The organism is Erwinia magellanica, from assembly GCF_039023495.1.
Lineage (GTDB): Bacteria > Pseudomonadota > Gammaproteobacteria > Enterobacterales > Enterobacteriaceae > Erwinia.
Map to the genome: position 1 here is coordinate 112421 of NZ_JBCHVC010000002.1, position 56483 is coordinate 168903.

Here is a 56483-nt window from a genome sequence, read left to right on the forward strand (position 1 = left end):
TGGTTGGTCAGGCGTGAAATTCCCAGATCGCCCGTGGCCAGATGGGTGACGTAATGCCAGAACTGCATTGGCAACGATTCATCCAGACCTAAATCGTGACGAACCTGTGCATAGGTAGATTCACTGGCGTGATCGCCGGCAATCTGCAAAACAGGATCCACCGGCGACAGGTGAGAGAGCATAAAGGTGAACGCCAGCAGGCCCAGCAGCGTTACTGCCAGAGAAGCCAGACCGGTGAACAGGCGTCCACTTCGCAACCAGAAAAGCCGGGCGGACCCGGCTTGAGAAACAGAAACCGTCATTACTTGCTGACCTGGCTGTAGTAAACCATATCCGGGTTGATCCCCTGAACGTAGCCTTTCAGGTTATCGCGTAGCGCTATCAGGTTACGCGCCTGTAGCCCCACCACATAAGGCGAATTTTTTTGTACTTCACGCTGCATGTTCTGGTAAAGCTCAACGCGTTTCGCCTTATCGCTCTCTGCGGTAGCTGCCAGCGTTTGCTTGTTCAGTTCAGGGATATGCCAGTTTGAACGCCATGCCAGCGTTTTACTGCCATCTTCCGGGTTATAGGCAAAGGCGGCCGCGTTGGTGTTGGGATCAAAATAGTCCGCACCCCAGGCATTCAGCGTGGCTTCATATTTGTGCGCCTTAACAGAGGTGGCGATTTCGCTGCTGAGACCTGGGATCAGCTCAACTTTAATGCCGCCTTTGGCGAAACTGGCCTGAAGAGCCTGAGCAATATCCAGGTAGGGCGGCTGGTTGCTGACGCTGAGCTTAAAGCTGACGTTGGTAAGACCTGCCTTTTTCAGAATGGCTTTCGCCTTTTCCGGATCAAAGGTGTAAGGATTGTCATTCAGCGCGCCCAGGAAGCCTTCCGGCAGGAACGCCTGATGCACCTGGAACTGACCTTTCAACAGATCGTCGGCAATACCGTGATAATCAAACAGGTAGCGCGAAGCTTCCCACAATGCCGGATTTTTCAGTGCCGGATTAGCGTCAATATTAAACTGCATGTAATAGAGCGAAGCCATCGGGATTGCCATCGGCTTCACGCCCGCTTTGTTTTTCAGCGCGGCCATCTGGTCAGCGCCCAGGTTACGGGCGATATCCGCATCGCCCTGCTCAAGCAGCAGGCGGCGGGCAGCAGGCTCCGGCACATTTTTAATCAGCACGTTTTTCAGCTTAGGGGCGCCGCCGGGCGAGGTCGGGTTAGCAGAGAGCAGCACCACTTCATGCGGAATATATTTACGGATCTGGAAAGGGCCGCTTCCTGCTGAGTGAGCAGCCAGCCATTTATTGCCGAAGTCATTGTTTTTGGCATTCGCCATCGCGGTTTTTTCATCAACGATGGAGGAGACCGGCGCGGCCAGCAGGCTCAGAACATAGGTAGGACTCACGTCAGCCGTCCAGCTGATTTTGACATGCGTCTCATCCACTTTAACCAGCTGCGCATCCACGTTCTCTTTGGTCCAGCCCAACTGGGTCAGGATAAAGGAGGGATCCAGATTCAGCTTCACCACGCGGCTCAGCGAGAAGATCACATCCTCTGGGCGCAGCGGATTACCGGAAGCAAATTTCGCCCCGTCACGCAGCGTAAATGTCATGCTGCGGTTATCGCTGCCGGGCTGCCAGGCCGTTGCCAGCGTGGGTTTCAGATCGGTAGGGTTTTGCGGGTCGGACTGCACCAGACGCTGATAAAGGTTGGTGAAAGCCTGCACGGAAGTCAGCTCAAAGCCTTCTGCCGGATCAAAGCTGCTGGCATCATCGATTGACTGAGCAATCACCAGCGTATCGGGTGGCGTAGCTGCCTGCACGGCAAACGAACCGGCCAGCGCAAGGGCGATAACAGATGGAACTAAAGTTTTCATGACGCTTCCTTACCTTTAAGTTGTTCGCGAGTGTAGAGTACCCGTCGCCAGGACAAATAGTAGATTATCCGCTATCGATAGATGAAAAAGTTATAAATAAACCGGAATGGTTATATTCGCCCAACCCTGGCAAGGCTCTACTGGGTGAACGTTATCCAGAGCCAGGGGGAGACGCCGATAAAGTTATTCAACATATGCAGAAAAATGGGAAGCCTGAGTCCGCCTGATAACAGTCTGGCATAACAGAGCAGCAGTGAGAGGGCGATCAGCGCAATCAGCGTCTGAAAATGGGTGTACTGCGTATGCATAGCAGCAAAACCGATGGAAGTCAGCAGAGCACAGGCCAGGCGTTGCCTGGGCGCCCAGAGCAGAAGTCCCTGCATCAGGAATCCGCGAAATACTATCTCCTCAAACACCGGGGCCAGCAACACCACGGCCAGGGAAAAAAGGATCACTCTGCTTCGCCCTTCACCAAACTGACCGCCCGTCCAGCTCTCCTGCGGCAGATAAAAGGATTGCGAAGCGATCAGGCCGAGCAGCAGCAGGCTGAATAGCGCTGCCTGGCGCCATGAGAAGGTGCCGAACGGGATATTGGCATAGTGCCTGGTATACCAGCGATAAAGCGGCACTAATGCCAAAAACTCCACCACGCAAAGCAGAGGCATTAACATGCCCTGTGCTGCCAAAGCGGAATAGCCCGGTAACGCACTCACTAACAGAGTAAGGGTGTACCAGACAAGGCACATTCCCATGCAGAGTAAGGTGCATGTCACTTTGTCAGCATGATTGTTCATTGCACTCATTCTCTTACGGCTATCGGGGGATGGTAACAAGCGTCGGCAAAGCTGTCGAGATGCCCCAGTTCCTGCAAAAACCTCCTAAATTGTTCCTCTTCCAGGCCGATAGTGAGTAGACGATCGCGTCTGGAGGACGAGAGGACCAGCGATTTCTTTTACGCCATACGGCACTTACCAACATGGAGGGTTGAGTAGCCTGCTTGATAAGGTCCCGAGTTGATGAAATACCCCCCTGTAGTTAGCCCGCTGCCAGCCGCAGACGGGCATAAAACGACCTTTTTTACCCGGCGACTCCTGATGTCGCTGACGCTGTTGTTAAGCAGCGTGCTGCTGCTTTCCATGCTGATGGTGGTGGGCATCGCCTGGCGTCAGAATGAAGATGCTGTGAAACAGGAGACATTTCTGTTGCAGAATGCCTGGAAGGAGAGCCGCCAGAGTATTCTGACTGACATACGTGATTACGCCTTCTGGGGCGAAGCCTGGAATAATCTGCATCTGAAAGTCGATCGCACCTGGGCATTTAACGAGCAAAACTTCGGTCCCGGCCTGTTTACTGAATATCACTATGAAGGCGTCTTTGTTGTTGATGGCGAGGGCCGGACCAGCTATGCGGTGATCAACGGCAAGCTCTCTGATATTCAGCTGGAAAGCTGGCTGGGGATCCATACTGCGCCCCTGATCCGCAGCGCGCGTGCACTGGCAGAGGAGCAAAGCGCGCTGACGCAAAACGCGTTGGTAGGATCCACGCCAGCCATCGTGGCCGCAGCGCCCATTACCACGGGTAAAGTGCCGGGTCTTGAAATGAAAAAAGGCCCCCCTTCGGTAATGGTCTTCGTTAATCGTTTCACCCCTGAAAAACTGAAAGCTTTTGGGACCAGCGTCGGTGTACTTAACGCCCGCGTTCCCAATAATACGCAGGACTTTTTTTTACCGCCTTTGCTGAATGAAGAGATCGCGGATGATAATCCTCTTGTGATTCGCTGGGACTCCAGCGAGCCAGGCGGCAGCCTGCTGATGTTTTTGTTGCCGATGCTCTTTATAACGGTGGTGATTATCGGGCTGGCGGCCCGGCGCGTCATTAATCATGCCATGCACAATGCTGCGCTTTCCGATGACCGCTTTGACCAGCTGGTACAAAGCCAGCGTGAACTGGCAGCCAGTGAGTCGCGCTTTCGGGACGTGGCGGAAACGGCCTCCGACTGGATTTGGGAAACGAATGCTCAGGGAGTCCTGATTTACCTGTCGAAACGGTTTGCCGCCGTCACGCATTATGATGTTTCCCACCTGCTGGGACACTCCATAGATAAGATCCTGCAACATGATGACCAGGCCGTATCAGAGTGGATCTTCCAGCAGCGTGCGGATGGACAGCGGCACGTGTTGCGCTGCTTTTCAGTCACGGCGCTGGGAGCAACCCGGTTATGCGATCTGATCGCCAACTCCGTAGAGCTAAACGGGCAGATTGTGGGCTATCGCGGCACGGTTTCGGACGTGACGCGTGAGGTGGAGGCTCAGGCCAGGGTTCACTATCTTTCGCAGCATGACGCGCTGACAGGTTTACCTAACCGGCTTTATATGAGTGAGTTTTTACTCAGCCGGTTACAGGCGCAGCCTACTCCAGCGCGCCCACTGGTGCTGATCAGCCTGGATCTGGATAATTTCAAGCCGATCAATGATACCTGGGGGCATGCTGCCGGAGATTGTGTGCTGAACGAGGTGTCGCACCGTCTGCGGAGCGTGCTGAAGGCGGGGGATTTGGTCTCCCGCCAGGGAGGCGATGAGTTTATCCTGATCGTATCCAATCTTCACGGCGAGGAGGAGATTAGCCAGTGCTGTCGCCAGCTGCTGGATGAAATTCAGCGTCCTTTCTGGCTGGGCCAGCACGAGATCTTTATCGGCGCCAGTCTTGGCATTGCGCTGGCACCAAAAGATGGCATGCAGGCAGAAGAGCTGCTGCGCCTGGCCGATATTGCCCTCTATAAATCCAAGCGTGAAGGGCGAAATCGCTGGACCTGGTACACGGCAGAGATGGCTGAACAGCTGAACAACCGCCGGGAGCTGGAGTGCAACTTACGCAAAGCCATTGGCGGGGATGAGCTTAAGCTGTTTTATCAGCCTCGTTACGATCTGAAACAAGGGCGGCTGGAAGGGGGAGAAGCGTTGATTCGCTGGCAGCATCCGGTAACAGGGATGATTATGCCAGACGGCTTCATTCCGCTGGCTGAAGAGACCGGCCTGATTATTGAGATCAGTGACTGGGTGCTTAACCGTGCCTGTAAAGATGCCATGAAGTGGCCTGCGCCGATGTATGTATCGGTGAATATCTCTCCCGTTGAGTTTCGTAGCGGCCAGCTTGCCGCTCGCGTGGCTAATGCGCTTAACACCAGCGGCCTGGCGCCGGATCGGCTTGAGCTGGAGATTACCGAGAACATTACGCTGGAGAATCCACAAAGCGCGCTGGAGGTGATGCAGGCGCTGAAAAAACTGGGTGTCAGGCTGACGGTGGACGATTTCGGCGCAGGCTATGCTTCGTTGAGCTACCTGAAAACCTTCCCGTTTGACGGCATGAAAATGGATCGTTCTTATATGAACGATTTCCCCCATTCACCGCAGGCGCTCTCTATCGTGGAAGGGATTATCGGCCTGGGCAAAGCCTTCTCTCTGACGGTGACGGCAGAAGGGATTGAAACACGGGAACAGTTGAAAGAGCTACAGGCAATCGCCTGTCAGGAAGGGCAGGGCTACTATCTTGGCAGACCGATGCCGCTGGATCGCTTCCAGTTGCTACTACAGGAAGAGCCAGTACTGACGGTTTGATGGCAACGCGCAGCAATAAAAAAGCCCGTGAAAACGGGCTTTTTACTTAACGGACACGCACCGCTACAAAGGTCATAACGATGGCGAAAAGGACAAACAGCGTCAGTTCCATATCATCTCCTTTCTGAGAATATTCCTAAATTATAGCGCTGGATAACGGTGATAAAAGGCGCAGTTTGTGCGCTTTCGACCCGGATCACAGAAACAAATCGCTGCTGAAAAATGCGATTATCTTCCGGCGACAGGCTCTGTTAGGCTTTGGGGGGTAAGAACTCAACGCACAGGAGAAAAATCATGAAGTTATATGGAAAATTAGCCGTTATCGCTGCGCTTGTAGCCTTGACAGGGTGCCAGACAGCAGCGCAAAAAGGGGGAAGTTCAGCCTCAGCAGATCCGGAAGCGGATCGTTGTGGCGCTTCGGATTATCAGCGCTATGTGGGTAAACCTCTCTCCTCAATAGACGGCCTTCGTTTTGACCATCCTGTCCGAGCCATTCCTTACAACTCCGCCGTCACCATGGATTTCAACCTCAACCGGCTGAACTTTATGGGTGATGCGCAGGGCAACATTACGCGTGCCTATTGCGGCTAAAGCCATGATTGCTGCCATGCCTGCACGCTAAAAATGGCGAATGCATGCGGTGTCACCGCTATCCTGCCAGTAAAGATGTTTTAAAAAGGAATGAGCGTGTCACACGCATGCAATATGAATCAGGTAGGGTAGCGGCTGATAAAAGTGATCTCTGGTCACGGCAAAAGAGAGGCAATACTCGTCTTATTCCCGCCTGGTGCGGGTTTTTTTTGCCGGGAATTTACCGAGAGGTGAAACTCTCTACAAGAGAGAACCTGTAAGTCAGGGCGAGCATAAATAAGAGAAGAGTTTCAGAGGCTGCTCATGGCTCTTTTTCTTCCAACAGCTGGGTCAGCAAATTACGATAGCCTTGCAGCATCGCTTCATCCACTTCGCCCTCAAGTTTGGCTATTACCGTGGCAATAATGACTTTGCTGTTAGTTGGCCTGCCATGACGCATTAGTTCGGTCATTATAGCCGCCAGAAGTTCACTCTCTTTGGGCGCGTGAAAGGCCGGACTATTAAAATAGTCAGTAATTGCCCGGCCTGCGCCTGGTGAGTGATGTGCCATAGTAAACCTCCGGAATAACGCCATCGAAAGCCCCGTGGCTCTCCGATGTGATCAGGAAATTAAACTTTTCTAAAATTCGGCCCGAATTGCCCAGAACAGGCATTCGCTACTTAGCCTGAATAATAATCAGGCGGGGATTTTAATTACTCTAGATGGCGGCGACAGGAAATCCAGTAACAATCAGAAATATTTTTCATTATGCTTTTTTAGCAGCGCAGCGGAGCAGGCCAACCGCGGCCCGCTCTCTCTCCTCTCCGTGATAAAAGAGAGAATTATCCCTGGCCTGGCCAGTTGATGATCACTTCTGTTACCCCGTTGATCAGGAACTGCACTCCCATACAGACCAGCAGGAACCCCATCAGGCGAGAGATAGCTTCAATTCCTCCTTTACCGACCAGGCGCATAATGGCACCGGAGCTGCGCAGGCTTATCCAGAGGATCACGCTGACGCTCAGAAAAATTAAAACTGGTGCAACGGTAATAACCCAGGGAGAGAAAGTATTGCCATGGTGGACGGTAGAGGCAGCACTGATGATCATCGCCAGCGTCCCCGGCCCTGCGGTGCTTGGCATAGCGAGAGGAACAAAGGCAATATTCACCGCTTTGCGTTCCGTGATCTCATCCAGCTTGTGTTCAGCCTCCATGGAATGGCCAGCCTGCTGCTGGGGAAACAGCATGCGAAAACCGATAAATGCCACGATCAGCCCGCCAGCCATACGCAAGCCAGGAATGGAAATGCCAAAGGTATTCATCACGGCATTTCCCGCATAGTAGGCCACGGTCATGATAATAAAAACGTAAATAGAGGCCTGCAACGCCTGGCGATTCCTTTCGCGATAATTCATATCGCCCGCCAGCCCTAAAAACAGCGCCACGGTGGTTAACGGATTTGCCAGCGGCAGAAGAACCACCAAACCAAGACCAATCGCTTTGAAAAGCTCAAACATGCATTTTTTCCTTAATGCCAGATTGTCAGGAAATCATCATGCCTCAACCCGGCTTGATTGCGTAGCCTGTGCTGAAAATGGCTGCCCTGAGGAGAAGTTAAGAGGGGGAAAAGGGGTAAAATGGTTAGTGAACTGTAAGAAAACTGTAGTTCTGTTTGTTAATTCCTACCTGCTTAAAAATAGCGCTAAAATAATTTATTATAAAAAACAGTGTGTTAAATATTATTTGGTTTTTTTTGTGCATCAGGGCTTGTACTGCATCCTCTGTTATGAGTAAATGCATCGTCGGTTTTGAAACAGACAACGTATGCGAGCAATTTTAGTAAAGCAGTTTTCAGTTAAAGCGCTATCTTTGATATCTCTTCTTCCTGACTTCCTTCTTAAGTGCCTCATAAGTCCACCCTGTTGACAAACCCCGTGCCCTTTGCGGCTTAATACTTATTGAAGGAAAGACAAATGTCTAACAAAATGACTGGTTTAGTAAAATGGTTCAACGCTGAGAAAGGTTTCGGCTTCATCTCCCCAACCGACGGCAGCAAAGACGTATTCGTACACTTCTCTGCAATCCAGAACGGCGGCTTCAAAACGCTGGAAGAAGGTCAGAAAGTTGAGTTCTCTATCGAAAACGGCCAGAAAGGCCCAGCAGCTGCTAACGTAACTGCACTGTAATTCGAGAACTTTTTGCCAGCGGTCAGGTTACCTGAGCTGACTGGTGAGAATACGAAAACCCGCCCCTGTGGCGGGTTTTTTGCGTTTCTGCTTCCTGCTCTGCTGCACCCGTGGCCGACACGCCAGCAAAAAATAGGGCGTTACCGGTATAATTCGCCTGCTAATGAGGGGATCGTCTGCTTCAGCTGGCGCCATCCCAGGTTAAAACTTCAAAGTTATCCCTGACGCGTTATTTGTCACTCATCGCTAAAACCTCCTTGTTACACTTTGCTTTCGCACTTTTGCCATAAGGCTTTTTGTACAACAAGATGGAATCCTGGAAGGTTAACCTCGTCTCAGTCTGGTTCGGCTGCCTCTTTACCGGCCTGGCCATCAGCCAAATCATTCCCTTTCTGCCTCTCTATGTTGAGCAACTGGGGGTAACCGATCCCAGCGCCCTGACGCTCTGGTCCGGGCTTATCTTCAGCGTCACCTTTTTAGTCTCGGCTATTGTTGCGCCGATGTGGGGCAGCCTTGCCGACCGCAAAGGTCGTAAACTGATGCTGCTGCGCGCCTCGCTCGGCATGGGCGTGGTGATCTTTCTCCAGGCTTTCGTAACCGATGTCTGGCAGCTTTTTTTGCTGCGGGCGCTGATGGGGCTGACCTCGGGCTATATTCCTAATGCCATGGCGATGGTGGCGACTCAGGTGCCACGGGAGCGCAGCGGCTGGGCGATGAGTATGGTCACCACCGCGCAGATTTGCGGGGTGATCATGGGGCCGATGATGGGAGGCTTCCTTGCGGACTGGGTAGGATTGCGCGCCGTATTCCTGATCACCTCTGCGCTACTGCTCACCAGTTTCCTGATTACCCTGTTCCTGATTAAAGAGGGCGGTCAGCCGCGGGTTAAAAAAGAGGACAACATGACCGGCAGCATGGTGTTCCGGACGCTGGGCAATCCTGGTCTGATTATCAGCCTGTTCCTGACTACGCTGGTGATCCAGCTCTGTAACGGCTCTGTCAGCCCGATTCTGACGCTTTTTGTCCGCCAGCTGGAACCCGATGTGCAAAACATCGCCTTTATCAGCGGCGTGGTGGCTGCCATCCCCGGCGTCTCGGCGCTTTTTTCTGCGCCTAAGCTGGGTAAACTGGGCGACCGCATTGGCGCGGAACGTATTCTTTTTGCGGCGCTGATACTGACCTTTGTGCTGTTTATGGCGATGTCCTGGGCAGGCAGTGCTTTCCAGCTCGGAGTGTTGCGTTTTCTGCTCGGCTTTGCAGAGGGGGCGATGATGCCAGCAGTGCAGACGATGCTCCTGCGTTACTCCAGCGATCGGGTAACCGGACGTATTTTCGGTTATAACCAGTCGTTTATGTATCTGGGAAATGTGGTCGGGCCGCTGATTGGCTCTGGCGTCTCGGCAATAGGCGGCTTTCGTTGGGTCTTTGCCGCAACGGCGGCCGTGGTGCTTATTAACACCGTTCAGCTTATTGTAAGCTGGCGCAACCGCAAAAGGGTAGGGGCTAACCAGACCTGACGGATTACCCGCCAGGTCACGCCTGTTTAACGTGCTTTCAGGGTCAGCTCGTAAGCATAATGGCTGGCGGAGAGCAAAAATTCGGGGCTGACGCTTGGGCTCCAGGAGTCATCACCGCCCACACCCATATGGTAGCCATCCAGATGTAACCAGCACCCTTTCTCTTTCTGTAACAGATGGCGATGGGTTACTTCCCGTAATTGCTCCAGGCTATAGCGGCTGAGTGAAAAGTGGAAATTGCCGGTGACGTTTATGTTACCGGCATCCAGGATTTTAGTGCCACAGCGCAACCCATTTTCACCAGGGAAGATGTAAGGGGTATAGAGATACGCCTGCGGTCTTGTCCACCGGGAAAACTGGGCAGCACTCTGGCGGTCGGGGTAATTCTCATGCGGCCCCATTCCCAGCCAGCTTACTTCCTCTACCTCTTCAGAGAGTTGGCAGCGAAGGCCAATCCTGGCGGGAGGCGGCACACCATCTGCCAGGGAAACTTTCACCGAGATATGCATCTGGCCTGACTCATCAACGAGACAGGTTTTTCTGCTCAGGAACTTCAGCTCGCCCTGGATCTGCCACGCATGAACCGAGGTCAGCTGAACACACCGGCTGAGCCTGTCGGCTTGCAGATCGAGCAGCTCGCTTTCAAGCTGATTAAAACCAGCCCGTTGCCAGCGCTCAACCCAGGCATTGGGATCGGGATTGCTGACTTCGCTGATACCGATATCGTTATCCAGCGGCGCCCGGATAAAGCAGTCACGCAGAGGCGTAAGTAACTGTGGCTCCTCGTCAATCAGCCATTGTGTCAGTTCACCGCTAAGGCGGCAGAACTGCCAGACCTGGTTAAGGTGCCGGATGAGAATGAGATCCTCACTGTGCTCAAGCGTTGGCGTAACAGGTTGCAGCGCAGGCGACGGAGGGGCCAGACGTGACGGAAGTTTCCACTGATCCCAAGCCACGCGATGATTTTCTGCTGACCAGTCGGTGGCCTGTGGCTGAATAACTTCAACATTCAGCCACACTTCTCCGCTCAGATCAGGTTTCTCTCCGGCACCGACGATCAGGCTGCCTTCCGGCGAAAGGGCCAGCGCCTGCTCGCCGCCAGAAATTTTTACGCCGTTATGCTCAAGGGACCAGCGCAGGATTTCGTTATCGCTGTGGCGGAACAGATACTCGCTCCGGATACGGAATTTCAGCGGCCCGGTGCTTAACAGCGAAAACTGGAAAAATTGCTGTGCATGCTGCGCCTCGAAAAGCGAAGGATGGGGAGTACGATCGGCAAAAACCAGGCCGTTCATACAGAATTGCCTGTCGTTAGGCGTATCGCCAAAATCGCCGCCGTAGGCCTGCCAGGGATTGCCCTGGCTGTCGTAACGGGTCAGGCTCTGGTCGACCCAGTCCCAGACAAACCCACCCTGTAGTCGGGGGAATTCACGAAAAGCGCGCCAGTATTTTGCAAACCCGCCCAGGCTGTTGCCCATCGCGTGCGCATATTCGCAAAGGATCAGCGGACGGTTCTCTTCCGGCAGGCCAATCCATTTTTTCAGGGACCATTTCGGCACCGCTTCAAAAGGTTGATCCTGATCGACCCTGGCATACATCGGGCAGATAATGTCGGTGGCGGAGGTATCTGCACCGCCACCCTCATACTGTACGGGACGGGTGGGATCGCTGCTTTTTACCCAGCGCCACAGAGCATCATGCGTGCTGCCGTGGCCAGACTCGTTGCCCAGTGACCAGATAATAATGCAGGGATGATTACGATCTCGCTGAACCATTCGGGTTACGCGTTCGCTGAACGCATTGAACCAGAGCGGATCGTCAGAGAGCCGGTTCATCGGCTGCATGCCGTGCGTCTCGATATTGGCTTCATCCACCACATAGAGGCCGTAACGATCGCACAACCGGTACCAGAGCGGATGGTTCGGATAGTGGGAACAGCGCACGGCGTTGAAATTATGCTGTTTCATCAGCTTGATGTCGTGGATCATCGTCGCTTCATCCATCACCTGACCCCGCTCCGGATGATGCTCGTGACGGTTGGTTCCCCGGATCAGCAAAGGTTTGCCGTTGAGTTTCAGCAGGCCGCCTTCAATCGCAATCTTTCGGAAACCGACGTCATAAGCTTCCGCTTCGACAAGTTCTTCCTCTGCATTCAGCAGCGCCACGGTAACGCGGTAGAGGTTCGGCGTTTCGGCACTCCATAAATCAGGCTGCTCTACCTTAAGCGCCAGCGTTGTGCGGTCGGTATACCGGCCCCGCTCATCAATGATGCGGCTACCCAGCGGCTGACAAACACTTCCCACCAGATCATCCTGACGCCAGAGCTGCACTTGAATTTTACTGGTCGGGGAGGTGGTGGCGGAACAGATGGCAAGAACCTGGAGCTGCGCTGAGTGATATTCCGCGCTCAGGTGCGTTTCAATCTGCACATCCGTTAAGTGCGCCAGAGGTTTGTGGAGCAAGCTGACGTCACGAAAGATGCCGCTCATTCGCCACATATCCTGATCTTCCAGATAGCTGCCATCACTCCAGCGCAGCACCATTACTGCCAGCCGGTTCTCTCCGGCAGCCAGCACTGGGGTGAGATCAAATTCGGCCGGAAGCCGGCTGTCCTGGGAATAACCCACAAACTGGCCGTTGCACCAGAGATAAAAGGCGGAGTTCACCCCTTCAAACTGAATACGCGTCTGGCCACTGAGCAGCCAGCTGGGGTCGCACTGGAAACTCAGCGAATAGCATCCGGTAGGATTTTCCCTGGGCACAACGGGAGGGGTAACGGGGATCGGGTACTGCACGTTGGTATAGATGGGGGCGTCAAAGCCTGCCAGCTGCCAGTTGGAGGGCACCTGCACAGAAGTGGCATCAGCCAAATCTTGCCACAGCCAGCTATCGGGTACCTGTTCCGGCTGAGAGAAATAGCTGAACGTCCAGCTTCCGTTCAGACAGCGCCGGCTGGCGCTGGGGATATCTTCTCTGGCCGCTTCAGTAGTACGCCAGCTTGAAAAAGGTGGATGCATGGGCAGGCGATTGAGCTGCGTAACGTTGGGATTTTCCCACTCGCGTCGTAAGAGCTGCTGTTGCAGGCCAGGTAAAGCGGCTGTTTTCATCAACGATCCCCTTAAATGTTATGCGCTCACATTGCGCTGAGTTCAGGCTGATGTAAAGAGAATCGTCAGCATCCTGCGAAGCAGATCGTTTTAACAGGCGCGCTTCATACCTACGCACGCTGAGTTTTTTAAGCATTGATGCAGGGTTCTGACAGGAAAACGTTAAGCGTGGTTTCCGGCGGTAAAACTGGCCCTGAACAGGATGATTCTGCATTGAAGGGGCGCAAGTCCAGGCTTACTATCAGCGCCAACGTTACCATGAGGAAATAACGATGAGTCGTGTCATTAAAGCTGTAAGTATTGTTGCACTGGTCACCGCGTTAAGCGGCTGTATCTTCCCGCCTCCGCACGGTGGCGGTGGGGGCCACGGCGGCGGCCCTCGTGGTGGTTTCAGCCAGGGTTACTAACTTCCTGAACCGGAGGTCAGTAGCCTCTGGTTTATTCTGATCAAAGGCATTACCCGTGGAAGAAAACGCCAGCACGATGATTTTATGGCAGTTAAGCGCGTGGCATTTCGCAAAACGGAAAAATGATAGCCTTTAAGTGGTTAAGTGACGAAATTATCTCATAATTATCAGTTTTCTTTTTTTCAGCACAGTGATAACTTCATGCTTTATTTCGCTGAGATGTCCGCATGAAAAATCTTATTGCAGAACTTCTGGTTAAGCTGGCGGAAAAAGAAGCTGAATCCAAAGAGCTGGTAGCGCAGGTTGAAGCCCTGGAAATTGTCGTCACGGCACTGGTACGTAAACTGGATAGCCAGCAGTTCCAGGAAATGACGCAGAATATTACCTCCGCGATGGAAACGGCCTCACATACCCCAATGGTTAATCCCGAAGATACCAATTTGCTGGAAAACTATATTCAGCGCCTTTTGCTTCACCCCCGCCAGTAACGCTCCCCGGCCCGTCACCTCGCAGTAAGCGGTGACGGGCTTCTGCTGTTAATAACTCTTTCCCCTGCTGGTCTGTTAGTGAGCGTTACGCTGCTATTAATATTTTCTTAAATTTTTAAAATTACTATAAAACATAGGGTTATTTCCTGTTTTACGGTTCCGTTATTTTTACTGCTGGTCACTCTCCCTGTAAATGCCAGGCTTATTAGCCGTGATGATAAATAAAAATAAAGAAGGGAGAACTGTCGTGAGCTATCAAAACGCCATTGTTTTACAGGATTTACCCGAGCTTAAGCCGGTAAGAGTGCCCATTGGCGAAACGGGCATCATTCTGATTCGTGAGCAGCAAACCGTAAAAGCTTTTCAGAGCAACTGCCCACATGCTGGCGCGCCCCTTGAGCAGGGCGCAATTTATGAGGGAAGACTGGTCTGCCCCTGGCACAAAGCAAATTTCAGTCTGGCAGATGGCAGCATGTGCGAGCCGCTGGCGCTGAGCGATCTCAAGCGCTATCCCGTCAGAGTGGAGAATGGCATGGTGCAGGTTGATCCCGAACCGCTGCCGCCGCTCGTCTCCTTTGCCGCTGACCAGCAGCAGCCTGTCTATGTGATTCTGGGAACGGGCGCTGCGGGGGCGGCGGCGGCCTGGACACTGCGCCGTGAAGGCTTCACGGGCAAGCTGATTCTGGTGGATCGTGAAAGCGAGGCACCCTATGACCGCACCGTTCTGACTAAATTTGTTCCTTCAGGCAAGATGGAAATCAGCGAGGTGCCGCCCTTGCTTCAGGAAGACTTCGCGCCTTTTGCTGAACGTATTCAGGCAGATGTGGAACGGTTGGACACCGCAAAGCGGCTGCTTCATTTTGCCGATGGCGAAACCTTAAGCTATGACAAACTGCTGATCGCCACTGGCGGCATTCCGCAGCGCCCCGATTTTGAGGGCAAAGCGCTGTTTGGCGTCCATGTGCTGCGCAGCATAGAACAGGCCGACACCCTGCTGAACGAAATTGATAAAACCAGGCGGCTGGTGATTATTGGCAACAGCTTTATCGGTATGGAGCTGGCTTCGGCCCTGCGGGCGCAGGAGATTGAGGTGCAGGTGATTGCACGCGACCCGCTCCCCTTTAAAAAGCAGTTTGGTGAGCAAATTGCGCGCTATTTCCGTGAGCTTCATGAAGAGAACGGCGTGAAATTTACGGAAGGGGAGATCGCCTCACTGCAAGGGAACAACGGACATGTCACCGCCGTTGTACTCAAGGATGGGCAGATCGTACCGGCTGATATCGTACTTCTGGCCACCGGCATCGCGCCAGGCACATCATTTATTCATGATATTCCCCTGAATGAGGATGGCAGTCTGACCACCAGCGAGACGCTGAAGGTGGCTGACGATGTCTGGGCCGCCGGGGATATTGCGACTTTCCCCACCGCTACAGGCACGCTGCGGATTGAACATTTTCGCGTCGCGGAACAGCAAGGGCGGGTTGCAGCGAAAAATATGCTGGGAGAGAACGATCCCTGGGATCGGGTGCCGTTCTTCTGGACAACTCAGTTTGGTACGCGCTATGAGTATGTTGGTCACGCTGGGGAGTGGGATGACTATCAGCTGTTCGGCTCGTTGCAGGAAAAGAAATTTGTGGCGCTTTACGGGCAGAAAGGGCAGCTGGCTGCGGTCACCTCCTGTGGCATGTACACCTTTACCGCAGAGCTGGTGCTGAGAATGCAGAAGCCAGTGACCCTGGCGGAAGCAGCAGCGCTGGCGGAAAAAGCCCTTTACTGACGGCGTTGGGAGAGTTCTGAATCGCCCAGGAAAGTTGTGGGCGGGAGCGCAGCGGTGCCTCCCGCCATCATCCCAGCGGTGGGGAGATTGACCTCCCCTGGCGACAGCTTCCCCGAAGGTAAGGCTCGCCCGACCGCTGGCGCGCGTCAGTTTTTACTCATTCGTTCCGATTTCGCCATACATTGCTGCATCGCTTCCATTACCGCCGCACGGAATCCTTTCTCTTCCAGTACCTTTACCGCTTCAATCGTCGTGCCGCCGGGAGAGCAGACCATATCTTTGAGTTCTGCCGGATGCTTGCCGGTCTCCAGCACCATCTGGGCCGACCCTTTTACGGCCTGAGCCGCAAACTGGTACGCCTGCGCCCTGGGCATGCCACCCAGCACCGCCGCATCAGCCATCGCCTCAATAAACATAAATACATAGGCTGGTGCTGAACCACTCACGCCCACCACTGCGTGGATCATATATTCCGGTACCAGCTCTGCCTTGCCGAATCCGCGGAAGATAGTGACGATCTCATCCGCTTCTTCTTTGGTCACCAGCACGTTTGGCGTGACCGACGTCATGCCCTGGTTTACCAGCGCTGGCGTGTTCGGCATTACCCGCACCAGTTTCCTGTCGTGTCCCAGCACCGCCGCCAGCGACTCCAGCGTGACGCCAGCGGCAATCGACACCACCACCGTCTCTTTATTCAGGCTGCCTGAAACCTCTTTCAGCACGTTGAGAATTACATTAGGTTTTACCGCGCCAAACAGAATATCTGCCTGCTTAGCCACCTCTTCGGCGCTGGAGCCTGGCGTAATGCCGTACTTCTCCTGCATCGCCTGGTTAGTCTCGGGCTTATGGTCAAATACCCAGATGTTTTCAGGCTTAACCTCTCCGGCTGAAACCAGTCCGCCAATAATGGCTTTGGACATATTGCCGCAGCCAATGAAGCCGATTTTTTTTTCCACGGTAGCGCTCCCTTTTCTGTCAGTTTTTCATTGGGTTCTAGCTTACGTCATTCCCCACCTTAATCCACCTTCAGCTAAGCTTAAGCGACTAAAGATGCAAGGAAGAGAGGGTGTATGAATCCTGACAGGCAAGATGAAGAACGAAGTCGTGACTATCCAATCCAGGAAAATATGCGCTGGCAGCGCGTGGAGTGGCGCATCCAGAAAATTGGCGGCATCCTGCTGCTGGTACTGGTCATACTCGGTGCCTGTGGCCTCTTTTCGAAAGGCTTTCTGAGCGATGGCGTGGTCACCTCTTCAGATGGCGCGCTGCGCGTTGAATATGAGCGTTTCGGCCTGCGGGACAGCGATATCGCCATGGCCATCCGGGTCAGACCCGCTCATCACGATCGCTTCACGCTGACGCTGAGCGGCGAAGAGATGGATAACTTCCAGATCCAGTCTCTGCAACCGCAGCCGCAGCAGGCGGTGAGTAAAAGTAACAGCCTGGTGCTGATCTATTCATCATCGAGCTTCAGGGAGGGCGCGACCGTCTGGATTGGCTCCCAGGCGCAGCAGTTTGGGCGCTATCCCGTGACGGTCACGCTTGACGACGCTACCAGCGTGCACTTTACCCACTGGATCTACCCCTGAGGAGGCAACATGGAAACGGTATTACGCGCGGTCAGTATGTACCTGGTGCTGATGGTCGTCCTGAAGATAGCCGGACGACGAACGCTGCTGGAGATGACCTCTTTTGATCTGATTTTACTGTTAATTATCAGCGAGGCTACCCAGCAGGCGCTGCTGGGCAATGACTTCTCTGTTACCGGCGCCACACTGACTATTATTACGCTGATCGCAGTGGATATCCTGTTTGGCATACTGAAATCCCGTTTTCCCCGGCTTGATATGCTGATTGACGGGGTTCCGCTGATTCTGGTTGAGAACGGGCGCTTTTTACCGGAAAGAGCAAGAAAAGCGGGGATTTCACAGGATGACATCATGAATTCCGCACGCAGTACAGGCGGCCTGGAACGGTTAGATCAGATTAAATTTGCCATTCTGGAAAAGAACGGCAAGATCTCTATCATTCCCGTAGCCAATGAATAAGGAAAATGGCGATGCCAATCTGGGTGGATGCCGATGCGTGCCCGAAAGTAATCAAAGAAGTGCTCTATCGCGCTGCCGATCGTGCGCAGATGACCGTCACGCTGGTGGCTAATCAGCCGCTTAGCGTGCCGCCCTCGCGGTTTATCACTACTCTGCGTGTCCCTGCTGGCTTTGATGTGGCGGACAATGAAATTGTACGGCGTGCCGAAGCGGGCGATCTGGTGATCACGGCGGACATTCCGCTGGCGGCAGAAGTGATGGAGAAGGGCGCTGTTGCCCTGAATCCTCGCGGTGAACGCTACAGTGAAGCCACGATCCGCGAAAGACTGACCATGCGTGACTTTATGGATACTATGCGGGCCAGCGGTATACAAACCGGGGGGCCAGCCACGCTGAATCAGCGTGACCGGCAGCAGTTTGCTAATGAGCTGGATAAGTGGTTGCAGAACCAGAAAAAGAAGTAGAGCAAACGGGTGGGAAGCCCCACCCGCTAAGCGACTTACAGAAAACTGTCGTCGTCGCCAAAATCATCGTTGTCGAAACCATCCGTGCCAAAGCCGCTAAAATCATTGCTGTTGTCCTGCTGGAAACCCGCATCCTGACTGGCAAACTGGCCATCATTTCCGTTGAAAGTATCAAGATTATTATCAAAGCTTTCCTGCGGCGCTGGCTCATTGATGATATTAACGATCTCTTCCGGCTGAGAGTGGTGGAACATGCTGGTCAGCATATCTGCCATCACCACACCACCGGCAACGCCGACGGCGGTTTGCAGTGCGCCACCCAGGAAACCACGCCCGGCTGAAGGCGCGGCGGCCTGTGGAGGGGGAGCATAAGCTGGCTGCTGTTGCGGCGGAGCGCTGTTCCATGCTGACTGCTGCGGCTGGGCAGGCTGTTGCTGCCGCTGATTGCCGCCGCCAAACAGGTTAGAGAGGAACCCACCACTGCTCTGCTGAGGCTGCTGCGACTCTGCCAGTCTGGCTTCCAGTTCGCTCACCCGGTTGTTTAGCTGCTTCAGGGCTGCTTCCTGAATCAGGATAGATTGCGCCATATAGTAGGGCGCTCCTGGCTGCGCCTGAAGCTGCTGCTGAATCAGTTTTTCTGCCGCCGCATCACGAGGGCCAGACTGCGTTTCCGCCTGTTTTAAACGGCTGAACAGACTTTCAATTAATTGTTGTTCCTGGTTCTGCATGGGGCTTTCTCCAATACGGATGATAGCTACTATATTGAGGCCAGCCGCAGGAAAGTAAACGCGCTTCGGGTAAGGAAATGTTGCAAACCACGCCCGCTTTTGCAGTAGGTGTAAAGATGGCATTACAAGGTGTAAATATCTAAAAAGTAAGGTTTTTAGCGGGGTTTTCTCCCTTCAAGGTGTAAAGAAAAATTGACTGCTGGTGGCGGGATAAAATTATCGGTATGATGCGACACAAAGTTAATCACTACTTGCCAGCCGCCGTGGAAACTGCCCGCGACGTCAAGGCTGAGGACTTGCAGGTTATGTCGTTACCCCTTTATCTGATTGGCGCACGAGGCTGCGGAAAAACAACCGTTGGCCAGGCACTGGCTGACGCACTGGGTTACGCCTTTAGTGATACCGATCGTTACCTTCAGGAGATCACTCAGCGTAGCGTGGCTGAAATCGTCTCCACCGAGGGCTGGGAAGGGTTCCGCCAGCGTGAAACGCTTTCATTAAAAGCGGTAACGGCCTGCGGCACGGTGATCGCGACCGGCGGTGGCATGGTCCTGGCTGCGGAAAACAGAAAGTTTATGCGTGAGCATGGACGGGTAATCTATCTGCATGCGGAAGCGAGCGTACTGGCCGCGCGGTTGCAGGCTTACCCTGAGCAGGCACAGCGGCCAACGCTGACAGGTCGGCCCATTGCCGATGAAATGGTGGACGTGCTGGCATCGCGTGATGCGCTTTACCAGCAAGCCGCACACTGTGTAATCAACGCCATGCAGTCTCCGGAAAGGGTAGTGGAAGAGATCATTACAATGCTTTCTCTGGCCCGCGCGAGCTAAAGTCTCTGCAAAGCGCACCGACTTCCTGAGGTTTTTCCTGTCTTTGTCTATACTTAGTGTTACACCAGCTTGTCCGGGCGTTTCCGCTGGGCAGTTTGTTTCATTCTGACTGAGGAGAGATTTATGGCAGGTCGACCGCCGTATCCACGTGAAGCTCGAATTGTTCCGGTAAAAAAAGGCACTACTGAAGAAACTGTGACCCGGTATGAACTGCGTGCCGATCACCCGAAACCGGATACCCTTATCAGCGAGCATGAAACAGAGCAGGAAGCGCAGGATGCGAAAGCCCGGTATGAGGATCAGGAAAAAGAGTGATCCCGGTCTGGCAGGGAAGCCAGTCAGCATTGGCTGCGATTTTTGCTTGACCCCATAGCTGCATCATCATATTTTTTTCACTCTATTAAGCGTTGATTCCCGCAGAATAAACCTTTAGCTCTCCCTTAGCCTGAACTGGACAGATTAGTGACAGATCTCCTGAAAAATACCCTTTCACCTCCGGCGCCTTCAGCCCTTTCAGGCAGAGCTGTAATGCCTTCACTGTCCCTACTTTCAGGCTCTGATATTGGTAAGGAGCCAGCGGTAGCCCCCGCTGAAAAATCGACTTACGGGGAAAGTAAAATCATGAACCACGCACTTGCAACGCTCACCTTGGGCCATGCAGCACGCAGCGATCTCCACCCCCTTTTACTTGAACACCTGCCCGAAGAACAGATTGTGTACGTCGGCCTGCTCGATGGGCTGACGGCAGAGGATATCGTCCGGCGCTATGGGGCGGCAGAAAATGAAAAAGTAGTAATGACGCGGCTTGACGATGGCACGCATGTGGCGCTTTCAGCGGAAAAAGTTGAAGCGGCGCTGCAAAATCAGATCCGCGAGCTTGAACGACAGGGCTTCGAGACTATTCTGATGCTGTGCAGCGGGCACTACAGCAACCTCTTTACCGAACGCGCTGTTCTGCTGGAACCTTACCGTATTCTGCCGCCGCTGGTCGAGGCGATAATCGACGGCCACCAGGCAGGCATTGTAGTGGCCAGAGAAGAGAATATTGCTGAGCAGGCACGTAAATGGAAAAGCCTGGCGCAGCGGCCCTATTTTGCCGTGGCCAGCCCGTGGCACAACAGCGATGATGAGCTGATAGATGCGGCACTGCTGCTACAGGAGCAGGGTGCAGATGTCGTGTTACTGGACTGCTTAGGCTACCATCAGCGGCACCGTGATTTTTTACAGAAATTGTTGGGAATCCCCGTGCTGCTGTCCAATGTGCTGATAGCCAAACTGGCAGCGGAACTGCTTGTGTAAACGAGACCTTCTCGGCACTTTACACTGTTCTGTTTTCTCTGAATTTAAGGATGCTTATATGCTCAACGTCAGTGAGTACTTCGACGGAAAAGTGAAATCAATTGGTTTCGACAGTGCCAGTACCGGGCGCGCCAGCGTAGGCGTGATGGTGGAAGGCGAATATACGTTTAGCACGGCTCAGCCGGAAGAGATGACGGTGGTCAGCGGGTCGCTGAAGGTGTTGCTTCACGGGGAAACGGAATGGAAACTCTATGAACCAGGCCAGGTCTTTAACGTGCCGGGTCACAGTGAGTTCTATCTTCAGGTGGCAGAGCCTTCATCCTATCTTTGCCGTTACCTGAAAGATTAATAATCTTTTTGGCCTGGTAGTCGCCCCGGCTACCATGCTGTAGCCGGGACGTTAACGCATTGTATGACGCAGCAGATTAACGCTGCGCTTCGCCACCTAATGCTTCAACTGTATTGCTTACCAGCGCTGCCAGTTCGCTGGTCATCAGAATAAAGTCTGCATCAAAGCGCGCCTGAACATCGTCGCGATCGATATCATCATTCTGTTCCCGCAGCGTGTCAGCAAACTTCAGGCGCTTCAGCGAGCCATCATCAGAGAGCAGCAGCTGAACGCGTTCCTGCCAGTCCAGCGCCAGCTTGGTCACCAGCTTGCCCGCTTCAATATGGTTGGCTATCTCATCACAAACCAGATCCTGCTTCTTGCAGCGGATCACACCGCCATCTTCCAGCAGGGCTTTCAGCTCCGCTTCATCCATCAGCGTAAAGCCGGCAGGCGTTTCACCCGAGCGAACCCATTCGGTCATCGTCAGCTCGATAGGGCTTTCCAGCGTCAGTGGCACCACCGGCAGCGAACCCAGGCTTTTACGCAACAGCGCCAGCGTGTCTTCCGCTTTTTTGGCGCTGGCGCAGTCAACCATGATCAGATTATTGACGGTATCGATCCACAGGAAAGTCTGGTTGAAACGGCTGAAGGCACGCGGCAGCAGGCTGTGCAGCACTTCATCTTTCAGCGAGTCTTTCTCGGTCTTCTTCAGCTTGCGCTGCTGCTCGGCTTCCAGCTTGCTGATTTTGGCTTCCAGCGCCTGTTTAATCACCGGCGAAGGCAGGATCTTCTCTTCCTTACGTGCGCAAATCAGGATTTGACCGTTATTAACGTGGGTCAGCGCATCGCCACGCGGCCCCATCGGCGACACCCAACCGGTTTTCGCCATATCCTGGCTGCCACAGGGAGTGAAAGTGAATGCCTCAAGCTGTTTTTCCATCTCATCCACCGCCAGTGGGATTTCGCGATTCAGACGATAGACCATTAAATTCTTAAACCACAGCATTATGCTTTCCCTCTCTGGCGCGCATCAGGCGCGCTAATTTTAAGTCAGCGCGCATGATAGCGAATCGGCGGCGGCGTTTCATTGCCTTTCCGCCTCTGGCCTTCTAAGGTAAAAGAGAGACCGTTAAATAATGAGGAATAACAAGTGCGTATCGGGATAGATTTAGGTGGAACAAAAGTGGAGGTGATCGCGCTTGCGGAATCAGGAGAGACGCTGTTTCGTCACCGTGTTGCCACGCCCCGCGATGATTATCAGCAGACGATAAAAGCGATTGCCGATCTCGTGAAGCTGGCGGAAGAGAAAACGGGCGAGCGGGGCAGCGTGGGGATAGGTATACCCGGCACGCTGTCACCCTTTACCCAACGGGTGAAAAATGCCAACTCAACCTGGCTGAATGGTCAGCCGCTGGATAAAGATCTGCACAAGCTGCTCAACCGCGAAGTACGCATCGCCAACGATGCCAATTGCCTGGCTGTCTCGGAAGCCATTGATGGCGCAGCCGCAGGTCAGCAGACGGTATTTGCGGTGATTATCGGCACCGGCTGCGGTGCAGGGATAGCGTTGCACGGGCAGGCGCATATTGGCGGCAACGGCAATGCGGGCGAGTGGGGGCATAATCCCTTGCCCTGGATGGATGAAGATGAGCTGCGCTACCGTGAAGAGGTTCCCTGCTATTGCGGCAAACAGGGCTGTACCGAAACCTTTATCTCCGGTACTGGCTTCGCCATCGATTATCATCGCCTGAGCGGGGTGGAGCTGAAGGGCGCGGAGATCATCCGGCTGCTTGAGCAGCAGGATCCGATAGCCGAGCTGGCGATGAGCCGTTATGAACTGCGCCTGGCGAAAGCGCTGGCACAGGTGGTAAATCTTCTCGACCCCGATGTGATTGTGATGGGGGGCGGCATGAGCAATAACGACCGGCTTTATCAGACGGTACCGCAGCTGATGAAAAAATGGGTATTTGGTGGGGAGTGCGAAACGCCTCTGCTTAAGGCTGTCCATGGCGATTCCAGCGGCGTTCGCGGTGCTGCCTGGCTCTGGCCGCAGGAGTGATCCCTCAGCTATAGCCCGGTCGGCTTATCGCTGGAACGGCGGCTATTCTGGCGTCGCCGCGCTGTACCCTGTCTCCTGAGCGGCCCTGCTCTGGCGTCCTCCTTCAGATCAGCGTTTTTATTAAAGGCGGCATTGCTGTCGCCCGTTACCTTACTCGCCTGTCAACATAGCATCACGTGGGGCGCTGGCACGCTGGTTTCTGGTCATCAGGAAGTAAATATAGCCAGCCACCATAAAGGCCACAAACAGGGCGCCGATGACCGGATTGAACCACAGCATCGCAATCAGACACACCAGCGCCAGTGCCAGCGCAATACCCGGCACAATGGGGTAGCCCGGCGCGCGGAAGCTGCGCTCCATCTCCGGTGCGATGCGGCGAAGCCTGAACAGGCTCAGCATGCTCATCAGATACATCACGATGGCACCAAATACTGCCATGGTGATCATGGCTGCCGTCAGCGTCATCCCTTGCAGATTAATCCAGCTGTCGCTGAAGATCGCCGCTATGCCAATCAGCCCGCCGGCAATAATCGCCCGGTGCGGCGTCTGGTAGCGGGAGAGCCTGGCCAGGCCCGCAGGTAAATAGCCTGCGCGGGAGAGGGCAAAGAACTGTCGGGAATAGCCGAGGATAATGCCGTGGAAGCTGGCAACCAGGCCGAACAGGCCAATCCAGACCAGCATATGCATCCAGCCTGAGTTTTCACCCACCACCATTTTCATGGCCTGAGGCAGAGGATCGTTGATATCGGACAGTTTGCGCCAGTCGCCCGCGCCGCCCGCCAGCAGCATCACGCCAATAGCCAGGATCACCAGCGTCAGAATACCGGTGATATAGGCCCTGGGGATGGTGCGTTTCGGATCTTTCGCCTCTTCTGCTGCCATCGCCGCCCCTTCAATCGCCAGGAAGAACCAGATAGCAAAGGGGATGGCGGCAAAAATACCGGAGAGGGCAGGCAGACCGAAGTGCTCGCCGCCCGACCAGCCGTTGGCGGCGAAGTTCGCCACGCTGAAGCCCGGCGCCACCACGCCCATAAATACCAGAAGCTCAAGCACGGCCAGCACCGTTACCACCAGTTCAAACATCGCTGCCAGCTTTACCCCCAGGATATTCAGCGTCATAAAGATGACATAGGCACCCACGGCGGCATATTTGGGGTTGAGTTCAGGAAACTGCACGTTGAGATAAGCGCCGATAGCCATGGCGATGGCGGGGGGCGCAAAAACGAATTCAATCAGGGTTGCCATACCGGCAATCAGGCCACCGGTCTCGCCAAACGCGCGGCGGCTGTAGGCAAAAGGGCCACCGGCATGGGGGATCGCCGTGGTCAGTTCGGTAAAGCTAAAGATAAAGCAGGTGTACATGGTGGCAATCAGCGCGGTGGTCACCAGGAACCCCAGCGTACCCGCCACGCCCCAGCCATAGCTCCAGCCAAAATATTCGCCGGAAATAACCAGACCTACCGCAATGCCCCACAGATGTATTGTGCCCAGGGTGGGCTTCAGCTTGCCTGTCATAGTGATATCCCCGTGATGAATTTTATGGTCAGTCGATAATGCAGCCGGTGCCGGGGGGGAAACTTGACGCTGGCGTAAGGAATTTTGTGCTCTGCTGTCAACTCAGCAGCAAGAAAAGTGGTGGATGCACGCTACAGTCAAAAGAGGGTCGTCTGCGGTCAGGCGGTGCAGACCTGGCGACGCCATGCTGGTAACACAACCGGTCGCTAACCTCTCAGGAGCCAGATGATGAGTGTCACACAATATGACAACCTGGATAACACCGCGCTGCTTACCCTTGCACAGCAAGCGGTCGCCCGCTATCCCGCTTCGCTACAGGGAAGGCTGAGCCTGCTTTGCCGCTCAGAGAACGCCACGTTTCTGCTGGTGGCAGGAGACAAACGCTATGCGCTGCGGCTGCATCGGGGTAATTACCATGCGCGGGCGGATATCGAAAGCGAGCTGCACTGGCTGGATGCGCTGCGGGAAACGGGGATCGTTGTCCCTGAAGCGGTGGCGGATAAAGAGGGGCAAACCGTGCAGACGCTCCTGCTGGCGGATGGCAGCAAGCGCCACGCCGTTCTGTTTCACTGGATTGAGGGAGAGATGCCCACTACAGATGTTGATCCTCGCGCGTTTCAGCAGCTGGGTCATATTACCGCCCGGCTGCATCAGCACAGCAGAAGCTGGCAGAAGCCTGCCGGCTTCCAGCGGATTATCTGGGATCATCACAGCATGGTCAGCCCGCAGAGCCACTGGGGAGACTGGCGGGATGCGCCCCATTTACGCTCTGAGGATCGTCCGGTAGTAGAAGAAGTTATTGGCCGCGTGGGTGAAGATCTGCGGACGTTCGGCAAAGAGTCTGCCCGTTATGGCCTGATCCATGCCGATCTGCGTCTGACCAACCTGCTGCTGCATAAGGGGGAGACGCGGGTGATCGATTTCGATGATTGCGGAATGGGCTGGTATCTGCACGATCTTGCGGCAGCGATCAGTTTTGTGGAGCACCATCCCCGTGCAGCCGAATGGATCGAACACTGGATCAGGGGCTATGAGCAGGTGGCGCATATCAGTGATAAGGAGATGGAAATGGTGCCCACGCTGTTGATCCAGCGGCGGATCCAGCTGCTGGCCTGGGTGGGATCGCACGCGGAGACGGAGATGGCGCAGAGCCTGGGGCCTCACTGGGCCGATCACTCCGTGCGCCTCTGCCGCCGCTATCTGCACAGCAGCGACCTGCCCGTGGGAGCCTGATTGGTATGATTATTGCTGCATAAGCAGGGTGTGTTCCCTGCCGAGGCGATAACGATGGAAACCGGAGTGATCAAACAGCCTGCTATGGCGGCGGCGTTACAGGCCAGCGCCGCCAGCAACCGTGGCGTGCTGGCTGCAGCGGCCAGCGGCTTAAGTGAATTTATCAGTGACAAAGGGGGCGATGTCGATAGGATTTTTGGCGTAAGCGGCATCGATCCTGAGCTGCTCTCCAGCCCCACCCTGAGCCTGGGGTTGATCAACTATTGCCGCGTGATGGAAGAAGCGGCGCGCTGTTCAGGTTTTGATAACTTCGGTTTACATTACGGCAAGCAGTTTAAACCGCAGTCATTAGGTCTGATCGGCTACGTGGGCCTCTGTTCAGATACGCTGGAGCAGGCGTTACATAACGTGGTTAATGCTTTTCCCTGGCATCAGCACGACACGCTGACCCGTCTGGCAGACAGAGGCGACTGCTGGCGACTCGATTATCAGGTGCGTCACGGCGCTATTCTCTGTCGGCGTCAGGATGCTGAGCTGACGCTGGGCATGTTTATGAATCTGATCCGCCACGTTACCGGAAAAAACTGGGCGCCGCGCGAAGTGCATTTTGAACACCCGCGACCTTCTCAGTGGCATGAACACTGCAAAGTCTTTGATGCGCCCGTTTATTTTGATCAACCTTTTAATTCGCTGGTTATCCCTAAACGCGATCTGATGCGGGCCATGCCGGAGAGCGATCCTGTGCTGCTGAGGGTGATGCAGGATGCCATTCGTCGCCTGAACAGCACCCCCTCACAGCAAAATATCGTCGATCAGGCGCGCGCTCAGGTTCATCTGGCGCTGCTGAAAGGTGAACCTGTACTGGAAGAGGTAGCGGAGAAAATGGGGCTGTCGAGCTGGTCACTGCAACGCCGTCTGCGCGACGAGAACCTGAGTTTTACCGCGCTGGTGGATAAAGTTCGCTGCGAGATGGCGACACACTATCTGCAACAGCGCCAGCTATCGATCTCTGAAATGGCGCTGCTGCTGGGCTATTCAGAAGTCAGCGCTTTTTCACGCGCTTTCCGCCGCTGGTTTGGCATCAGTCCGCGGCAGTGGCGTCAGGATGAAAAAGCCGGTTAACCGGCTGGTTTGAAAATCAGCACCATAGTTTTTGGGATGCTTTGTGGCGGCGGTGGCAAATTTTCTGCCGAGCTGACCACGCTCCAGGCTTTTTTGCACAGCAGTTCGTCGCCTGCGGTGCTCAGCACATCGTAGCGCCCCTTTTCGTTGTAACGAATGGTCAGGCTGCATTCGCGCCCCGCATACTGCTTTGCACCGTAAAAATTGCGCTGAATGCCGTACTGCAATTCAGAGAGATAAATACAGTCAGAATGGCTGACTCCTGCTTCTGGCTTGACGCAAACTTTTTCCGCGTAGGCCCGCATCTCTCCCTCCCCGGCGGGAGGCGGCTTAGGGTGATCGCCTGCGTCTGGCGTCTGACAGCCGGCAAGAGCCAGTAGCAGCACGCCTGTCCCGCCTCTGAACAGCCTCTTTATCCTTTTACCTGAACGCATTTTATTATCCAAATTACTAAAGATTATTTAATGTCAGCCGATAGTTTACTGAGTTAGCTTCTCGCTGACAGATTATTCCAGCACTCACCGGCTATTTATCGATCGCCCCTATTGCCATTGAGCAGTTGCCATAATAGAACAAATTACTTAGTAACGGAAATAAACTATATTTTCGGGCCGGATAAATGAAGAAGTTAATAACAAGAAGTTTGTTTTATTTCTGCTGCTGGGTTTGCGGGCTGCCGAAAATTTGAAATGGGTGCGGAATTGTTTTTACTTTATTCATGGATAAGAAATGAAAAGCCATTATCACCTTGTTGCTTTGACGTTACTCAGCAGCGCTGTTCTCAGCGGCTGCGCCACCGAATCTTCCCGCGCTATAGAGGCTCCGCAGGTCACTGCCGCCAGCCAGCCTGCTTATCAGGGCGTAAAAAGCCCGATCGCCGTAGGCAAGTTTGATAACCGCTCCTCCTATATGAACGGTATTTTCTCCGATGGCGTGGATCGTCTGGGCAATCAGTCTAAAACCATTCTTATTACCCATCTGCAACAGACCGGCCGCTTTAACGTACTGGACCGCGCTAACCTTGAGGAACTCAAGGCGGAAGCGGGCTACAAAGGCAGCGCACAGTCCATTAAAGGCGCCAACTACGTGGTTACCGGCGACATCACCGAGTTTGGTCGTAAAGAGACAGGCGACCAGCAGCTGTGGGGGATCCTGGGTCGCGGAAAAACGCAGGTTGCTTACGCCAAAGTGAACCTGAATATTGTCGATGTCACCACCTCTGAAGTGGTTTATTCGGTTCAGGGTGCAGGGGAATATGCGCTTTCTAACCGTGAAGTGATCGGTTTCGGCGGCACCGCCAGCTACGACTCCACGCTGAATGGCAAAGTAATGGATCTGGCAATCCGCGAAGCGGTAAATCATCTGGTCAGCGGAATTGAATCTGGCGCCTGGCGTGCGGTTAAATAAGAGAGGGAGAAAGAAATGCGCGTTTTAAAATATACTCTGACAGCGGCGACGGCGCTGTTATTGACGGCCTGTGCCGGAAAACCCACTACCACCTATTACTGGGGGGATTACCAGTCCTCTCTATACAGCTATTACAACCATACGGCAGCGCCGGAAAAAGAGATTGAAACGCTGAGCGCTGTTATTCAGCAGGCGCACGCCAAAAATAAACCCGTGGCGCCAGGGCTGCATGCCCAGCTGGGGTTACTCTATGTGGATACCGGCCATCCCGATCTCGCTTTCCAGCAGTTTACCGCTGAAAAAACCGCTTTTCCTGAATCCGCTGGCTATATGGATTTCCTGATGCGTAACAAGCAAGGAGCACAACAATGAAGAAAATCTTAGCAATTGCCGCCCTGCTGGCGGTGGTTACGCTTACCGGCTGCGCCAAAAAAAAGCCTTATGACTACTCTGCTTTCCGCGAAAGCAAACCCGCTTCCATTCTGGTGCTGCCTGCTGAAAACCACACGCCCGATATCAAAGCCGCACACAGTTTTGCCTCGCTGGTAACCCGGCCGCTGGCAGAGTCAGGCTACTATGTTTTCCCGGTAGCGGTGGTAGAAGAGACCTTTAAGCAGAACGGCCTGGACAACGCCACGGATATCCGCTCCGTGAGTGCGGCAAAGCTTCGCAGCATCTTTAATGCGGACGCGGCACTCTATATCGATATCACCGATTACGGCACAAAATATATTGTGATCGACAGCGTGACGCGGGTGACGGCAACCGCCAGACTGGTGGATCTTCGCACCGGCAAGCAGATCTGGAGTGGCCTGGCCACCGCTGCGAACAACGAGCAAAATAATGGTAATCAGGGCGTCATTGGCATGCTGATCACCGCTGCGGTGAAGCAGATTGCCAATAATGTCAGCGACGGCGCGCACGATATTGCCGTAGTGACCAGCAACAGATTGCTGACGGCTAACACTAACGGCGGCATCCTGCCCGGCCCGCGTGCCAAAGCAGCAAAAATCTGATCCGCAGGGCGCCTTAACGGCGCCCTTATTACTCTTTAGCAGGCGAAGCCTTCAACAAGATGCTGGCCAACGGCCTGTGGCCCAGTGAAGGCTGCGGGGGCTGAAAACGGCGAGCCACTCTGCCGGTTTATCCTGCTTACGCCGTTGGCGTCTCCAGCTTGCTGTAACCCAGTCCGTTAACTTTTCTGACCCTGATTTGCACCGGGATGCGTTCTTTCATCGCTTCAACGTGGCTGATCACGCCAATGGTTTTACCGCTGGCATTGAGCGCATCCAGCGCATCCAGCGCACTGTCGAGCGTGTCGGCATCCAGCGTGCCGAAACCCTCATCCAGAAACAGCGATTCTATCCGGGTTTTATGGCTGACCAGATCGGAGAGCGCCAGGGCAAGCGCCAGGCTCACCAGGAAGCTTTCGCCGCCGGAAAGAGTACGGGTATCGCGCAGCGAATCTGCCTGCCAGGTATCGACGACCTGAAGCTCCAGCGCCTCCTGTGATTTCCGCTGCAACAGGTAACGGCCATGCAGGCGGTTAAGCTGGTTGTTCGCCAGCCAGACCAGATGATCCAGCGTCAGCCCCTGCGCGAATTTACGGAACTTATCGCCGTCGCGCGAGCCAATCAGCTGGTTCAGGTAGCCCCACTCTTCAACCTGTTTTTCATTTTCAGCTATCTGAGCCAGCAGATCCTGCTGCTGCTGACGGCGGGCGGCATCGCTGTTGAGCTGCTGGCGCGTTTCACCCTGTTGACGGGCATTTTCCCGCAGCTGCTGCGACAGGCTGGCAACAACTTCACCCAATCCCTCTGCCTCTTCCGGCATATCCTCTGGTTTTGCCCGCAGGAGGTTTTCCAGCGTCTGTTGCGCCTGGCGCAGCAGCACAGCCGTTTGCTGACGCCGCTGATCATGCTCTTTTTGTAACGCCCGCAGCCGTAGCATCTGTTGCTCATCAAGCAGCGCTCCGATAAAGGCCGCTTCATCCGGGAAGGGGCTGGCTGACAGCGCTTCGGTTAGGGCGTGCTCAGCTCTCTTCAGACGTTGAGACAGCACGACAGCGTGTTCATTCAGTGAATTATGCTGTCCGTTCAGGGTATTTAACTGGTTCTGTAGCGTCTGCCACTGCTTAAGGCAGGTTTCGCTGCGCTCTGCGTACTGTTTTGAGTCGGCGCGGAGCTGTTGCTGAACCTCCACGGTGGCCCGTTCGCCAAACAGCGTAAGGCGTTCTTCCCTGAGTTTTTCCAGCGATTCGCGATCGGTTTTAAGGCGCTGTTCCAGCAGCGTCAGTCGGCTCTGTTCGCTGGCTATCTCTTCCGTCAGCGCCTGCTGCTGGGTGACCAGCGTGGTGAGCTGAGGAAGGAGGTCAGTTAGCGCCTGCTCTGTCTGTAACCATTGCTGCCACTCATTTTCACGATCTGCAAGCCACGTCTCCTGCTGGCCTGGTTGCGGCAACGCTAAACCTGCTTCATTGAGAGAGGCCTGCAACAGGTTGCGCTGCTGGTTAACGCTCTGCTGCTCCTGTGCCAGCAGGCTCTCCTGCTCTTCCAGTGCCTGTTGCGCAGTAAGCAGTTGCTGACCCATCAGCTGTTGCTGCTGCTGCAAAGTCAGCAACGCATTCTGCTGTTGCGTAACAGCGTCTTTGTGCTGTTGCAGCTCGCGCGCGCTTTGCTGCATCCTTTGCAGGATGGATTGCTGTTCTGTTTCCAGCCGCTCCTGTTCTGCCAGCCACGCCTGCACTTGTTCAGCCTGTTCTGGCGTCAGCGTAAGGGAGAGGGCGGAGATAACCGTCTGCCACTGCGCGCGCAACTGCGCGGCTTCCCGTTGATCCTCTTCCGCCGCCTGCTGCTCTTTTTCCGCCAGCGCGAGCAGGTTTTTCAACTGTTCGCGCTTCGCCGTGCCCCGATCTTTTAGCTGCTCAACCTCGCTTTTCAGCCTGGCCAGACGCTGCTGGTTTTCAGAGGGTTCAAGCGCCTGATAATCGGCCACTGCCGGATGTTCGCAGGAGCCGCAAAGCGGACAGGGCTGTCCCGCTTCAAGCAGGGCACGCTGCTGCTCCAGGCTGGCTATCCGCTTCTCCAGTTCACAGCGCTTCTCCAGATCCTGAAGATGCTGATACTTCTCTTTCCAGCTGCTGCGCAGCGCTTCCAGCTCTAGCGTTTCCTGCTGTTGCCGTTTCAGGCTCTCTTGCTGGCCTGCCTGGTGGCGTGCCAGGCGGGCCGCCAGCTGTTGCCACTGCGCAGAGAGCAGAGCCAGCTGTTGCCGTTGTGATCGCTGCTGGTTGAGCCGTGCCAGCGACTGTTCCAGCTCACTTTCGGCATGCTGCTGCCGCTGCGCGGCGGCGCTCTTTTCAGCTTCGGTGAGGCGGGCCTGGGCCTGTTCCAGCAGCTGTTGCTGCGGTCTGGCCTGTTGCTCTGCCTGCTGAAGCTCTTGCCGGAGCTGAAGAACGGCTTTTCGCTGCTCATCCGTGCGCGTCTGCCGGGCTTTCAGCGCCTGTTCACTCTGCTGCTGCTGTTCAAAGCGAACACGCCACAGCGGCAGAGATTCTCCCCAGCGGGCAAAGTGCGGATGCTTTTGCTGCCATTCGCGGTTGAGCTGCTGCTGTGCCTGCTTATCACTCTGCGCCTGCTGGTTTTGTTGCAGCGTGGCCTGACGGCGGTTGAGGGATTGTTGGTACTCACTTACTTCTTTAGCAAGCCCCTCTGTTTGCTGGTTTAGCGAGGCGATGCGGTTATCCAGCGGCAGGATCGTATCGGCAATCAGCGTCTCCTGTTGCAGGCGATAAGCCTCATGCTGTTGACGCGCTTCATCGGCGGCCTTGAGCTGTTGTGTACACTCTTCAAGCTGTTGTTGCGCCAGAGCTTTTTGCTGCGAAAGCTGCTGTTGCTGGCTGTTCAGCTCGTGCCACTCCTGCTGATACTGCTCGCGCTGCTGCCAGAGCGGGCGTAACTTTTCCGCTGGTTCTGCCTGGGTAAGACGGGCCAGCTCCGTGCCATCCTGCTGCCAGGCAATTTCTGCCTGCTGGCTGGCGTGCTCCGCTTCTTTAACCGCCTGTAAGGCAGCGTGATGCTGCTGCTGCCACTGCCATAAAAAATGGTGTCGCTGGTGTTGGGAAGTAAGCGCCTGCTCCGCTGTTACAAGCTCTTCCAGGCGGGTTGTGAGGAGTAAAAGCTGTTCATCTTCCAGCAGCGCCATCCCGCTGGCCTGCGCGCGCAGGGTATCCAGCGCCGCTTTCGCCGTTTTATGGCGTTCAAACACGCTGGCAGAGAGACGGCCATAAATTTCGGTGCCGGTCAGCTCTTCAAGCAGCTCCGCGCGGCTGTTGGCGTCAGCGTTCAGAAACGCCGCAAACTCGCCCTGTGACAGCATCATCGACTTGGTAAAGCGCTCAAAATCCAGGCCGGTCAGGGCGGTCAGCATCTCCAGCTTATCTTTGACCTTATCGGCAACGATTTTATTGTCTTCGCAGCGGGCCAGCTCCACGCGGGGAGCCTGCAAGTTACCCTCTACGGCGCCACGCGCCCGGTTCTGGCTCCAGAATGCCCGCCAGGCCACCCCTTTGACCTCAAATTCCACCTCTGCCAGACATTCGGAAGTATCACGCGTCATCAGATCGTTCTGCGTCTGGGAGAGCTTACCCAGCCTGGAGGTTTCGTGATAAAGCGCCAGACAGATGGCGTCGAGCAGCGTAGTTTTGCCCGCGCCCGTCGGCCCGGTAATGGCAAACAGGCCGTTGCTGGCAAAAGGTTCAGCAGTGAAATCGATCTTCCACTCCCCCTTGAGGGAGTTGAGATTTTTAAACCGCAGCGTCAGGATCTTCATGCCTGCTCCTCGTCATCAATCTCAGTCAGCGTCTGTTTAAACAGCGTGGTGGCACGAGCCAGCCGCTCCGGCTCTTCATGCTCCTCAAGGGCCAGCCGACGACTGAACACCTCCTGCACGCTAAGCTCGCTGAGCGTCTCATTATTCTGCCGGTTGATGACCTGATCGCGCTGCTCCCGGCTGCGTCGCAGTAACACCACTTCCACAGGTAGCTTCTCCGTCAGTTCCTGAATACGACGCTGGAGATCGTTCAGCCAGGCATGGGTAGAAATTTCGATATCAAGCCACACGGTTTTGCCATCTTCACGCGGGAGGATAGCCGCAAGCTGCTGCTCAATCTCTTCCAGCGAACCTTTAATCATCTGCATGGGCTGAAATAGCGGGATCGGCAGCGTTTCAACCTTACTGAGCCTGCCGTCAGCAAAATCGACCAGGAAGACGCTTTTCTCCTTGCCCAGCTCATCAAAGCTGAGCGGAATAGGGGAGCCGCTGTAGCGGATATGGTCGCTATTGGCGATGCGCTGCGCACGATGGATATGCCCCAGCGCAATATAGTCTGCTGGCGGAAAAGCCTGAGCCGGAAAAGCATCAAGCGTGCCGATGTAAATGTCCCTCACCGCGTCACTTTTGGTGACGCCGACGGTCGTTAAATGGCCGGTGGCGATGATGGGGAGCGGCAGATTATGGCGTTCACGCACTTCCAGCGCCGCCTGCCAGCAGCGCTGGTAGTGCTGGGTTATCGCTTCCAGCAGCGTCAGCTGTTTCTCCCGGCCTGACTGGCCCGCCTTGCTGAGGGTAATATCGCGAGGGCGCAGGAAAGGGATAGCACAGAGCAGCGCGCCAGGTTTACCTTCGCGCGTGTTCAGCATCAGCACCTGTTGCGCAGGATCGTCGCTGGCTGCGGCAATGACCCTGGTATTCAGACAGGCAAGCAGCTCGCGAGATTCGTTCAGCGTGGCCACAGAGTCATGATTTCCACCCAGTACCACCAGCTCACAGCGGGTTTGCTGTAGCTTCACAACAAAACGGTTGTAGAGTTCACGCGCATAGCTGGGCGGCGCTCCCGTATCGAAGATATCACCCGCCACGATAATGGCATCTACCTGCTTTTCCACCGCCTGTTCCAGCAGCCAGTCAATAAAAGCCTGATGTTCCGCAGCACGGCTTTTGGTGTAAAAGAACTGGCCCAGGTGCCAGTCTGACGTGTGGAGTATTCGCATGGGGTCCCTCTGAGGCGTAAAGCAGTGCCGACGATTATAAACAGCCAGAGGCAAAACCCCAGACACATTGACCACTACCTTCATAAAAGTGTTATAAATCGGTGGGCTGGGGTCAGTTTTGTTCATAAAACTGTCATAAAACTGACGCATAATGGCGCCGCATATCCAGTGGCATTCCGTCACAGTAGCAGGAGCAATAATGGCTAAGCGCATTCTGGTAGTCGAAGATGAAGCCCCAATCCGTGAGATGTTGTGTTTCGTGCTGGAGCAAAATGACTATCAACCCATAGAAGCGGAAGATTATGACAGTGCGGTCAGTATGCTCATCGAACCCTGGCCTGATTTGATCCTGCTGGACTGGATGCTACCGGGGGGATCGGGCATTCAGTTTATCAAGCACCTGAAGCGTGAAGCGATGACCAGGGATATCCCGGTGATGATGCTCACGGCGCGCGGCGAAGAAGAAGATCGCGTTCGCGGTCTGGAAGTGGGTGCTGACGACTATATTACCAAGCCATTTTCGCCGAAAGAGCTGGTGGCGCGAATTAAAGCAGTGATGCGCCGCATCTCGCCAATGGCGGTGGAGGAGGTTATTGAGATGCAGGGATTGAGCCTGGATCCCTCTTCACACCGCGTGATGTCCGAGACTCAGCCGCTGGAAATGGGGCCAACGGAGTATAAGCTGCTGCACTTCTTTATGACGCACCCGGAGCGGGTCTACAGCCGTGAGCAGTTGCTTAATCATGTGTGGGGCACTAACGTGTACGTCGAAGATCGTACCGTTGACGTTCATATTCGCCGCCTACGCAAGGCGCTGGAACTGACCGGGCACGATCGCATGGTGCAGACGGTTCGCGGAACAGGTTACCGTTTCTCTGCACGTTACTGATCGTTCGCACTGGAGCCTCTACCGTGTTGGAACGCCTCTCCTGGAAGAGACTGCTGCTGGAGCTGGTACTGGCCTGCCTGCCCGCCCTGATTTTGGGGCTGCTGGTCGGCTACCTGCCCTGGCTGCTGCTGATCGCCGTGTTGGCCGTACTGGGCTGGCACTTCGCTAATTTACTCCGTTTATCCCACTGGCTCTGGATCGATCGCAGCATGACGCCACCGGCCGGTCGCGGCAGTTGGGAGCCTCTCTTTTATGGCCTTTACCAGATGCAGGCGAGAAATCGTCGGCGTCGGCGCGAGCTTGGCCACCTGATTAAGCGTTTTCGTAGCGGAGCGGAGTCCCTGCCCGATGCCGTGGTACTTACCACAGAAGAGGGAACCATCTTCTGGTGCAACGGCCTGGCGCAGCAGATGCTGGGGCTGCGCTGGCCGGAGGATAACGGTCAGAACATCCTTAACCTGCTTCGTTACCCCGAATTCACCCGCTACCTCCGCCAGCGGGATTTTTCCCGGCCATTGACCCTGGTGCATAACAGCCATCGCCAACTTGAATTCCGCGTAATGCCCTATTCAGAAGGACAGTGGTTGCTGGTGGCGCGTGACGTGACGCAGATGCATCAATTGGAAGGCGCCCGCCGTAACTTTTTCGCTAACGTCAGCCATGAACTGCGTACGCCGTTAACGGTGCTACAGGGTTATCTGGAGATGATGAATGATTCCGGAATGGAAGGGCCGCTGCGGGATAAAGCGCTGCATACAATGCAGGAGCAGACCCGCCGTATGGATGGTCTGGTGAAACAGCTGCTGACGCTGTCACGCATTGAAGCCGCGCCAGCGCTCGATCTCCAGGAAAAAGTCGAGGTGCCGTTAATGCTGAAGCTGTTACAGCGTGAAGCGGAAACTTTGAGTCAGGGGCGGCACGAAATCCATTTCCACAGCGACCAGCATCTGCGGGTATTCGGCAACGAAGAGCAGTTGCGAAGCGCCATCTCCAACCTCGTTTATAACTCGGTTAACCATACGCCGCCCGGTACGCGCATTGATATCAGCTGGCAGGAAACCGCGCAGGGGGCGCTGTTTAAGGTGAAGGATAATGGTCCCGGCATTTCACCTGAGCATATTCCCCGCCTGACGGAACGTTTCTATCGCGTGGATAAAGCGCGCTCCAGACAGACCGGTGGAAGTGGACTGGGTCTGGCGATAGTGAAGCATGCGTTGAGTCACCATAATGCGCGTCTGGATATCACCAGCGAGCCGGGCGTGGCGACCTGTTTCAGCTTCATCCTGCCGCCAAGGTTGATTGTCAGCCGCGAGTTGGCACAGAATGCGATTCGTTGATCGAACCGGATACCTGAGATGAAAAAGCTTTTTCTGCTCGCCCTGACCTGTTTCAGCCTGATGGCGCAGGCCAAAGAGGGGATGCTGGCCGGGAATCTGACCAGCGTCGGCTCCGATACGCTCGGCAATCTGATGACGCTGTGGGGCGAGAGTTTCAACCAACACTATCCCGGCGTGAATGTGCAGGTTCAGGCGGCTGGCTCCTCTACTGCGCCTACGGCACTGGCCGCAGGCGCAGCACAAATCGGCGCTATGAGCCGCCCCATGCAGGCTGTGGAACGGCAGCTGTTTGAAGCCCGATATGGTTATCCACCGCTTGCCGTGCCGGTAGCTATGGATGCGCTGGTGGTGGTGGTCAATCAGGACAATCCGCTACCTGGGCTGAACACCAGACAGCTAGATGCTATTTTCTCGGTGACCCGCCGCTGTGGAGCCGTTGCCGCCGTCAACCACTGGGGCGATCTCAACCTGACACAACCCGGCTGGCCTGGGCGCCCTCTGCAACGTTTTGGCCGAAATTCCGCTTCTGGCACCTGGGGGTTCTTCAAGCAGCAGGCGCTCTGTAACGGGGATTTCCGTAATGATGTGAGCGAATATCCCGGCTCTTCCGCCGTGGTGCAGGCCGTGGCCAACACGCTTAATGCCATTGGCTATGCCAGCATGGGCAGTCACCTCTCCGGCGTGAAAATGCTGCCCGTTTCCCGTGACGGAAAGGCGTGGATCCCACCCAACGCAGAGACGATCCGCAACGGCAGCTATCCCTATGCGCGTAAACTCTATCTCTATGTGAATAAACCGCCGGGTAAACCGCTGGAACCGCTCACTGCCACTTTCCTGCGGCATGTGCTCTCTGATCGGGGGCAGGCCGGGGTGAATCAGGCTGGTTATCTGCCTCTCTCGGAAGAGCAGCGTCAACAAGCCCGCCAGCTGCTGAATAATGGATAAGTAAGTACTAACATGAATTTTCTTCACGCCTGATGAAATTTCCTCGGTTGCAGCTGAATCTTTCTCATGACACTCTGTTTACAGCCATATAGACATCCGGAAGTCTACATATAACGAATCGTGATAATTTCGCCGGTAAATTAACAACCCGGCGTGCCAGGAGTGACATACCATGCAGAGAGATTCAGCCCAGTATCGTGCCGAAGTGGTCGGCAGCTTCCTTCGTCCTGCGGCCATTAAACAGGCTCGCGAGCAGTTCCAGGCCGGCGAGATTGATGCTGTTGCGCTTAGGCGCATTGAAGATGAAGCCATTCGTGATGTGGTCACGCACCAGCGCGCCTGCGGGCTGAAAGTGGTAACGGACGGTGAATTCCGCCGCGCCTGGTGGCACTTCGACTTCTTCGATGGACTGGAAGGGGTGGAGCGCTACGAGTCTGAGCAGGGCATTCAGTTCAACGGTGTGCAGACCAAAGCGCACAGCATCCGCGTCACTGGCAAACTCGGTTTTGGCCATCATCCCATGCTGGAAGATTTCCGTTATCTGAAAAGCATCAGCGGCGACGCCGTGCCGAAGATGACCATTCCCAGCCCAAGCGTGCTGCACTTCCGTGGCGGACGTAAAGCTATTGACGCTAACGTTTATCCCGATCTTAACCTCTATTTTGACGATCTGGCGCAGACTTACCGTGACGCCATTCAGGCCTTTTACGCCGCAGGCTGCCGCTATCTGCAACTGGATGACACCGTCTGGGCCTATCTCTGCTCGGAAGATCAGAAGCAGCAGATCCGCGAACGTGGCGAGGATCCGCAGGAGCTGGCGCATATCTATGCCCAGGTGCTGAACAAAGCGATCGAAGGTAAGCCGGACGATCTCACTATTGGGCTGCATGTCTGCCGCGGCAACTTCCGCTCTACCTGGATCTCTGAAGGCGGCTATGAGCCGGTAGCGGAAATTCTGTTTGGCACCGTTAACATTGATGCCTTCTTCCTGGAATATGATAACGAGCGTTCTGGCGGCTTCGAACCGTTACGTTTCATCAGGCCGGGCAAACAGCAGGTCGTACTGGGTCTGGTCACCACCAAAAACGGCGAGCTGGAAAACTCTGAAACCGTGAAGCAGCGCATCGCTGAAGCAGCGCAGTATGTCAGCCTTGATCAAATCTGCCTCAGTCCTCAGTGTGGTTTCGCCTCAACGGAAGAGGGCAACAGCCTGAGCGAAGAGCAGCAGTGGGCGAAGCTGCGTCTGGTAGTGGATATCGCTAAAGAGGTCTGGTAACGCTGCATCAGGATGTGCAAAAGGCGCGACAATTCGCGCCTTTCGTGCATCTTTGGCCCCATCTATGCAGAAAATAACCCCGCATCGCGCAAAAAAAATACAAATCATGTAAGGCATCCAGGCGATAAACTGAAGTGAATCACTGGATGCGGTAATTTTTACGACATATCACTCTGCTTTTCCGATCGCACCTTGCCTTTCTCCCCTATAAACGGTTTACTTAGCGCCGTTTTTACGTTATCCCCCTGTTAAAAGATCAAAAACCAGCACAAATCCGCTACCAGAACGACAGCAGGAAAAACATTTCTCCGTATCGCGCGGCGATTCTGGCGTTTTTAGTGCGGGCAGGGTGATAAAGCTGACATCGCGACTTCACTGAACACCAGTACGGGTTAATTTTCTGCTTATGACTAATCGTTTAACTTCCAAAGACATCCTTGCGCTGGGCTTTATGACCTTTGCGCTGTTTGTGGGTGCAGGCAATATTATTTTCCCTCCGATGGTGGGGATTCAGTCTGGCGAACACGTGTGGATTGCCGCGCTGGGCTTTCTGATCACCGCGGTCGGCCTGCCGGTGATTACCGTGATTGCCCTGGCCCGCGTTGGCGGCGGTATTGATGCGCTGAGCACGCCAGTCGGCAAAGCTGCCGGTATTGTGCTGGCCACCGTCTGTTACCTGGCCGTCGGTCCGCTCTTCGCCACGCCACGCACGGCAACCGTCTCTTTTGAGGTTGGCCTCGCCCCTTTAACGGGTGACGGCCCTCTGCCGCTGCTTATTTACAGCCTGATCTACTTTTCACTGGTGATCGGCATCTCCCTCTATCCGGGCAAGCTGCTGGATACCGTCGGTCATTTCCTTGCGCCGCTGAAAATTATTGCGCTGGCCGTACTGGGCGTGGCGGCACTGATCTGGCCTGCTGGCGGCCTGGCACCTGCCACCGAAGCGTATCAGCATGCAGCCTTCTCCAGCGGCTTCATTAATGGTTATCTGACCATGGATACTTTAGGGGCGCTGGTCTTCGGTATTGTTATTGTCAATGCGGCTCGCTCGCGCGGAGTCAGCGATGCGAAACTGCTTACCCGTTATACCGTGCTGGCAGGATTGATTGCCGGTGTGGGGCTGACGCTGGTCTACCTGGCGCTGTTTAAACTGGGTTCAGACAGCTCCTCTATCGTGGATCAAAATGCCAACGGCGCAGCCATTTTGCATGCCTATGTGCAGCAGACCTTTGGCGGTATGGGCAGCCTGTTCCTGGCCGCGCTGATTTTCGTCGCCTGCATGGTAACGGCGGTGGGCCTGACTTGTGCCTGTGCGGAGTTCTTTGAACAGTATCTGCCGCTCTCTTACCGTCAGCTGGTGTTCGTGCTGGGCCTGTTCTCCATGCTGGTTTCTAACCTTGGACTGAGCCACCTGATTCAAATCTCAATCCCGGTTCTGACGGCTATTTATCCACCTTGCATTGTGCTGATCCTGCTGAGCTTTACGCTGAACTGGTGGAAGAAAAGCAGCCGCATTATTGCCCCCACCATGCTGGTCAGCCTGCTGTTTGGTATGATTGATGCGGTAAAAACTACCGACTGGAAAACATCGCTGCCCGCTTTCACTCAGCATCTGCCGCTGGCAGAGCAGGGTCTGGCCTGGCTGCCGCCTTCGCTGGCGATGCTGGTGCTGGTGGCGATCTTTGACCGCGTTTATGCCCGTCAGCAGGTGAATGCGCATCAGCAGTAAGCCTGGCGAGTAACGTTTCAGCACGCCTTCTCTGCCACGCGGCAGAGAAGGCCGACAGAGTAAAAACAGAAGTAGAAAGATGACAAAAAATACGCTCAAAAAGGGACTGAGTACCCGCCATATCCGCTTTATGGCACTCGGCTCGGCTATCGGTACCGGGCTTTTTTACGGTTCGGCAGATGCAATGAAAATGGCCGGGCCGAGCGTGATCCTCGCCTATATTATCGGCGGCGCTATCGCCTATATCATTATGCGTGCGCTGGGAGAAATGTCGGTCAACAACCCCCAGGCCAGCTCTTTTTCCCGCTATGCACAGGACTATCTTGGCCCGCTGGCGGGTTACATTACCGGCTGGACTTACTGTTTTGAAATTTTGATTGTCGCTATTGCGGACGTCACGGCATTTGGCATCTATATGGGCGTCTGGTTCCCGGATGTCCCGCACTGGATCTGGGTGCTCAGCGTGGTGCTGATCATCGGTGCCATCAATATGGCCACGGTGAAAGTGTTTGGCGAAGTGGAGTTCTGGCTCTCTCTGTTTAAAGTCGCGACTATCATCATTATGATCGTAGCCGGCATCGGTATCATCTTCTGGGGTATCGGCAACGGCGGCCAGCCAACCGGCATCCATAATCTGTGGACCAACGGCGGCTTCTTTGCCCACGGCGTGGTTGGCATGGTGCTCTCACTGCAAATCGTGATGTTTGCCTATGGCGGCATTGAGATTATCGGTATTACCGCCGGAGAAGCAAAAGATCCGGAAACCTCTATTCCGAAAGCCATTAACACCGTGCCGCTGCGTATTCTGGTGTTTTACGTCGGTACGCTGTTTGTGATTATGTCTGTTTACCCCTGGAACCAGGTAGGCACCAACGGCAGCCCGTTTGTGCTGACCTTCCAGCATATGGGCATTGCGGCGGCGGCAACTATCCTGAATTTTGTGGTGATCACCGCCTCCCTCTCCGCTATCAACAGCGATGTCTTTGGCGTAGGGCGCATGCTGCACGGTATGGCTGAACAGGGACACGCACCAAAAATGTTTGCGACCGTTTCACGTCGCGGTATTCCGTGGGTGACAGTGCTGGTGATGATGGCAGCAATGCTGGTTGCGGTTTACCTTAACTACCTGATGCCGGAAAAAGTGTTTTTGGTGATCGCTTCGCTGGCCACTTTTGCCACCGTCTGGGTATGGATAATGATCCTGTTCGCGCAGATTGGTTTCCGCCGCACCTTAAGCAAAGAGCAGGCTAAAGCCCTGAAGTTTGCCATGCCAGGCGGCGTTTTTACCGCGCTGGTGGGCATTCTTTTCCTGGTCTTTATCATTGGTCTGATTGGCTACTTCCCCGATACCCGCATCTCGCTGTATGTGGGTGCCGGCTGGATAGTGTTGCTGTTGGTGAGCTGGGGATTTGTGAAAAAGAAGATCGCCAGCGCATAACGGCTTCACTGTGAAAAGAGCCGCCCTTCAGGTCGATCCTGACGGGCGGTTTTTTTATGTCTGGCAACTGGCTGTTGTTGGTAAGGACAGCCACACGATTATTCTCTGGTCACTGTTCATCCGGCTTACTTCATAGCAAAAGCCGGTTAAGGCTGAGCAAATCAGCTGCACATGCCATAGCCTGCTTTAACTGTGCGGATAGCTGACGGCTACCTCAGGCGGATCTATATTCTTCTCAATAAGTTGCAGCGCTGTGTCAAACGGACAGAGGGTTCCCACGGAGGTAGCGCGGCAGTCTTTACCCTGCCACTCGGTTACCGAGAGCGGATCAGCCGGGGAGGGCGGCGTCAGCTGACGAATTTGATCAAGGCTTTGTGACTGAAAGTAGATCCTGAGAAAGCGCTCGCCATTACTGCTCCGCCAGCGTTCAAACACCAGGCTGCTGGCAGGCGGTATGTTTCCGCGCGGGTACTCTCCCTGCTGCCAGCTGAAGTTGATCAGGGTACGCAGATAAGCGATGTTGATATCGCTCGCCACATAGAGCAGCCAGCGAACGTCTGGTGGCAGCAGGTCTGCCTGATGCTGGCCGTTAGCTGAGGCCGGAGCTGGCTGGCCCTCCTGCTTCAACGCCTTCACAATCTGGTCCAGCAGCACCGATCCTCCCTTGCGTGCGGCGGAAGGCAAATCGTTGGTGTAGTCATATTTAGCCGTCAGTAACGGCAGGAGCTGACTGAGTTCAGCAGAAGAGTGGGCGTGGTCAAATGCAACAAGGGCGGCAGGCTGGTTTTCGCTCCAGGCCAGCCTGAGCGTTTCTGCCATCGCAGCCAGCGTATCCAGTCCCTCTATCGCCACGCCGCCGTTCGACCAGACCTTAAGCGCCCAGGGTTGTTCAAAAACCGGGCAGGGTTGATCTTCGCGGCAAACTGCTTTTTTCAGCGCGGCAATCTGTGGCTGCAAACGCTTTTCGGCCTGCTGTAAATCACCGCCCAGTGCGGCCAGCGCCTCCTGCCTGTTACGCTCCTTTTCTGCCGCGGTTGCTTTACCTATAGGGAAAGAAAAGAGCGGATCTTCATGGCTCAGCGCATGAACCGGCACGCCGCAGCCGGGAAAGGCCGCGGCAGACCAGGCTTCTGCGGTAGCCTGGGTACGTTGTAGCGTGCTGGCTCGGAGATAAACATCCTGCGGGCCAGGGCAGCCAGAAGGGAGCAGCCCAAGCTGACGATAGCGCTGGCTTTCATAGCGGGCCTTCAGCCAGGCAGCGGTGTAGCCATGTCCGGTTAACTTTCCCTCCTCTGTCAGCCAGCGAGGCCAGGCGCGCTGGCTCCCCGCTTCAATCAGCTTACGATCGCCAGCGGTGGGTGGACGCACGCCATGACGGCTGACTTCCACCACCTTTTCCAGCGTGTAATCAGGTTGAGCAGCTTGTGCAGAGTGGCTGAAGGGCAGGGAGAGAAACAGCATTAATAGCGCGGTGAGAAAGGGCACTCTTGCATCCATGTTCTTTTATTGCCTTGAATAAAGTGCGGGGCGAAACCTGACGGCTCCCGTTTCCCAGACAGTAACGTAATCCTGGCGGCAATGAAACCGCCAGGATCAGAGGAGCGCACTACAAATTATTGCCCAGAGCGATAGTGCTGCCAAGATCGGTCAGATGGTGCTTATCGTAATAGAGGGGTAAGCCTTTACTGGCAATCAGGCAGCCTTGTTGACTGCACAAATTATCTTTCAGCCGAATAACCTTAACGCCGGGCTGGGCAAAGCTCGCCAGGATTGTATTCACTTTATCTTCCGTCAGATGAAAGCGCAGGGTGCGGTCTGCAACGGTCTGATTGCTGTCGCTGAGCCAGGCATTAATCTTTTTACGCAGAGGAATGTGCTGCGTATTATTGAATCTCAGAGGATCAATATCAAGGCTGGGGGCATCTTCAATTAACGTCACCTTTTTATTCGCAGCCAGTAATTCTTTTACGACGTTACTCATGCCAGCATTCAGCGCCAGATAATTATCCGTGACTTTGCCATCAACAGAGCGATAGCCATAACCCGGAACTACCGAAAAACCTGAAGACCAGAAGGCAGTAATAACCACTTCATCTACTTTATCGCTGAGTAAAGTTTTCATCACTTCTTTATTAAAGGCAGTACATTGCTCCCCCTGTTGCGGATGTTCAACCATATAACGGCTGACGCCAATTAAGAAAGGGCAGGATGATTTCGTCAGTTCAAACATCGGTTTCTGCTTTCTTAAAGCATATTGGGCAACGGCAGCGCGCAGCGCAGCCGCATGGCTGTCGCCTATCAACGCTACCGCCGGAACGGCCACTTTCGGCATACAGAGACTGTCAGAGGAGGGGAGGTTTTCCCCGTAGGTCATCAGGCAGGGATTTTTTTCCGCCTCCACTTTAAACAGCTCGCCGTTATTGACCAGATCGACGACGCGATACTTGAGTCCACCGGCCATATAGACAGAGACAAAGGAGATAATGCCCACTACGCACAGGAGGGTATAAGAGGTGATGATCCGCTGTTTCGGTTGAGCAGGGCGGCGAAACGGTTTTTCCACAAAGTACCAGGAGAGCGTGGCGATAACCAGCGCACCTGCACTGATAGCAAGCCCCTGTATTGCGGTCAAGGGAGCCTCTGCACTGATGCGGGCGAGGCTGATTAAGGGCCAGTGCCAGAGATACCATGAGTATGAAACCTTGCCGATAAAGACCATCACACGATTTTCCAGCAGCCGCTGGTGCAGGGGAGTGTGTGTCAAAATAAGCAATACGGCGCCTGCTACGGGCAACAGTGCAAAATAGCCCGGAAACGCGCTCTCTTTATCCAGCAGAAAGACGGGAACCAGGATCAGCAGTAGTCCCGCCACTGCCAGCGGCAGGCTTTTACCGCCCGTGAGCGGCTGGCTGCGATAGAGAGCCAGCAATACGCCTGCGCCTAATTCCCAGGCCCGCGTATGCAGGAGGTAGAAAGCGCTGTTGCCGTTAATCGGGGTGATAACTATGCCCGCTACCAGCGAGGCGAGACTCAGAACCGTTATCACGACTTTAGGGGAGAAACGCAGTTTGTGCGCCAGAATCATTACAGCAGGCAGCACAAAATAGAATTGCTCCTCAATACCCAGCGACCAGGTCATCAGCATCGGGTTGAGATCGGCATTCGGGTTAAAATAATCGATGCCTTTTAATAACATCACATTGGGCACAAACAGCAGCACTGCGGTGATATATTTTGCCAGATCGCGAAATTCCAGCGGGGAAAGAATGCTGTAGCTTAATGCGGTGATGCAAAACAACATAAAAAACAGCGCCGGGGCAATACGGCGAATACGGCGGACGTAAAATTGTTGGAAGGTAAAGGTATTATTGCCGATCTCGCGAGAGATAATGCTGCCAATCAAAAAGCCGGAGATAACGAAAAAAACATCTACTCCAATAAAGCCGCCGCTTAACTCAGCCACGCCGGAATGGAAAAGCACCACCAGCAAAATAGCGAGAGCACGTAAACCATCAATATCTTTGCGATAAGAGAATGCATGAATATGGGACATAGTGACTCTTTCCGTAATGCCTGACAGCAGAAAATTGCATGGCAACGGTGGAATCCTCTCAACCTTTTCTGGTGAGGAAGATCCTTAATCACTGCCAACGCTGCGGGAAGCTATTTTTGACAGAGTAATAGGGGAAAGGGAATTATCCAATACAAAAATAGATAAAACGGAAGATTCGCAGGGATTATTCTTAGAAGGTAATGACGGTATATCCTGGCGGGATGCAGAAATCACAGAAATAAATGGATCTGAAAAGAAGGAGGCAGGGAAATAAAGGATAAATAAAAAAGGCCCGCCGAAGCGAGCCTTTCAGAGTCGGGGCTGTTACAGCTTAGCCGCGTTCTCAGAGAGGTATTTAGCCACGCCGTCTGGCGATGCGCCCATACCTTCTTTGCCTTTTTCCCACTGAGCCGGGCACACTTCGCCGTGCTCTTCGTGGAATTGCAGCGCGTCAACCATGCGCAGCATTTCGTCAACGTTACGGCCCAGTGGCAGATCGTTAACCACCTGGTGGCGAACCACACCCGCTTTGTCGATCAGGAATGAACCACGCAGCGCAACGCCTGCATCCGGATGTTCAATACCGTAAGCTTTCTGCACTTCACGCTTGATATCAGCAACCATGGCATATTTCACTTCGCCGATGCCGCCTTTTTCGATTGGGGTTTTGCGCCATGCGTTATGCACAAACTCAGAATCGAATGAAACGCCGACAACTTCCACGCCGCGCTTCTGGAACTCTTCGTAACGCTTGTCGAAGGCAATCAGCTCAGAAGGGCAAACGAAGGTGAAGTCCATTGGCCAGAAGAACACAACGGTAGCTTTACCAGCAGTGTGTTTTTTGAAGTTGAAGTTCTCAACAATTTCACCGTTGCCGAGTACGGCAGCAGCGGTAAAATCTGGGGCTTGACGAGTTACCAGGACCATGTTCACTCCTGTAGAAGTAGTTAGATTAAAGAGACAACGCGGAGTATAAAAGCGATGCCTGTAGAGGCACCAGCGTTAAACGCCGATTATTCAGATAGGTTAAACCTATCAAAAATTTAAAATTACTAAAGCAGCTCCATACAATAGCCCTTTTCAGCAAAAGGACAAGCGGAATTGCCGCTGGCGCTATCAAAGCGCCTGGCGTGAAGCCTTTTCCATCATAACCGGATAGAACTGCCAGAAAAAGTCGTTAAATTGCTGATAGTTTGTGATGAAATCCTGCCAGGAGTCCTCCAGCGCCGCCAGACGAGGACGGCGACTGGCCATACCGCGCAGCACCGGTTGCAGATAATCCGGCTCGGCATACTTCTCCATCCAACGCTCACTCCATAAATAACGGTTAAGATTCTGGAACCGCTCCGGAGTAGAGGCTAAATCGGGTTCGATCACAGATTTCGCCTGTGCCAGAAAAGTTGGCAGAGAAATTTCCGGCTGAATACTCCCCCAGTGGCGTGACAAAAAATGATCCCAAATCACGTCAAGAGTAATGGGGGAAACGCGACGGGTTTCGGGCCGGAAGAAGTCCCGTGCCGCACGCACTTCAGGCAGGGAGTCGGTCATCACGTCAATACGTCGGTGATGCAGAATGCCCTCTGCAACCGTTGCGGGCCACTCATTGTGCGGATTTCCCCGCACGAAATCGGCCATCAGGTTACCCAGAAGGGAGCTTTGGGCCAGCGAGGCCAGATGTAAATGCGCAAGAAAATTCATAAGTGCAGTATATCGTCTTATCCATTATTGCGGGGAGTTGTTTAGCTATGGGCGGTTTTCAGCTAGAATGTGCGCCCTGATTTCCCTGACTGTGAATGACCATGCGCGTTGCCGATTTTACTTTTGAGTTGCCCGAATCTTTGATTGCCCACTATCCGCAGGCTCAGCGTAGCGGATGCCGCCTTCTTTCCCTTAACGGGCCGGATGGGGCGCTGTCGCACGGGGTCTTTACGGATTTGTTGGAGAAACTCAATCCGGGCGATCTGCTGGTCTTCAACAATACGCGGGTGATCCCGGCTCGCATATTTGGCCGCAAAGTCAGCGGTGGCAAGATTGAAGTGCTGGTTGAACGTATGCTGGATGAGCATCGTGTGCTGGCGCATGTTCGTGCCTCAAAAGCGCCCAAACCTGGTGCAGAACTGCTGCTGGGAGACGACGAAAGCGTAAAGGCCACCATGGTCGCTCGTCATGACGCGCTCTTTGAGCTGCGTTTTGAGGATGAGCGCGCGGTGCTGGAGATCCTTAACGCCGTAGGGCATATGCCGCTGCCGCCTTATATCGATCGCCCGGATGAGGATGCTGACCGCGAACTCTATCAAACGGTTTATAGCGAGAAGCCGGGTGCCGTTGCCGCGCCAACTGCCGGGCTGCACTTCGACGAGCCGCTGCTGGCTGCGCTGCGGGCAAAAGGCATCGAGACGGCTTTCGTCACGCTGCATGTCGGCGCAGGAACTTTCCAGCCAGTCAGGGTTGAAAGTATTGAAGATCACATTATGCACGCCGAATATGCGGAAGTGCCGCAGGAGGTTGTGGATGCGGTGCTGGCCTGTAAAGCGCGTGGCAATCGTGTTGTGGCCGTGGGCACAACATCGGTACGATCGCTGGAAAGCGCGGCACAGGCGGCGAAAGAGGCGCTTATCGCCCCATTCTTTGACGATACCAAAATCTTTATCTATCCGGGCTACCACTATCAGGTAATTGATGCGCTGGTCACCAATTTCCACCTGCCGGAATCGACGCTTATCATGCTGGTCTCCGCCTTTGCTGGCTATCGTAATACGATGCACGCCTACCAGCAGGCAGTAGCAGAGCAGTACCGCTTCTTCAGCTATGGCGATGCGATGTATATCACCCATAATCCGGAAGCTGTCACCGAGAAAGTGGGCGAATAATTTTTTCTGTTGGCTCATGGGCCTGCACAAACGCGGCCGCACATGGTGTGCGGCTGTTAACACTTAACATCAGACTGTTTCTCTGCTGCGAACATTGTTCGGGCTGATGTAAGTGCGCTGCTTTACTTAATAATATCATTAACTTACTAGCGTTATTTTCGCGGCGTTTTTATCCGGCACATCGTCCTGTGCCAAAAATGTGACAATGCCGCTGAATCTGCTCAAATGTTCATCACTCAGGTGAGCGTATTTATTGACCATCTCCAGCTTCTCCCACCCTCCCATTTCTTTCAGCATCATTAGCGGTGTTCCGTTCTGAACATGCCAACTTGCCCAGGTGTGCCGGAAGTCGTGGAAGCGAAAATCTGACAAGCCCGACAGAGATAAAGCTTTTGCAAACTCAGTACGATTAATTTCATCTGCCATGCGTCCCTTATATGCGAACGGATATTCACTATCTCTTGGCAGATCGCGAAGAATTGCAACCGCCTCATCATTCAGTGGTAAGGGCCTGGCTTTCCCGGACTTGGCATCATCAGCAACGATGACCGCAACTTTTCTCCGCAAATCCACATTCACCCATTTCAGAGAAAATATTTCCCCCTTCCTTGCTCCGGTCAGGAGTGCAAAAGAGCAGATCGCCTTCATCCAGTCCGTCTGCAAATTCTCTATCAGTATTCTCGCCTGATGCTTTTCAATCCACCTTACCCGCACCTTTGGCTCTCTCAGAGAGGGAACGTGAGGGTTACGGTCTGTCCACCCTGATTTATGCGCCATAGAGAAAGCGCGCATGATGAACGACCGGTAACGGTTTTTCGTTGCATTGGCCAGCGGCTTCCTTGTCGCCTTGTGATGCGTCGGCAGGGAATCGAAAACTTCCTCGCCTGAGATAGACGATACCTTTCTGCCTGCAAAGAAGTGCAGGAAGTAACGCGCATAAATCTGCTTATTCTCAAATCCTGATTGCCCCTCCGCATCCCGCAAAGCGACAATCATCAAATCTTCAAACATCCTTTCAGGCCGCTTGTCCAGATTGCTAACGGCCCACATCTCATGCTTCAGCTTGTCGTGAAGCTGCTGAGCCTTTACCTTTTCCTTGGTGCCAGCAGAGCGTCTAGTTCTCGTTCCGTCTGGAGCGGAGACATCGATCCAGTACGTTTTACCCCGTTTGTAGATCGGCATTTCTTCTTCTCCTTACCGCCTACAACAGCCAGCCGGAAAACATTGTTATCGTTGGCGGACTGTTGGGCAAACTTTTTCAGGCTATCTTCGTTGGCGCGCCAGCAGCCGCCAACCTTGAACATGTGATATTTAGCGGGGTTCCGGTAGATGGTGCTTGCCGATATCTTTACGACAGCAGCAAGCTCCCGCACCGTCATAAAGTCGGTGGCAGCCATAGTTGACCTCGTTCAGAGTTTTTTGAATATCGCCCAGGCGATGATTGCGAATGCTATTGCGATGAGAATGTGGGGGAGGGGTTACATGCACTGCGCGTAATCAGCGCCGAGTAGATTAATCGCCTGACACATAGCGGACAGTCGGCCAGTCCGGGTGTATTCCACAGCTCGGGATTGGTAACCCGCCGGCTCACTGACCAGCACAACCCGATCGCCAAAGCAGATGTTCATATCCAGCAGGCTGGCCAGGAGCATGGCCTGAGTGATATCAACGTGTGGATGCCATGCCCAACCGATAGTTGCCCTGAGCGTGGATTTCTCCTGCGGACTGAATGAGCAGCTCTCTGCTGCCTTCAGCGAGAGCGAGCAGACTTCCTGAATGCTGAGTTGTGTGACTTCATCTTGAATCATGACCGGGACTCCCGTTAGCCTCGACCTAACCGCTGACACACGACATTCAGCCATAGCCATGCCAGCCCACGATGTTTAGCAGGGATCAGGGTTTCAATGTGCTTGGCGTGTTTGTCGAGTATCTGCCGGTAGGTTAAGGTGTTTGATTGGTTGGTGAATTCTTTAAGCGCCGCTCTGGCTATGCTGTTGATCGCGTTCTCCGCTTCCGGCGTCATTCCGCCTCCCCATACAATCAGCCCATACCTCACGGGCCAGAGAACAGCGCAGTATGCTCCAGATAATCCGCCGCTTACCTGTCACCCCGGCATGAACGATTACCTCATCCATATATTGCTCGAAAGACTTCTCTGCTTCGTTCATTACGCCACCTTCCGCTGCTGGTTAGCCCGCACCCACTTCTCATCATCTTCCCTGCATTCCGGGCAACAGTAATTCGTGCCTGGCTGTGATGCTTCCCCACAATCCCCGTTCCGGCAAACTGCTGACGGCGGCTCCGGCTTCTTCCTGTTCTTCAGCGCCAGTTCGCGCTCCCACTCTTCACGTTCAAAGGCTTCATCGGCTATGTCGCACATGCGTTACTCCTGAATTTTGGGCGTAAAAAAACCTGCCGGAGCAGGTTGTTAGTTTAGAGATTGGTTCGTATCTTCAGTAAAAATGTGTAGCTCTTGCTATCCGAATGGATATATTCAAACCTTTTAAAGCCGCCTTCTCCTACCTTAAGCTCAACTAAATCACCCAAGTTGTTCTCGGCAAAGCACAAATCAGAAACTGTAGATATAACAAACTCAAGTGTTATTTCATTTGTTATAAAATCTAAGTTGATGCTTGGGAAAGAGGCCGAGGTTAATTCTCCGGATAGAAGATAGTTATCTTTATCCTTTAAAGTTACTGGTAAGCCTTTCATTTTTCTTCCTTCTGATAAACCGGGTCATTCCCCCGCGGGTGCTTCATCGACTCTTCCCTGTAGAACTTGAGGCGCTGCTGAAAGTATTCCCTCATCTCAGCTGGCGGCTGCATCTCAACCTCATGCGCGAGAACCGGCTGATTCATTCGCTCTTTGTAAGCCACGCCGGAAACGGCTAAATCCACGCTTACCCGGTGCGTTATTCTCTTTCATATTTAAATGAATTATGATTCGTTCTCAGAAGGAAAAAATAACTCTCTAAAATCCAGTATTTTTTCAGATTTTACAACAATGCCGAGGTTCATCATTATTCCAGTAGTTGTGACTGCTTTTGAACTTGTAGGGATGTTAATAATATTAACTTCACCATTTGCATTGAATATTGGACCTTTATGCAACACCCCTAACAATAGCAGGCGGCCATTAGGGCTAGTCACCATTGAATTTCCTGAGGTGAACGCGCCCTCATCGAATACATATACTGGAGATCCGCTTGAACCGGGAAAGCAAGCCATGTCAATCATAAAGTCCGGCTGTCCCTGCCAATCCTCATGTAGGTTGGAGGCTGTAATCCCTCTTCGTGTTATTGGTTTATTATTTACATCATCCCATAATGCGTTAGGATATCCAGTCATATGCACAGTCTGTATGTTTGACAGTGTGTTGAAAATATCTTTTTCACCATTAGCTATAAATATATCGCTTTCTATATATGGGCAATAAATTGCTTCTTTCCCTAAGTTATTGAGATAATCAAAGGCAGGCTTTAATGCTATTGTGCATAAATCAATTTTCGGATCGGGATGCATTGTTATGAATTTTTGAAGATCAAAATATTTCACGGTATCTAGTTTATTATGTTTTCCAGACTTTATATCTAAAGTGTGAAAGTAAAGCTCTGCGCTGCTCATATCTTTGATTACATGTTTATTAGTGATGAGTACCGGTGCGTAAAGTGATTTTTCGCCATGAAAAGTGAAGAAAAAACCAGTCCCCACAGATAATCCTCCGTCGCACACTATCCTTAAAGTACTATACTCTAGACTTTCAGCTCTGCTTTTAATTTCAAAAGACATGATTTCCTCCGCGTAGTTTTATTAACTTATATCATTATAACTAATAAATACTATCCTCTCGGCAACAAGTAGTGACAGTCGTCACGCTAGCTGGAAGGTTTATTACGCCGCTTCAGTCAATTCATCACGGCGGATGCTGTATCTGTCGGTAGCCAGATCCAGTTTTTCCGTATCGTTGGAGAGTTGCTTTGCGGCGTACTTGTAGAGGCGATCCAGCTCAGTAGTGTCAGCGGCTTTCCCGGCCGCTTCGGTAAATGCTGCCAACAGTTCATCCGGCGTACGTTCAACTGATTGTTTAACTTCCCGCTCATCAGTGACGGGCTTCTGGTTAATCAGATTATTCAGGTCTTGCCGGGTGCGCGCCGGGGTAACATCGCGCTCAGCTCGCTCTTTCTGCTCAAACTCGTCCGGGGTGTAGACGCCCAGAATCACATCCGGGCAGTAGAGCCGCGCCCAGTACTTTACGGCCAGATAGGCCAACTGCTGCTTTGGCGCTGTCTTCCAGAGCGGTGAGTTACGGGTGGTGACAAACTCCATATAGAGCGGTTCGCCCCAGGTAATTTCCGTTTCTCCGCGCAACACTGCACCAACCCTCACACACAAGTCTTTCTCGTTCGCCGCGTTAGCCGGACCAGGCCGGAAGTTTTCCCAGTTTCCGCCGTACTCGTACTTAAAGCGCCCCTGAACGGCTGTGGAACTGGTGACCACTGCATTAACCAGCTGAGCCTCATAGCCAAGGGTACCGTTGACCAGGTGTGTTTTCTGCGCCACAGCGAAGGGGTTCATTCCCCACTGCGCTGCCTGTAATGCCACAGCCAGGCAGTCAGCTGGCTTGCCTGCAAGATGTGCCGGGACGGTCGTTTTTCCCTGCGCCATAACTTCGGCAAATGCCTGAAGCTTTTGCAGGCCGGACGGGCTGAAGATGGCAGCCTTGGTATCAGCTTCGCCCTGGGTGAAGTGAGTAATTTCGGTGCTCATAAGTAATCCTTTTTCTTCGCCCAGGCAGGGCGGGTGATTTCTTCAATGCCGCCCCAGTTATTTGTGGTGCGGCATTCGTGATATGTGTTCAGGCTGTTTCGGAACAGCTCGTAGCCATCCTCGGTGTCATCAGGCTGAATCTGGAAGGTGCGCACCGGATAGCGGCCGCAGTCGATGGTTTCGCTCACGCAGAGGAAGATAAACATTGGGTATTGGCCGAAGTGGCGCAGATATCCTTCGCGGTACATGGCGTCCTGCATGTGATACCGGAACTCGGCAAGGTGGCGTGGGAAGCGCTCCATATCTGCCACCTTCTTAACGTCAACGATCACAGGCTGGTCTGAGAGAAATTTATCAGGCCGGATGCGGCACAATTCCCCGGTTTCTTCATCGCTCCAGTAAATCGAACCTTCGCAGTGTCCCTCCGCTTCCAATAGCCACCGCGCTGCCGGGTGGGCCAGCGCACTTTCACGCATCAGCTTTAATTTCCTTCCCTGCTCGGCATCCATGACCGTCATCCCTGAACTTTCACAATCCCTGAGAAAGCTCTTTTCCTCTTCCTTGCCCGCCGTAGTTCTTCGGTTAAACTCCGGAGCCACAATGAACCGCTTATCGAACTCCATTGGCTCCAGCAAAATGCAATGCAGGGCGGTACCCATATCGAGAGCTTTCAACTTTTCAGTATCAACGGGCGCTTCCTTGCGCCATTTGAATATGGCCGGGTTGGTCGCAATGTCATCCAGCTGTGACTTGCTAACCCCAGCGCCTGAGTGGTAATCCTCATTGCTGATGTCGTAATAAATGCCAGGCTCCATTACGCCACCTCCCGGTAGCTATGCTTCGCCTTGAAAATTTCCAGCGCGTAACGCTGCTGCTCAATTTTGGTCACGTAATCCCACAGGAACTTGTGAGCCATCTCCTGAGCGTCCATGTCGTCCTGACCCATCCCAATGACATCCATATCGAAGTGACGCGACAGGAACACCGTCATGGCTGCTTCCACCGGGTTGTGCTTAATCGGCTCAACAGTCTGCTCAACCATCGCATAAACCTGCTCGTGTTCCGTTTCACCAAATCCTTTGATGATGCTTTCGATTTCTTGTCGGTCTTTGAATGTGAGCCTCATATAGCCACCTCCCAGTAGAGCCTTCGCGCTGACTCGCGCATATCGTTATCGTTCTTCGCAACGGCCAGCATCACCATGTTGCGAACTGTTTGCTTATCTGGCTTGTTCATGGTCTGCCTTCACTACAGAGCATTTCCCAGAGCTTCTGTAACCAGCTCTTGCGGGGTGGGGGAGTGAAGCTGGCGCTGGTCAGAATGTTTGAAGGTTGGCGCTCGATGTAGCCGAACGCATTAAATCCAGGGCGACCGCATGCCGCCCCATGAGCTGTTGCTAACATGGGTAATCCTTAGGTTGATTGGTTTATTCATTGCGAAACGCCCGAATGGACGCTTTGGGATGAAGCCGCGGTAAGGCGGCTATCAATTAATTAGGAATGACTACAATCACTGTATTGACCATCGTCCCTGAATTCTTAAAAGACCCCTCCGGTAATTCTTCGATATGACCCCCACGCTCTTCAATCAACTGGCGGAAATCGGAAGTTAGTTTGTTACTGCGGAACGTCACCGAAGAAGCCATGACTGACACCAACAGGCCGCCCGGCTTCAGAAATTTCAGAGCGTGAGTAACGTGCTTAATATCAGCCTGCCGACCAAAAGGAGGATTCATTACCACCCTGTCATAGATTGGTGCTGGCTCTACGGTGAGAAAATCGACGGGCTTCCCGATACCTGAAAGGCGAAGATTCAAAGCGTGCAGCGCATCATTGTTGGCAGGCATCAGCTCATACATATCAATCATCACATCTGCTGCGGCATCATGGACAGCTTTAGCAATGGCACCTTGCCCTGCGCTAGGTTCAAGAACTGTCATGCCATCCCGAATATCTGCAAAATGAATTACGTGCCTGACAACTCCTGGAGGGGTTGGGAAGAACTCAAAATCATCCTTGGGTACCACAACATCACCTGTCAGGATGATTTGCTCAATACGTTCCGAGGCTTCGATTTCGAAAACATGAGCTTTCGCTTTGCGGTTCCATTTGCCGCCAGCCGCTTCAATCACTTTGTTGGTGCGGGTATAGAGATTACGATCAAGCTGACCAGTCAGGATTAAGTTGTTTCCTTCACACTGACAGGCGCTAAGCACATTTAATACTTCGTTATCTACACGCATTTACCCTCCTCAGGGCATAAAAAAGCCCTCCGGAGAGGGCAAGTGATTCAGGACAATTCACGTTGTTTATCCAACGCCACCTTATCTCTAAAGCGCGTTGTGATGACTAGGTGTCATCGAAATGCCCTCAATGCGAAGGCATTGCGGTGTCACTCAATATCTTCGAGGTGGTAATCCGAATATTCCTTATCCAGATCATCTTCATCACCAGCGTTAAAGGTGCTTTCCTGTGACCGCTGTTTAACCTCGCCCCAGCAAACGCTTTCAACTGATTCAGGCCACCCCTCGGACGCTTCTTCGCGATACATATCAATCGCCTCTTGGGCATGTGATGACGCCTCTTCGGATGTTTCAAAAATCTCGAATCCAGTCTCAGGGTCGTATGCGAAATATTTCATCTTCTACCTCCTTACTGCGATTATTGGCCTGGCGCTTTACGCCAGCCCTTCATAAAAACTATCAGCCCCTTTTTGCGTAGTGCTTGAAGTCGGCGGTCCAGTACACGAGCTGGTTCATCTCTCGGGGTAGGGCAGAAAGATTGGCATTTCGCATTGATACCGTTGCGCCCAAAATAGATATCAGCAAAGCTCTTTGGTAATGTTGTAATGCTCTCCAAAATCATGGCATCCAGCTCTTCGTACTTACTCATTTCCCCTCCAGATAATGCTTCCTGACCGCTGCTCGGAGCTAGTCACGGTTGATTGTTTTACCAGAGCCATCAGATTCAGGCTTCAGGCGAAACAAGTAGCCACAAGCCATTCTCACTACGCTCTTCTTCTCGCCATTCACCTGAATCATGCTGTGCTCCAGGCATAAAA

57 protein-coding genes (1 of these 57 cut by a window edge) are annotated in these 56483 nt (G+C 53.8%); 27 read left to right on the top strand and 30 right to left on the bottom strand.

Annotation, left to right across the window (positions count from 1 at the left end; translation table 11 throughout):
- The 3 genes from AAH450_RS07575 to AAH450_RS07585 all read right to left on the bottom strand — a co-directional run.
- Positions 1 to 302, bottom strand: the beginning of a protein-coding gene (locus AAH450_RS07575) for an ABC transporter permease (RefSeq protein ID WP_342909692.1). Its footprint begins 751 nt before the window's first position; the window shows 302 of its 1053 coding nt (coding positions 1-302); the start codon lies at positions 300 to 302; the stop codon falls past the left edge of the window.
- The gene (locus AAH450_RS07580) at positions 302 to 1870 is read right to left on the bottom strand and encodes an ABC transporter substrate-binding protein (protein WP_342909693.1); all 1569 of its coding nucleotides are present in this window, start codon (positions 1868 to 1870) and stop codon (positions 302 to 304) included. The genes AAH450_RS07575 and AAH450_RS07580 overlap by 1 nt, the downstream gene beginning before the upstream one ends.
- A gap of 137 nt (positions 1871 to 2007) precedes the next feature.
- Complete coding sequence (locus tag AAH450_RS07585; RefSeq protein ID WP_342909694.1) at positions 2008 to 2664, bottom strand: CPBP family intramembrane glutamic endopeptidase; 657 nt, start codon at positions 2662 to 2664, stop codon at positions 2008 to 2010.
- A 222-nt stretch (positions 2665 to 2886) separates the two neighbouring features.
- Between AAH450_RS07585 and AAH450_RS07590 the strand changes: the two genes are divergently transcribed.
- Both AAH450_RS07590 and AAH450_RS07595 read left to right on the top strand, forming a co-directional pair.
- Positions 2887 to 5484: a bifunctional diguanylate cyclase/phosphodiesterase gene (locus AAH450_RS07590; RefSeq protein ID WP_342909695.1), complete on the top strand. Its 2598-nt coding sequence runs from the start codon at positions 2887 to 2889 to the stop codon at positions 5482 to 5484.
- Positions 5485 to 5778: 294 nt separating this feature from the next.
- Positions 5779 to 6075, top strand: coding sequence for an I78 family peptidase inhibitor (locus AAH450_RS07595; RefSeq protein ID WP_342909696.1), 297 nt, complete (start codon positions 5779 to 5781; stop codon positions 6073 to 6075).
- Between the two features lie 301 nt (positions 6076 to 6376).
- Here AAH450_RS07595 and AAH450_RS07600 read toward each other — a convergent pair whose 3' ends face one another.
- Positions 6377 to 6625 carry a biofilm development regulator YmgB/AriR family protein gene (locus AAH450_RS07600; RefSeq protein WP_342909697.1) on the bottom strand — a complete coding sequence of 83 codons (249 nt, stop codon included), beginning with the start codon at positions 6623 to 6625 and terminating at the stop codon, positions 6377 to 6379.
- Between the two features lie 272 nt (positions 6626 to 6897).
- On the bottom strand, positions 6898 to 7572 hold the full coding sequence (locus AAH450_RS07605; protein WP_342909698.1) for a MarC family NAAT transporter: 675 nt from the start codon (positions 7570 to 7572) through the stop codon (positions 6898 to 6900).
- A 456-nt stretch (positions 7573 to 8028) separates the two neighbouring features.
- Between AAH450_RS07605 and cspE the strand changes: the two genes are divergently transcribed.
- Positions 8029 to 8241 (top strand): transcription antiterminator/RNA stability regulator CspE, encoded by a 213-nt coding sequence (gene cspE / locus AAH450_RS07610; protein WP_013200976.1) that lies wholly within the window; start codon positions 8029 to 8031, stop codon positions 8239 to 8241.
- A 308-nt stretch (positions 8242 to 8549) separates the two neighbouring features.
- Positions 8550 to 9758, top strand: a complete 1209-nt coding sequence (locus tag AAH450_RS07615) for a multidrug efflux MFS transporter (RefSeq protein ID WP_342909699.1) — start codon at positions 8550 to 8552, stop codon at positions 9756 to 9758.
- 26 nt (positions 9759 to 9784) lie between these two features.
- Here AAH450_RS07615 and AAH450_RS07620 read toward each other — a convergent pair whose 3' ends face one another.
- Positions 9785 to 12865, bottom strand: coding sequence for a beta-galactosidase (locus tag AAH450_RS07620; protein ID WP_342909700.1), 3081 nt, complete (start codon positions 12863 to 12865; stop codon positions 9785 to 9787).
- A gap of 272 nt (positions 12866 to 13137) precedes the next feature.
- On the opposite strand from AAH450_RS07620, the gene AAH450_RS07625 reads away from it, so the two are divergent.
- The 3 genes from AAH450_RS07625 (at position 13138) to AAH450_RS07635 (ending at position 15537) form a co-directional block, all read left to right on the top strand.
- Entirely contained in the window at positions 13138 to 13272 is a 135-nt protein-coding gene (locus tag AAH450_RS07625) for a hypothetical protein (protein ID WP_342909701.1), read from the top strand.
- A 227-nt stretch (positions 13273 to 13499) separates the two neighbouring features.
- Entirely contained in the window at positions 13500 to 13760 is a 261-nt protein-coding gene (gene iraP, locus AAH450_RS07630; protein ID WP_342909702.1) for an anti-adapter protein IraP, read from the top strand.
- A gap of 247 nt (positions 13761 to 14007) precedes the next feature.
- A complete protein-coding gene (locus AAH450_RS07635) occupies positions 14008 to 15537 on the top strand; it encodes an FAD-dependent oxidoreductase (protein ID WP_342909703.1) in 1530 nt (509 codons plus the stop codon).
- Between the two features lie 146 nt (positions 15538 to 15683).
- Here the strand turns inward: AAH450_RS07635 and proC are convergent, their stop codons facing one another.
- Positions 15684 to 16493, bottom strand: coding sequence for a pyrroline-5-carboxylate reductase (gene proC, locus AAH450_RS07640; protein ID WP_342909704.1), 810 nt, complete (start codon positions 16491 to 16493; stop codon positions 15684 to 15686).
- A gap of 114 nt (positions 16494 to 16607) precedes the next feature.
- On the opposite strand from proC, the gene AAH450_RS07645 reads away from it, so the two are divergent.
- Genes AAH450_RS07645 through AAH450_RS07655 form a run of 3 tightly spaced genes read left to right on the top strand, consistent with a single transcriptional unit; the run spans position 16608 to position 18049 of the window.
- Positions 16608 to 17126, top strand: a complete 519-nt coding sequence (locus tag AAH450_RS07645) for a hypothetical protein (RefSeq protein ID WP_342909705.1) — start codon at positions 16608 to 16610, stop codon at positions 17124 to 17126.
- A 9-nt stretch (positions 17127 to 17135) separates the two neighbouring features.
- The gene (locus AAH450_RS07650) at positions 17136 to 17585 is read left to right on the top strand and encodes a DUF421 domain-containing protein (protein ID WP_342909706.1); all 450 of its coding nucleotides are present in this window, start codon (positions 17136 to 17138) and stop codon (positions 17583 to 17585) included.
- Positions 17586 to 17596: 11 nt separating this feature from the next.
- A complete protein-coding gene (locus AAH450_RS07655; protein ID WP_342909707.1) occupies positions 17597 to 18049 on the top strand; it encodes a YaiI/YqxD family protein in 453 nt (150 codons plus the stop codon).
- A gap of 35 nt (positions 18050 to 18084) precedes the next feature.
- Here AAH450_RS07655 and AAH450_RS07660 read toward each other — a convergent pair whose 3' ends face one another.
- A complete protein-coding gene (locus tag AAH450_RS07660; RefSeq protein ID WP_342909708.1) occupies positions 18085 to 18777 on the bottom strand; it encodes a DUF2076 domain-containing protein in 693 nt (230 codons plus the stop codon).
- Positions 18778 to 19082: 305 nt separating this feature from the next.
- On the opposite strand from AAH450_RS07660, the gene aroL reads away from it, so the two are divergent.
- The 4 genes from aroL (at position 19083) to ppnP (ending at position 21255) form a co-directional block, all read left to right on the top strand.
- Positions 19083 to 19607, top strand: a complete 525-nt coding sequence (gene aroL / locus AAH450_RS07665; protein ID WP_342910362.1) for a shikimate kinase AroL — start codon at positions 19083 to 19085, stop codon at positions 19605 to 19607.
- A 123-nt stretch (positions 19608 to 19730) separates the two neighbouring features.
- Positions 19731 to 19922, top strand: a complete 192-nt coding sequence (locus AAH450_RS07670; protein WP_342909709.1) for a YaiA family protein — start codon at positions 19731 to 19733, stop codon at positions 19920 to 19922.
- A 306-nt stretch (positions 19923 to 20228) separates the two neighbouring features.
- Positions 20229 to 20906, top strand: coding sequence for an AroM family protein (locus AAH450_RS07675; RefSeq protein WP_342909710.1), 678 nt, complete (start codon positions 20229 to 20231; stop codon positions 20904 to 20906).
- A gap of 58 nt (positions 20907 to 20964) precedes the next feature.
- Positions 20965 to 21255 carry a pyrimidine/purine nucleoside phosphorylase gene (gene ppnP / locus AAH450_RS07680; protein ID WP_342909711.1) on the top strand — a complete coding sequence of 97 codons (291 nt, stop codon included), beginning with the start codon at positions 20965 to 20967 and terminating at the stop codon, positions 21253 to 21255.
- A 76-nt stretch (positions 21256 to 21331) separates the two neighbouring features.
- Here the strand turns inward: ppnP and rdgC are convergent, their stop codons facing one another.
- Positions 21332 to 22243: a recombination-associated protein RdgC gene (gene rdgC, locus AAH450_RS07685; RefSeq protein ID WP_318789872.1), complete on the bottom strand. Its 912-nt coding sequence runs from the start codon at positions 22241 to 22243 to the stop codon at positions 21332 to 21334.
- 144 nt (positions 22244 to 22387) lie between these two features.
- Between rdgC and mak the strand changes: the two genes are divergently transcribed.
- Complete coding sequence (gene mak, locus AAH450_RS07690) at positions 22388 to 23296, top strand: fructokinase (RefSeq protein WP_342909712.1); 909 nt, start codon at positions 22388 to 22390, stop codon at positions 23294 to 23296.
- 150 nt (positions 23297 to 23446) lie between these two features.
- Here the strand turns inward: mak and eat are convergent, their stop codons facing one another.
- On the bottom strand, positions 23447 to 24811 hold the full coding sequence (eat, locus tag AAH450_RS07695; protein ID WP_342909713.1) for an ethanolamine permease: 1365 nt from the start codon (positions 24809 to 24811) through the stop codon (positions 23447 to 23449).
- Positions 24812 to 25039: 228 nt separating this feature from the next.
- Here eat and AAH450_RS07700 point away from each other — a divergent pair, with 228 nt between their 5' ends.
- Together AAH450_RS07700 and qhpR are read left to right on the top strand one after the other, a co-directional pair.
- Positions 25040 to 26044 (top strand): phosphotransferase enzyme family protein, encoded by a 1005-nt coding sequence (locus AAH450_RS07700; protein WP_342910363.1) that lies wholly within the window; start codon positions 25040 to 25042, stop codon positions 26042 to 26044.
- Positions 26045 to 26098: 54 nt separating this feature from the next.
- The gene (gene qhpR, locus AAH450_RS07705; protein WP_463322715.1) at positions 26099 to 27166 is read left to right on the top strand and encodes an AraC-like transcriptional regulator QhpR; all 1068 of its coding nucleotides are present in this window, start codon (positions 26099 to 26101) and stop codon (positions 27164 to 27166) included.
- Here the strand turns inward: qhpR and AAH450_RS07710 are convergent.
- Positions 27163 to 27552, bottom strand: a complete 390-nt coding sequence (locus AAH450_RS07710) for a cell envelope integrity TolA C-terminal domain-containing protein (RefSeq protein ID WP_342909714.1) — start codon at positions 27550 to 27552, stop codon at positions 27163 to 27165. The two genes, qhpR and AAH450_RS07710, sit on opposite strands and share 4 nt — an antisense overlap.
- 343 nt (positions 27553 to 27895) lie before the next feature.
- On the opposite strand from AAH450_RS07710, the gene AAH450_RS07715 reads away from it, so the two are divergent.
- From AAH450_RS07715 to AAH450_RS07725, 3 genes are read left to right on the top strand one after another with little or no spacing between them, the layout of a single operon-like run.
- A complete protein-coding gene (locus AAH450_RS07715; protein ID WP_318789877.1) occupies positions 27896 to 28573 on the top strand; it encodes a CsgG/HfaB family protein in 678 nt (225 codons plus the stop codon).
- Positions 28574 to 28588: 15 nt separating this feature from the next.
- On the top strand, positions 28589 to 28945 hold the full coding sequence (locus AAH450_RS07720) for a DUF4810 domain-containing protein (protein WP_342909715.1): 357 nt from the start codon (positions 28589 to 28591) through the stop codon (positions 28943 to 28945).
- Positions 28942 to 29589: a DUF799 domain-containing protein gene (locus AAH450_RS07725; RefSeq protein ID WP_342909716.1), complete on the top strand. Its 648-nt coding sequence runs from the start codon at positions 28942 to 28944 to the stop codon at positions 29587 to 29589. Before AAH450_RS07720 ends, AAH450_RS07725 begins: the two co-directional genes overlap by 4 nt.
- A 136-nt stretch (positions 29590 to 29725) precedes the next feature.
- Here the strand turns inward: AAH450_RS07725 and AAH450_RS07730 are convergent, their stop codons facing one another.
- Positions 29726 to 33400 carry an AAA family ATPase gene (locus AAH450_RS07730; protein WP_342909717.1) on the bottom strand — a complete coding sequence of 1225 codons (3675 nt, stop codon included), beginning with the start codon at positions 33398 to 33400 and terminating at the stop codon, positions 29726 to 29728.
- Positions 33397 to 34620, bottom strand: coding sequence for an exonuclease subunit SbcD (sbcD, locus tag AAH450_RS07735; protein WP_342909718.1), 1224 nt, complete (start codon positions 34618 to 34620; stop codon positions 33397 to 33399). Before sbcD ends, AAH450_RS07730 begins: the two co-directional genes overlap by 4 nt.
- A 199-nt stretch (positions 34621 to 34819) precedes the next feature.
- Here sbcD and phoB point away from each other — a divergent pair, with 199 nt between their 5' ends.
- The 6 genes from phoB (at position 34820) to proY (ending at position 42234) form a co-directional block, all read left to right on the top strand.
- Positions 34820 to 35509 carry a phosphate response regulator transcription factor PhoB gene (gene phoB, locus AAH450_RS07740; RefSeq protein ID WP_318789882.1) on the top strand — a complete coding sequence of 230 codons (690 nt, stop codon included), beginning with the start codon at positions 34820 to 34822 and terminating at the stop codon, positions 35507 to 35509.
- Positions 35510 to 35532: 23 nt separating this feature from the next.
- Positions 35533 to 36846 carry a phosphate regulon sensor histidine kinase PhoR gene (gene phoR, locus AAH450_RS07745; protein WP_342909719.1) on the top strand — a complete coding sequence of 438 codons (1314 nt, stop codon included), beginning with the start codon at positions 35533 to 35535 and terminating at the stop codon, positions 36844 to 36846.
- An 18-nt stretch (positions 36847 to 36864) separates the two neighbouring features.
- Positions 36865 to 37791 (top strand): PstS family phosphate ABC transporter substrate-binding protein, encoded by a 927-nt coding sequence (locus AAH450_RS07750; RefSeq protein WP_342909720.1) that lies wholly within the window; start codon positions 36865 to 36867, stop codon positions 37789 to 37791.
- 172 nt (positions 37792 to 37963) lie between these two features.
- Positions 37964 to 39067 (top strand): cobalamin-independent methionine synthase II family protein, encoded by a 1104-nt coding sequence (locus AAH450_RS07755; RefSeq protein ID WP_342909721.1) that lies wholly within the window; start codon positions 37964 to 37966, stop codon positions 39065 to 39067.
- Positions 39068 to 39473: 406 nt separating this feature from the next.
- Positions 39474 to 40796 (top strand): branched-chain amino acid transport system II carrier protein, encoded by a 1323-nt coding sequence (gene brnQ, locus AAH450_RS07760; protein WP_342909722.1) that lies wholly within the window; start codon positions 39474 to 39476, stop codon positions 40794 to 40796.
- Positions 40797 to 40875: 79 nt separating this feature from the next.
- The gene (proY, locus tag AAH450_RS07765; protein ID WP_342909723.1) at positions 40876 to 42234 is read left to right on the top strand and encodes a proline-specific permease ProY; all 1359 of its coding nucleotides are present in this window, start codon (positions 40876 to 40878) and stop codon (positions 42232 to 42234) included.
- Between the two features lie 186 nt (positions 42235 to 42420).
- Here proY and AAH450_RS07770 read toward each other — a convergent pair whose 3' ends face one another.
- The 4 genes from AAH450_RS07770 to AAH450_RS07785 form a co-directional block, all read right to left on the bottom strand.
- Positions 42421 to 43731 (bottom strand): histidine-type phosphatase, encoded by a 1311-nt coding sequence (locus tag AAH450_RS07770; RefSeq protein ID WP_342909724.1) that lies wholly within the window; start codon positions 43729 to 43731, stop codon positions 42421 to 42423.
- Between the two features lie 109 nt (positions 43732 to 43840).
- Positions 43841 to 45787 carry an acyltransferase family protein gene (locus tag AAH450_RS07775; RefSeq protein ID WP_342909725.1) on the bottom strand — a complete coding sequence of 649 codons (1947 nt, stop codon included), beginning with the start codon at positions 45785 to 45787 and terminating at the stop codon, positions 43841 to 43843.
- A gap of 324 nt (positions 45788 to 46111) precedes the next feature.
- A complete protein-coding gene (locus AAH450_RS07780; protein WP_318789891.1) occupies positions 46112 to 46714 on the bottom strand; it encodes a peroxiredoxin C in 603 nt (200 codons plus the stop codon).
- A gap of 189 nt (positions 46715 to 46903) precedes the next feature.
- Complete coding sequence (locus tag AAH450_RS07785; RefSeq protein ID WP_342909726.1) at positions 46904 to 47485, bottom strand: ACP phosphodiesterase; 582 nt, start codon at positions 47483 to 47485, stop codon at positions 46904 to 46906.
- 101 nt (positions 47486 to 47586) lie between these two features.
- Between AAH450_RS07785 and queA the strand changes: the two genes are divergently transcribed.
- On the top strand, positions 47587 to 48657 hold the full coding sequence (queA, locus tag AAH450_RS07790) for a tRNA preQ1(34) S-adenosylmethionine ribosyltransferase-isomerase QueA (protein ID WP_342910365.1): 1071 nt from the start codon (positions 47587 to 47589) through the stop codon (positions 48655 to 48657).
- A 138-nt stretch (positions 48658 to 48795) separates the two neighbouring features.
- On the opposite strand, the gene AAH450_RS07795 is transcribed toward queA, so the two are convergent.
- The 13 genes from AAH450_RS07795 to AAH450_RS07855 all read right to left on the bottom strand — a co-directional run bounded on the left by AAH450_RS07795 (position 48796) and on the right by AAH450_RS07855 (position 56314).
- Positions 48796 to 49839, bottom strand: a complete 1044-nt coding sequence (locus AAH450_RS07795) for a tyrosine-type recombinase/integrase (protein WP_342909727.1) — start codon at positions 49837 to 49839, stop codon at positions 48796 to 48798.
- A 296-nt stretch (positions 49840 to 50135) separates the two neighbouring features.
- The gene (locus AAH450_RS07800; RefSeq protein WP_342909728.1) at positions 50136 to 50465 is read right to left on the bottom strand and encodes a hypothetical protein; all 330 of its coding nucleotides are present in this window, start codon (positions 50463 to 50465) and stop codon (positions 50136 to 50138) included.
- A 14-nt stretch (positions 50466 to 50479) separates the two neighbouring features.
- Positions 50480 to 50680 (bottom strand): hypothetical protein, encoded by a 201-nt coding sequence (locus AAH450_RS07805; RefSeq protein WP_342909729.1) that lies wholly within the window; start codon positions 50678 to 50680, stop codon positions 50480 to 50482.
- Between the two features lie 144 nt (positions 50681 to 50824).
- Positions 50825 to 51037, bottom strand: coding sequence for a hypothetical protein (locus tag AAH450_RS07810; protein WP_342909730.1), 213 nt, complete (start codon positions 51035 to 51037; stop codon positions 50825 to 50827).
- Between the two features lie 53 nt (positions 51038 to 51090).
- A complete protein-coding gene (locus AAH450_RS07815; protein ID WP_342909731.1) occupies positions 51091 to 51369 on the bottom strand; it encodes a hypothetical protein in 279 nt (92 codons plus the stop codon).
- Positions 51366 to 51572: a DNA polymerase III subunit theta gene (locus AAH450_RS07820; RefSeq protein WP_342910366.1), complete on the bottom strand. Its 207-nt coding sequence runs from the start codon at positions 51570 to 51572 to the stop codon at positions 51366 to 51368. The genes AAH450_RS07815 and AAH450_RS07820 overlap by 4 nt, the downstream gene beginning before the upstream one ends.
- 21 nt (positions 51573 to 51593) lie before the next feature.
- Positions 51594 to 52445 (bottom strand): S1 family peptidase, encoded by an 852-nt coding sequence (locus tag AAH450_RS07825; RefSeq protein WP_342909732.1) that lies wholly within the window; start codon positions 52443 to 52445, stop codon positions 51594 to 51596.
- A gap of 102 nt (positions 52446 to 52547) precedes the next feature.
- A complete protein-coding gene (locus tag AAH450_RS07830) occupies positions 52548 to 53423 on the bottom strand; it encodes a RecT family recombinase (protein ID WP_342909733.1) in 876 nt (291 codons plus the stop codon).
- On the bottom strand, positions 53420 to 54238 hold the full coding sequence (locus AAH450_RS07835; RefSeq protein WP_342909734.1) for a PD-(D/E)XK nuclease-like domain-containing protein: 819 nt from the start codon (positions 54236 to 54238) through the stop codon (positions 53420 to 53422). The genes AAH450_RS07830 and AAH450_RS07835 overlap by 4 nt, the downstream gene beginning before the upstream one ends.
- On the bottom strand, positions 54238 to 54549 hold the full coding sequence (locus AAH450_RS07840) for a hypothetical protein (protein ID WP_342909735.1): 312 nt from the start codon (positions 54547 to 54549) through the stop codon (positions 54238 to 54240). Before AAH450_RS07840 ends, AAH450_RS07835 begins: the two co-directional genes overlap by 1 nt.
- Positions 54550 to 54912: 363 nt before the next feature.
- The gene (locus AAH450_RS07845) at positions 54913 to 55665 is read right to left on the bottom strand and encodes a methyltransferase (protein ID WP_342909736.1); all 753 of its coding nucleotides are present in this window, start codon (positions 55663 to 55665) and stop codon (positions 54913 to 54915) included.
- Positions 55666 to 55814: 149 nt separating this feature from the next.
- A complete protein-coding gene (locus tag AAH450_RS07850) occupies positions 55815 to 56063 on the bottom strand; it encodes a hypothetical protein (RefSeq protein WP_342909737.1) in 249 nt (82 codons plus the stop codon).
- 20 nt (positions 56064 to 56083) lie between these two features.
- Positions 56084 to 56314 (bottom strand): hypothetical protein, encoded by a 231-nt coding sequence (locus AAH450_RS07855; protein WP_342909738.1) that lies wholly within the window; start codon positions 56312 to 56314, stop codon positions 56084 to 56086.
- Between the last annotated feature and the right edge of the window lie 169 nt (positions 56315 to 56483).

Coding starts and splice junctions, on each gene's coding strand:
- AAH450_RS07580 (WP_342909693.1), bottom strand. CDS start 1,870: ATGAAAACTTTAGTTCCATCTGTTATCGCCCTTGCGCTGGCCGGTTCG.
- AAH450_RS07585 (WP_342909694.1), bottom strand. CDS start 2,664: ATGAACAATCATGCTGACAAAGTGACATGCACCTTACTCTGCATGGGA.
- AAH450_RS07590 (WP_342909695.1), top strand. CDS start 2,887: ATGAAATACCCCCCTGTAGTTAGCCCGCTGCCAGCCGCAGACGGGCAT.
- AAH450_RS07595 (WP_342909696.1), top strand. CDS start 5,779: ATGAAGTTATATGGAAAATTAGCCGTTATCGCTGCGCTTGTAGCCTTG.
- AAH450_RS07600 (WP_342909697.1), bottom strand. CDS start 6,625: ATGGCACATCACTCACCAGGCGCAGGCCGGGCAATTACTGACTATTTT.
- AAH450_RS07605 (WP_342909698.1), bottom strand. CDS start 7,572: ATGTTTGAGCTTTTCAAAGCGATTGGTCTTGGTTTGGTGGTTCTTCTG.
- cspE (WP_013200976.1), top strand. CDS start 8,029: ATGTCTAACAAAATGACTGGTTTAGTAAAATGGTTCAACGCTGAGAAA.
- AAH450_RS07615 (WP_342909699.1), top strand. CDS start 8,550: ATGGAATCCTGGAAGGTTAACCTCGTCTCAGTCTGGTTCGGCTGCCTC.
- AAH450_RS07620 (WP_342909700.1), bottom strand. CDS start 12,865: ATGAAAACAGCCGCTTTACCTGGCCTGCAACAGCAGCTCTTACGACGC.
- AAH450_RS07625 (WP_342909701.1), top strand. CDS start 13,138: ATGAGTCGTGTCATTAAAGCTGTAAGTATTGTTGCACTGGTCACCGCG.
- iraP (WP_342909702.1), top strand. CDS start 13,500: ATGAAAAATCTTATTGCAGAACTTCTGGTTAAGCTGGCGGAAAAAGAA.
- AAH450_RS07645 (WP_342909705.1), top strand. CDS start 16,608: ATGAATCCTGACAGGCAAGATGAAGAACGAAGTCGTGACTATCCAATC.
- AAH450_RS07650 (WP_342909706.1), top strand. CDS start 17,136: ATGGAAACGGTATTACGCGCGGTCAGTATGTACCTGGTGCTGATGGTC.
- AAH450_RS07655 (WP_342909707.1), top strand. CDS start 17,597: ATGCCAATCTGGGTGGATGCCGATGCGTGCCCGAAAGTAATCAAAGAA.
- AAH450_RS07660 (WP_342909708.1), bottom strand. CDS start 18,777: ATGCAGAACCAGGAACAACAATTAATTGAAAGTCTGTTCAGCCGTTTA.
- aroL (WP_342910362.1), top strand. CDS start 19,083: ATGTCGTTACCCCTTTATCTGATTGGCGCACGAGGCTGCGGAAAAACA.
- AAH450_RS07670 (WP_342909709.1), top strand. CDS start 19,731: ATGGCAGGTCGACCGCCGTATCCACGTGAAGCTCGAATTGTTCCGGTA.
- AAH450_RS07675 (WP_342909710.1), top strand. CDS start 20,229: ATGAACCACGCACTTGCAACGCTCACCTTGGGCCATGCAGCACGCAGC.
- ppnP (WP_342909711.1), top strand. CDS start 20,965: ATGCTCAACGTCAGTGAGTACTTCGACGGAAAAGTGAAATCAATTGGT.
- rdgC (WP_318789872.1), bottom strand. CDS start 22,243: ATGCTGTGGTTTAAGAATTTAATGGTCTATCGTCTGAATCGCGAAATC.
- eat (WP_342909713.1), bottom strand. CDS start 24,811: ATGACAGGCAAGCTGAAGCCCACCCTGGGCACAATACATCTGTGGGGC.
- AAH450_RS07700 (WP_342910363.1), top strand. CDS start 25,040: ATGAGTGTCACACAATATGACAACCTGGATAACACCGCGCTGCTTACC.
- qhpR (WP_463322715.1), top strand. CDS start 26,099: ATGGAAACCGGAGTGATCAAACAGCCTGCTATGGCGGCGGCGTTACAG.
- AAH450_RS07715 (WP_318789877.1), top strand. CDS start 27,896: ATGAAAAGCCATTATCACCTTGTTGCTTTGACGTTACTCAGCAGCGCT.
- AAH450_RS07720 (WP_342909715.1), top strand. CDS start 28,589: ATGCGCGTTTTAAAATATACTCTGACAGCGGCGACGGCGCTGTTATTG.
- AAH450_RS07725 (WP_342909716.1), top strand. CDS start 28,942: ATGAAGAAAATCTTAGCAATTGCCGCCCTGCTGGCGGTGGTTACGCTT.
- AAH450_RS07730 (WP_342909717.1), bottom strand. CDS start 33,400: ATGAAGATCCTGACGCTGCGGTTTAAAAATCTCAACTCCCTCAAGGGG.
- sbcD (WP_342909718.1), bottom strand. CDS start 34,620: ATGCGAATACTCCACACGTCAGACTGGCACCTGGGCCAGTTCTTTTAC.
- phoB (WP_318789882.1), top strand. CDS start 34,820: ATGGCTAAGCGCATTCTGGTAGTCGAAGATGAAGCCCCAATCCGTGAG.
- AAH450_RS07750 (WP_342909720.1), top strand. CDS start 36,865: ATGAAAAAGCTTTTTCTGCTCGCCCTGACCTGTTTCAGCCTGATGGCG.
- AAH450_RS07755 (WP_342909721.1), top strand. CDS start 37,964: ATGCAGAGAGATTCAGCCCAGTATCGTGCCGAAGTGGTCGGCAGCTTC.
- brnQ (WP_342909722.1), top strand. CDS start 39,474: ATGACTAATCGTTTAACTTCCAAAGACATCCTTGCGCTGGGCTTTATG.
- proY (WP_342909723.1), top strand. CDS start 40,876: ATGACAAAAAATACGCTCAAAAAGGGACTGAGTACCCGCCATATCCGC.
- AAH450_RS07770 (WP_342909724.1), bottom strand. CDS start 43,731: ATGGATGCAAGAGTGCCCTTTCTCACCGCGCTATTAATGCTGTTTCTC.
- AAH450_RS07775 (WP_342909725.1), bottom strand. CDS start 45,787: ATGTCCCATATTCATGCATTCTCTTATCGCAAAGATATTGATGGTTTA.
- AAH450_RS07780 (WP_318789891.1), bottom strand. CDS start 46,714: ATGGTCCTGGTAACTCGTCAAGCCCCAGATTTTACCGCTGCTGCCGTA.
- AAH450_RS07785 (WP_342909726.1), bottom strand. CDS start 47,485: ATGAATTTTCTTGCGCATTTACATCTGGCCTCGCTGGCCCAAAGCTCC.
- queA (WP_342910365.1), top strand. CDS start 47,587: ATGCGCGTTGCCGATTTTACTTTTGAGTTGCCCGAATCTTTGATTGCC.
- AAH450_RS07795 (WP_342909727.1), bottom strand. CDS start 49,839: ATGCCGATCTACAAACGGGGTAAAACGTACTGGATCGATGTCTCCGCT.
- AAH450_RS07800 (WP_342909728.1), bottom strand. CDS start 50,465: ATGATTCAAGATGAAGTCACACAACTCAGCATTCAGGAAGTCTGCTCG.
- AAH450_RS07805 (WP_342909729.1), bottom strand. CDS start 50,680: ATGACGCCGGAAGCGGAGAACGCGATCAACAGCATAGCCAGAGCGGCG.
- AAH450_RS07810 (WP_342909730.1), bottom strand. CDS start 51,037: ATGTGCGACATAGCCGATGAAGCCTTTGAACGTGAAGAGTGGGAGCGC.
- AAH450_RS07815 (WP_342909731.1), bottom strand. CDS start 51,369: ATGAAAGGCTTACCAGTAACTTTAAAGGATAAAGATAACTATCTTCTA.
- AAH450_RS07825 (WP_342909732.1), bottom strand. CDS start 52,445: ATGTCTTTTGAAATTAAAAGCAGAGCTGAAAGTCTAGAGTATAGTACT.
- AAH450_RS07830 (WP_342909733.1), bottom strand. CDS start 53,423: ATGAGCACCGAAATTACTCACTTCACCCAGGGCGAAGCTGATACCAAG.
- AAH450_RS07835 (WP_342909734.1), bottom strand. CDS start 54,238: ATGGAGCCTGGCATTTATTACGACATCAGCAATGAGGATTACCACTCA.
- AAH450_RS07840 (WP_342909735.1), bottom strand. CDS start 54,549: ATGAGGCTCACATTCAAAGACCGACAAGAAATCGAAAGCATCATCAAA.
- AAH450_RS07845 (WP_342909736.1), bottom strand. CDS start 55,665: ATGCGTGTAGATAACGAAGTATTAAATGTGCTTAGCGCCTGTCAGTGT.
- AAH450_RS07850 (WP_342909737.1), bottom strand. CDS start 56,063: ATGAAATATTTCGCATACGACCCTGAGACTGGATTCGAGATTTTTGAA.
- AAH450_RS07855 (WP_342909738.1), bottom strand. CDS start 56,314: ATGAGTAAGTACGAAGAGCTGGATGCCATGATTTTGGAGAGCATTACA.